The following is a 57,671-nucleotide window of genomic DNA, read 5'->3' as shown; positions in this document are numbered from 1 at the left end:
AAGGCGCTGCCGACTATGCATTAGCACAGCCTGCACCAGCCGATTCTCGAGAGCTTCGTTCAGCAGGGCGATATGGATTAAGCAAGTATAGCTCCAGCCAGAGCCGTTCATTAGCCAGGGTAGAGACGTCTGAGCTTATTCAATCCATCCAGGATCAGGTTCTTCCGCTGCACATCAATTACTTCCGCTCGGAGACCGGACTTACTTCCGCACTTCATAAGCTGAACAGTTATTGGCCAGCTGTTAATGAACAAGCACCCATTACTATTCATGAGCGAGTGAAGGCAAGAGAAGCGGCAGCGATGGCCGCAACGGCCAGATGGATGTATACGGCTGCTCTTCATCGCAAGGAATCGCGCGGAGCAGGCTTGCATGTGCTGGGGGAATATCCAGACGTTGATCCAAGTCAACATCACCGGCTCATTGTATCTGGTCTGGAGCAAATCGAGGTAAGACCAGATCGGACCTTCCTTCGTGATTCAAGCTCAGCATCCTTACTCAAGGCAACAGGACAGGAGGCTCAGATCGGATGATTGAACTTGTCAGCAGCGAGCGGTGTATAGGCTGTAATCTATGTGTGAAGGTCTGTCCGACGAATGTGTTCGACAAGACGGAGCACGAACCGGTTATAGCCCGGCAGGAAGACTGCCAGACCTGCTTCATCTGTGAAGCGTATTGCCCAGTCGATGCACTCTATGTGTCGCCCTATACCGATGAGAAGGTAGCCGTCCATGAGGAAGAGCTCGCAGACCAAGGTATTCTGGGAAGCTGGAGGGCTACGATAGGCTGGGGACCAGGCAGAACGAAGCTGGCTGCGCTTGACCAGACTCCCTTTATCGATCGAATATTGCCCCCTCGCCCTATCCGCGCAGCGGGTATCTCTGATGTAAGAACTCCTTCATCAGGCTGAATGAAGCGAATAATTGATGCATGGTGCCAACTAGTTAACTGGAGGCGCATGTCTCGCAAGATCTATTGAGATCTGGCGGGATGTGCGCCTCTTCTATTATCTATCCCAATTATTCCAGGAGGAATGAATGACATGAGTATCGAATCCACCCCCCGTCTCCATCTATCTATTGAAGAGGTATACAGCCCAGAGGTTCAGGCTGCAAGAACGCCAGATTATCCTGTTCACCCTCTTATTCTCAATCGTTGGTCGCCACGCTCTTATGAGAAGAACTCCTTATCGGATGAAGAGCTGTATACGGTTCTTGAGGCTGCAAGATGGGCGCCTTCATCAGGCAATCAACAGCCATGGCGCTTCTATATAGCTAGGACGGTGGAAGAACATGAGCAGTTCCGCAAGTTCATCAAGCCGCGCAATCGGTTATGGACAGATCAGGCGCCTGTGCTGCTGCTGATCGCTTCCGCTAAGGTGAAGGACAATGGTGATTCCATCGGCTCACATGCCTTCGATGCAGGCGCAGCTTGGGCGAGCCTGGCGCTGCAAGCAAGATTGCTGGGATTATCGACCAGAGCGGTCGGCGGCTTCGATTCTGAGCTCGCTAGAGAAGTGCTGCATACTCCTGATCATATTGCCCTCCATGCGGTTATTGCCTTAGGATTCCGCGGTGGGGTGGAGACCTTGAATGAACAGTTCCATGAAGCGGAGAAGCCTAATGGGCGGCGGCCGCTCGCAGAGAATATTCTATCCATTCCCGTCAATCCTGTCCGCTCAACCGACTAGGCGTACATTCATCATACCGATACAAATATAGAGAGGATGATAGAGATGGCAAGAACATTTGAAGTGACAGAACCGTGGTTGAAGCGCATTGTTGACCAAGTTCATGGATTATCCTATGGTGTTGTGCAGATCACGGTACATGACGGTCAGATTGTTCAGATTGATCGTACCGAACGAAGCCGATACGATACGCCTAAGAGCTCTATCCAAGGTAATAAACGTCGATGACCAAGTGGATTACGGAACAATTAACAGCAGATGTACTTGTTATTGGAGGCGGTCCCGCTGGTGCTTGGGCGGCATGGAGCGCAGCCTCTCACGGGGCGAGAACCGTCCTTGTTGACAAGGGCTACTTGGGCACCAGCGGAGCAACGGCCCCTGGCGGCACAGGCTTCCTCTATATAGAACCGGACGAAGAGAAGCGGCAGAAGGCGGTGTCTGACCGCTTGCGATCTGGTGGTTACTTATCTGAGTCTCCTTGGATCTATCGCCTGATGGAACAAGCCTACCTGAATATCCAATTGGTAGAGAAGTGGGGATACCGCTTCCCGCTGGATGAGAATGGGAACTTGTACAAAGCGCATATGCAAGGTCCGGAGTATATGGAGCTCATGCGAAGAGTCGTACGTAAGGCAGGCGTGACTATACTAGACCAACATCCTGCGCTTGAGCTGCTGGTTGACGAGCATGGGGTCGGAGGGGCAAGAGGCGTGAACCGCTTGAACGGCCAATCTTGGGAAGTACGTGCTCATTCCGTCATCATTGCTACCGGAGGCTGCGCCTTCTTGAGCAAGGGGCTTGGCTGCAATGTCCAGACGGGCGATGGCCAGTTAATGGCTGCCGAGCTGGGCGTAGAGATGTCCGGTATGGAGTTCAGCCGTCAATATGCCACGACAGCTGCCTTCGGGACGATAACAAGGAACCGGGTCCTCGGGTTCGCTTCATTCTATGATCAAGATGGGAATATTCTTCATGAAGGAGGCCCTCGCGAGGATCACTTCTTCGCCAAGCATCTGAATCGTGGACCTGTATATGCGCAGCTTACACAAGGCAATACGCCGGAGAAGCAGGCCATCATTCGCGCCTCGACTCCGCTGTGGTTCGTTCCATTCGACCGTGCCGGAATTGATCCCTTCACGCAGAAGTTCCCAATCAAGATGCGTTACGAAGGTACGATTCGTGGAACGGGAGGGATTCGAATCGTCGGCGACTATTGCTCCACGACGGTCCAAGGACTGTTCGCTGCTGGCGATGCTGCTTCGAGGGAGAAGACCGCTGGTGCGCGCTCAGGAGGTGGAGCCTATAATGCTTCTTGGGCGATTGCTTCAGGTACTTGGTCCGGCAAGGGAGCGGCCGACCATGCCTTGGCGCAGTCCATAGATGCGAAGCATCGCAATCTGCAGCCGGCAGGGCGCTACGGGCTTCAGCATACAGCCGCTTCGGCAGAGTTCACTCCTATCCGCGATGTCGTTCAGGCCGTTCAAGCGGAGATGTTCCCGCTGTCTATTAACTACTTCAGAAGTGAATCAATTATTGCAGCATCTCTGGAACGGTTACATAAGCAGTTCCCGATCGTCCAAGGAAGAGTAGGGGATACAGCTACGGAGAGGGTCCAAGCTAGAGAGGCGGCCGCCATGGTTGTGAATGCCAGATGGATGTACTCTGCAGCGCTGCTGCGTAAGGAGACCCGGGGGATCCATACCATGCTGGAATACCCGGAGCTTAATGAGTCGCTTAACCGCAGGCTGCTGCTGTCTGGTATCGATCAGATTGCGCATCATTGGGAATCTGTTCCTACAGAGCAATCCGTGATTACCCCTCCAGTCTATGTAAAGGAGCAGCAGACCGTATGATAGAACTTGTAAGCGAGGACCGCTGCATTCAATGCAACCTGTGCGTGAAGGTCTGTCCTACGAATGTATTCGATACAGATGCTACAGGACTCCCAGTAATAGCAAGACAAGAAGATTGCCAGACCTGTTATATGTGTGAAGCCTACTGCCCGGTAGACTCGCTATTCGTCGCTCACCATGCGGACGAGAAGGTCGAAGTGACAGAGCAGGATCTGATTGACCGTGAGCTGCTTGGCAGCTGGCGTGCGATTATTGGCTTCGGCAGTAATGGTAGAGTATCCATGGCAGCCAATGACACAACAGCTGTTCTACGGCAGGTGCGTGCTTCATCTGGCAATAATCGATAAGGGATTGACCTTCTATACGACCGTACCAACGGAGGAGATATGGATTTCACCTAGAGAGGTGAAGTTATATCTCCTTATTTTTCTAGATACAAATCATACTAAATTCATCCGAAAAGAGGAGTTAACGTGAAAAAAATCGTTGTCACCGTAATCCTTACAGCACTCTTCCTCGTAACAGCCTGTGCACAAGACAGCAGCAACACGAAAACGAATAATGGACAATCTGCTACTGCTGGAACAACCGAGCAAGCTAAGCAGCCTGCAGCAGACGAGCCCAAGGAGCAGATTGAACTTACCATCTTTAAATATGGCGGCGTGACGTTAACGCAAACCGAAGTGGATACATATTTTGCACCGGTGGAGAAGAAATTCCCGCATATTAAGATTAAACTCCTTGATATTCCGGAAGGAGATCCAATCGAGCCGCTGCTTACGGCAGGTACGATTCCAGATTTGATCTTCGGAGGCAATTACGGAGAACTGAAGGAGAAGGATCTGCTGGCTGATCTAGCACCTCTTAAGGAGAAATACGGCTATGACGAGAGCCGCTTGAAGCCTGAGGTTATTAGTGCCATTAACCAATCCTCAGAAGGGAATCAATTCCCGTTCTCCGTTAACTTACCCGTCCTCTACATGAACAAAGATATATTCGACCGCTTCAATGTGCCCTATATTAATGAACTGAAGACATGGGATGAGATTATTGATATCGCGAAGCAGCTGACGAGAAGCGAAGGAGGAGTTAACTATGTCGGGATCGATCTGTCGGCGACCAAGCTCGGAAGCGGATTGTCCCTTGATATTATTGATCCAGCGACCGGACAGGCGGCCGTGACGAACAAGGATTGGACGAAGGTGTATCAGACGCTGAAGAAGCTGTATGAGATTCCAGGGTTCGTGCAAGGTGATGATTACCGTCATGATGATAAGGATGATGTGTTCTATGTGGACCAGAATCTGGCCCTATATACCCATAATCTTGCACAGCTGATTGGTCCGCTTGAAGAGCTGAGAAGGCAAGGGGTAACGATTAATTGGGACTTCGCCCCGCATCCGAACTTCGAGGAAGCGCTTGGCTCGAGCCTAGAGATTAACGTTCATCGCTTCGGTATAACGAAGGGCGGCTCCCATCAAGAAGAGGCATACCAAGTGCTTAACTATCTGTTGTCCGATGAAGTGCAGCGGCTCGTAAGCCGCAATGGCCGTGTGTCCGTGCTGAATAATCCTGAACTTGAGAAGGAGTTTGGCGCAGATATCGAGGTGCTCAAGGGCAAGACGATCGAACATATTTTCAGAGCGAAGCCCCGTCTTCTAAATGCGGAAAATGTGTATGAACGGAAAATTACAAAATACTTGGGAGAAGCTTCAGAGGACATTGCAATCAGAGGAGCCGATGTGAATTCGGCATTGAGAACAGCAGAAGAGAAAATAAATAAAGATCTCCAAACCTTAAAAAATTCGAAATAAGGAAGGAAGAGCAGCCATGACCTTAATTAGGGAATCTATCTCTTACGGAAAAAATCTTCAATATAAAGCCTATACAGCCAGGCTGGAAGGGCTAAAAGGCGCTTCACCCGCTGTCATTGTGCTGCAGGAAATATGGGGAGTAGACGAGCACATTCAGAGTGTCGTTGACCGTCTGGCTGCCGCAGGCTATGTGGCCTTCGCTCCCGAGCTGTTCACAGAGGACGGCAGCTATCTTCCTGGCTTATCGCAGCAGCGTATTGCAGAGGCTAAGAGCTTCTTGAACACGCTGCCGCCATCAGAGTGGCGTAAGGAAGAAGTACGCAAGCCAGAGCTTGCGAAGCGACCGATCGAGGAAGCAGCAGCAATCGAAGATACGCTCTCGCGTATTTTTAATCTGTCTGACCTGCGTCCAACCTTCATAGCTAAGGTGATAGAAGCGGCTGAATTCCTCCGCAAGGTATACAGCCCTACGGCAGGTCAGGGTATTGCTTCCGTAGGATTCTGCTTGGGAGGTGCCCTCTCTGCCGAACTAGCTGCTGCGGATTCAGAGCTCCGAGGAGCGGTATTGTTCTACGGCGGATTGCCTGATGGAGATAAGGTGAAGGATATTGAGGCTCCTCTGCTGGGCTTCTACGGAGAGCTTGACGAGCGGATTACGAGCGCAGTTCCGGCATTTGCTGAAGAGGTCACTAGTCTGGGCAAGAGCTTTGAGTATCACGTTTATTCTGAGGCGCAGCATGCTTTTTTCAACGATACTAGACCTAGTTATCAAGCCGCGGCAGCGCGGGATGCGTTCGCCCGTACGTTAGGCTTCTTGAATCAAGTCCTCAATAACAAGTCAATATCCGATAAAAAAATCAAATATAAGTATTGAACACTTTAAAGACCTGTGATATATTGAACAAAGTTAAGCAAGTCACTTGGAATAATAGGATATGTAGCATTCAACCGTTCAAACGGAGATGCGCTTCTGATTGTTATCAATCGGGAGCGCATTTTATTTTAGTAAAGGGGGATTCATCTAATGGCTCGTATTGTTAATCGTATTACAGATCTTATAGGAGACACACCGCTAGTTCGCTTGAATCGCATTGTGCCAGAGGGCAGTGCCGAGATCTACCTGAAGCTGGAGTTCTTCAACCCGGGCAGCAGTGTTAAGGATCGAATTGCAATTAGTATTATTGAAGAAGCAGAGCGCGAAGGCAAGCTTAAGCCTGGGGCAACAATTATTGAAGCGACAAGCGGGAACACGGGAATAGGCATCGCGCTCGTAGCGGCTGCAAGAGGATATCGCGCTATTCTGGTTATGCCGGAGACGATGAGTGTGGAGCGCCGCAATCTGCTTAGAGCTTACGGAGCGGAGCTGGTGCTTACTCCCGGAACAGAGGGGATGAAGGGCGCCATACGGGTGGCAAAGGAGATTCTGGATAAGAATCCCGACTACTTCCCAGCGGAGCAGTTCGATAACCCTGCCAATGTGAAGATTCATCGGGAGACAACGGGCCCGGAGATTGTTGAAGCTATAGACTCTCTTGACGGGAAGCTTGACGGGTTCATCGCTGGAGTAGGAACAGGCGGGACGATTACAGGAGCTGGAGAGATCTTGCGCAAGCATTATCCAGCTATTCGTATCGCAGCTGTAGAGCCTGCTGCTTCGCCTGTTCTGTCTGGAGGCAGTCCAAGTCCACACAAGATTCAAGGCATTGGGGCGGGCTTCGTTCCTTCAATCCTGGACACGAATGTCTATGATGAAGTCATTCAAGTAACGAATGAACAGGCCTTCGAGATCTCTCGCAGGGTAGCCCGTGAGGAAGGTATATTAGGCGGAATCTCCTCTGGCGCAGCTATATACGCTGCCCTTCAATTAGCAGAAGAGTTAGGTTCAGGCAAGCGGGTTATAGCCGTTATTCCAAGCAATGGGGAACGTTATCTGTCCACCGTATTATACGCAGAGGAGCAGCAAGCCTAGCTCTTGTACATAAGTATGGAAGCAGGAAGATACTGGTCATCCAGAAGGATTTGAGATAGATGAATATATAATTAGATTGGGAGGAATTAGACTTATGGCCTATACCTTACAGATTGGGGAATCTGCTCCGGAATTCAATCTGCTTGCTACAGATGGCAAGCATTACAGTCTGAGTGACTTCGCAGATGCCCGTGCACTCGTTGTCTTCTTCACCTGCAACCATTGTCCATTCGTCAAAGGCTCGGATGAGGTTACTCGCGAGTCTGCTCTGAAGTACGGTCCGCAGGGCGTGGCGTTCGTTGCCATTAACTCCAACAGCGCAACTTCTTATCCGGAAGATTCCTATGAGAAAATGATCGAGAGAACCCACGAGCATAAGTTCCCGTGGACCTACCTGCATGATGCCGAGCAGGATGTTGCACTCGCTTATGGTGCGCTCCGGACTCCGCACTTCTATGTATTCGATGCCGATCGCAAGCTGATCTATACAGGCCGTGCAACTGACTCTCCGAAGGATGCGGAGAAGATTACGACACATGATCTGAATAATGCGCTTGAGGATTATCTTGCAGGTCGTGAAGTAGCCGTGCCGCTGACGAATCCGCTTGGCTGCAATGTGAAGTGGGAAGGCAAGGATAAGCGCTGGATGCCGGAAGAAGCATGTGATCTAGTATTGAACTAGATAACAAGAACGAAGAATGACAAGGGATGACCGCAGCTGAAGCGAAGGAGTCCTCGCCTCGACTGCGGGTCCCTCATTTCATGCTAATAATACCAAGTAATTCAATATGAATATAATGCTATAGGTGGATCGACCGTATAAACGGAGATGTGCTTCACTCGTCATTGCCCGAGAGTGAACGCGTCTTCTTTTTTTGTTCGTACACTTACATGCAGACACAGGATCAAAAAAAGAGGAGATTAACGAATGAAAAAAAGGTATAGTTCTCTACTCATCTTAACACTGCTGGCCTTAGTCTTGGCCGGATGCAGCGGGAGCAGCAATTCGAACAATAGCAACTCATCCAATATAGCAGCTAAAAATCAATCGACGTCCAGCCCTGACGTGAGCGACAAGCCGGTAACCTTAAAGGTGCTTCGCGCCGGGATAACCGTAACACAAACAGAATTCGAGAAAGTACTAGTGGAGCAAACGAAGAAGAAGTTCCCTAACGTCACGCTCGAGTGGGTAGATGCCCCAGAGGATGTAGAGCTGGAGTCGCTCATTACCTCGGGAACGGTGCCGGATATTATGTTCGTCTCTACATCATCCATAGCTACTACGCTTAAGGAACTCGATCTCGTCGAGAATCTACAGCCGTTCATTGATAAGCATAAGACAGATCTAACGAAGCTGAAGCCAGTGGTGCTCGATACCATTAAGAAGTACTCGCCGGACAACGCACTTGCTGCCATTCCGTTCTCCGTGAATGTCCCGGTGCTCTTCTACAACAAGGACATCTTCGATAAGTTCGGAGCAGCCTATCCTCCGAATGAGCAGCTGAGCTGGAATGAAGCGATTGAACTTGGCAAGGGAGTGACTCGCAGCGACGGAGGCATTGACTATATCGGTATCGATCTGTTCGGTGCGAGCAATATTGCTACGGGTCTCGACCTCTTAATCATTGATCCGAAGACAGGCAAGGCTGATGTCACAACACCGCAGTGGAACAAGGTATTCGAGCAGCTTAAGAAGAGCTACGAGGTACAAGGTTATATCGGTGCAGATGGACGCTATCAGTATGCGAACGACGATGATATCTTCTTCAATGAACAGAATCTGGCTATGGTTGCTTATAACATCGCACATTTGCTTGGTCCTCTGGAAGAGCTCCGCCAGCAAGGTGTCGAGCTGAACTGGGACATCGCCCCGTTCCCGAACTTTGAGGAGAATCTAGGCACGGGCAAGGCCGCTAATATACATTCCCTGATCGTAACTAAGGCAAGCAAGAACCAAGACATTGCCTATCAGGTTATCGCGAATGTGTTGTCTGACGATTCACAGCTCGCCCTAGCCAAGGTTGGTCGAGTTCCTACCGTTGAAGGTAAGGCATTCGAAGAAGCGTATGGCACAGATATTCCGGTGCTGCAAGGGAAGACCGTCGAGAATATTTTCAAGGCTGTGCCTCGTCAAGTCATTCGGCCGCATAAGTTCGAGAGCAAGGTGCGCAAGTATCTGGAGGAAGCTGAGAAGAGCATCGCTGTAGGCGGAGTGGATGTGAATACGGCGCTGCGCGTTGCCCAAGAAGGTATTGAGAAGGAACTCATCACCTTAAATAACACGAGCAAATAGAGAAGAGCAACGGGCGATGGAACAGCTGTGTAAGTGAAGCCGTTCCATCGCTATCCTACAGGGGGTGAGCCTGATGGCCAGCATCTCAATTCAGCATCTGTATAAGCGTTATGGCAAGGATAAGCAGATTGTGGTGAATGACTTCCACCTTGAGATTCAGGATCGGGAGTTCTTAGTGTTCGTAGGTCCGTCGGGCTGCGGGAAGTCCACCACCTTGCGCATGATAGCAGGGCTCGAGGATATTACGGAAGGTCATGTGTACATAGGGGATCAACTGGTGAATCAGCTGCCTCCCAAGGATCGAGATATTGCGATGGTATTCCAGAATTATGCCTTGTACCCCAATATGAGCGTGTATGAGAATATTGCATTCGGCTTGCGTCTTCGCAAGCAGCCGCGGCATGAGATTGACCTCGCGGTTCGCCGGGCGGCGAGAGTGCTCGAGATAGAGCCTTACTTGAACCGCAAGCCGAAGGAGCTCTCCGGGGGACAGCGGCAGCGGGTTGCACTCGGAAGAGCAATCGTCCGTAATCCCAGCGTCTTCCTGATGGATGAGCCGCTCTCGAATCTGGATGCGAAGCTGCGGGTCCAGATGCGTATGGAGCTGATCAAGCTGCACAAGACACTTGGCGCGACCTTCATCTATGTCACGCATGATCAGATTGAGGCCATGACAATGGCTGACCGGATTGTCGTGATGAAGGATGGCGTCATCCAGCAGATTGACACGCCGGAGATCGTCTATTCGAAGCCGAACAATACGTTCGTAGCCAGCTTCATCGGCTCACCAGCCATTAACTTCATTGACGGGAAGATCACGGAGGAAGCGGGTGATCGGCTGCACTTCACGACGAGACGCTTCTCGCTGCCTGTCACGAAGGAGATTGAACAATTGCTGAGGCGTCATCGCAAGATTAACCGAACCGTTACCCTTGGAGTGAGGCCAGAGCATGTGGGGCCTGAGGGACTATATTCGGATTATGTCTTCTCAGCGGTCTATAAGGTAAGTGAACTAATGGGCGCTGACCGATTCCTTCACCTCGACATCGGGCAGGATAAGCTGCTGGTCGCGAGGGTAGATGCGTATTACCGCTGCGAAGAGAATGAGCAGCTGCGTGTGGTGCTTGATATGAACAAAGCGCTGTTCTTCGATGCGGACAGCGGTGTGCGGTTGACTTAGAGCGGCAAGCAGGAAGGAGAAGGTGGTGATGCGGCGAATCGGCAAGTTCCGCTTAATCTATGGAGTTATTGTGCTCGTTCTACTCATAATCCCCTTGCTTGTCCTCGCCGCGGGATCCTCGAATGCGAATGGCAGTCGGCTGTCTGGCCCCTATAAGGCTGTTCTAGCACTTGAGGACTTCAAGCGCTGGGAGGATCAATCCATCGCAGAGGTAGAGCTCGAGCCTTATTATGCCGATGTGCTGCAGAACAGCTACACAGATGTTCCTGACGCCGAGCTCCGCGTTGCGGTTGACGCTTCCAAGCCCTCCGCACAATCGAGCAGACAGCTGCTGCGTGAGGGTCAATATGGGGGAAGATCTGGCGTGCTCGTGTGGGACTCCATGGATACCCAATGGGTAGAATACCAAGTTAAGGTTGACCAAGAAGGATTATATGAGCTCCATGCCACGTATCTGCCCCTTAAGGGAGAGGACAACACCCGTCCGGTTGTATGGGATGTGAAGGTCGATGGAGAGCGCCACTTCCGGGAGGCTTCATCGATTACGCTCTACCGGCAATGGCGAGATGAAGGGAACAAGAAGACGAATGAGGATGGCGACGAGATTCGGCCTGTAGCGAAGGATATCTCAGATTGGCAGACGCAGCCCTTCACGGATTCAGGTGCCAATTATGCTGAGCCGTTCAAGTGGCATCTCACGCGAGGTATTCATACCATTCGCCTGGAGGGGTATGAGCCGGTAGCTGTTGCTGAACTTGCCCTTGTGCCGCCTCAGAAGCTGGAGACCTACCGTCAAGCCCTATCTGCTTATCCTGCTTCGAACTCGCCTGAAGCAGGCAGCATTCTGCTTCAAGCAGAGCAGATGACGTCGAAGAATGACCCTTCCATCGTGATGATGTGGGATCGGGATTGGCGATCGGTGCCAAGAGCGAAGGGCCGCATCACCTACAATACAATGGGCGGGGTAAGATGGGATTGGCCGAATCAGGAGGCTGCGTGGGAATTCGAAGTGAAGGAGAGCGGTCTCTACAAGATTGGCCTCCGTGCCCTGCAGAACCGATTCTCCCAGAAGGCATCCTTCCGTACGATTCGCATAGACGGCGAGGTTCCATTCGAGGAGCTGCTCACGTATCGGATCCCCTACGCTTCCTCATGGCAGCGTATCGTTCTTGCTGATCCTACAGGGGAACCGTTCGAGATCTACTTGACCGAAGGGAAGCACACCTTATCGATCGGGCTCACTCATGCCGCAGTAAGCCCCATCGTCCGCGGCATTGAGAACCTCAGTGTACTGCTTCGAGATATTGACCAGGATCTCAGTGCCCTCACCAGCGGACAAGAGGATCGCAATCGTACTTGGAAGATTGACCGTGATCTGCCCGGTCTGCGTGCGCAGCTAGAGCAGGCGGCTCATAATCTGGAAGTGCTCGCGGATGCCATGATAGAGGTGAACGGGCGCAAGGATAGTGCAAGCGAAGGGTTCCGTTCATCAGCGGGAGATATTCGAGGATTGCTGGACATTCCAGACGACATTCCTTATCACATCGAGGAGATCTCTGCGATAACAGAGAAGATTAACAGCTTCGTCGTGAATATGCACAAGCAGCCGCTGCAGCTTGACGAGATCTATCTAACACCCGTTAAGGATGCATTCCCTGCTATGGTGGCCTCATGGACGGACAAGGGAGCTGGTCTATTCGCTAACTTCCTCTACTCCTTCCATACTCGCCAGAGCTTAAGCGAGATTGATGACAAGGAGCTTAATATCTGGGTGCTGCGCGGACGTGATTACGTCACACAGCTGCAGGAGCTGGCGGATGAGACGTTCACGCCTACGAGCGGGATTAAGGTTAAGGTGAATCTGCTGCCGAATCCGCAGCTGCTGGTCATGTCTAATGCAGCAGGACTTCAGCCTGATGTCGCGCTTGGGCTTAATCAGGATCTGCCTGTCGACTATGCCATTCGGGGCAGTGTCTACGACTTAAGTGAGTTCGACGACTTCAATCAGATCTACAAGCGGTTCTCCCCAGGTTCCTGGCAGGCTCTGTATTATGATAAGGGTTATTATGGACTGCCAGAGACGCAATCGTTCCAGGTGCTCTATTACCGCAAGGATATCATTAGAGAATTAGGGCTTAAGATTCCTCAGACCTGGCAGGACGTCTATGATCTGCTGCCCACGCTGCAGCAGAATGATATGAACTTCTATATGGATCCGCAAGAATATTTGCCGTTCATCTCTCAGAACGACGTTGAGTTCTATACCCCGAACGGCTTCGCTACTGGTCTAGATACACCTGAAGGGTTCCAGGCGTTCAAGCAGTGGACGGATCTATACAATATGTATGCAATGGAGAAGCAGGTTCCGAGCTTCTACCAGCACTTCCGCAGCGGTACAATGCCTATCGGCATATCAGATTACAATATGTACGTTCAGCTCGCTGCAGCTGCGCCTGAGCTGAATGGCCGGTGGGGAATATCATTAATTCCCGGAGTGAAGCAGGAGGACGGCACGATCAGCCGATGGGCTGGAGGCCAGCAGACAACCGGGGTTATTTTCAAGGAATCTCAGAAGAAGACGGAGGCTTGGAAGTTCCTGAAGTGGTGGATGTCAACAGATACCCAGGTGCGCTACGGCTCAGATCTGGAGGCTATTAACGGTGTATCCTTCCGCTGGAACACCGCGAATGTCGAAGCCTTCGTCCGCCTGCCTTGGAAGAGGGAGGATGCCAACGTCATTCTGAAGCAATGGGCATGGTACAAGGAGAAGGAGAACCCGCCAGGAGGTTACTTCATGGGACGGGAGCTGACGAATGCATGGGTACGCTCCGTCATTGACGGCATGAACTATCGAGCCTCGCTGGAAGCTTCCATCCTGGATATTAACCGGGAGCTTCGCCGTAAGCAGCAGGAATTCGGATTCCTTGATGAAGAGGGCAATCCGATTAAGTCTCTAGAATATCCAATTGTGAAGCAGCCATGGGATGGGGTGAACCAATATGTCAAGTAAGCTGGGAGCAGGCAGCGTAGCTGTCACGGGCAAGACCAAGCTGGGCAAGCAAGAGGCTGAAGCACAGTCGCCGCAGGCACTTGCTAACAGTCAGCTCCGCCATCGCGTACGGGGGAGATTAGCGCTGCTCCTGGGGGAGATGTGGCGGTATCGGATGAGCTATCTATTCATCACCCCGTTCATGCTCTGCTTCATTACGTTCATTGTTATTCCTGTCATCGCGGCAGTGGCGCTTAGCTTCACCTACTTCAACGCCATTGAGAAGCCGAGATTCATTGGCTGGCAGAACTTCCAATACTTAATCTCGCAGGACCTGCTGTTCCTGAAGTACGCACTGCCCAACACCTTCAAGTTCGCGATCATCGTTGGTCCAGGAGGCTATATGGCCGCTTTCCTGCTGGCCTGGCTCATCTCGCAGCTGCCAGAGCGATTGCGGAAGTGGTTCGCCCTTGCCATGTATACGCCGTCCTTGACGATCGGCATCGCCATGTCTATCGTATGGCTGCCTATGCTGACAGGTGATCGTATAGGCTACTTGAACAGCCTCTTGCTTCGGCTTGGCTGGATTCAGGTACCCCAGCTGTGGGTAACGGATCCCGACTATCTGATGAATGCCATGATTATCGTAACGTTATGGTCAAGTATGGGTGTCGGCTTCTTGGCGATGCTTGCAGGCATACTGAACGTGAATAAGGATTATTACGAAGCAGCCCGGATCGACGGGATGAAGAGCCGGCTCCAGGAGATCTGGTATATAACGATTCCTTCGATGAAGCCTCAGATGCTGTTCGGTGCGGTTATGGCCATTGTGACTACCTTTAAGACAGGTACGATCGGGGTGGAGCTGTCTGGTACGAATCCGACGCCTGCTTATTCCGGCCATCTCATTATTAACCATATTGATGATTTTGGCTTTATTCGATTCGAGATGGGTTATGCGGCTGCAATCTCCGTCTTCCTGGTGCTGCTCATGTACGTATCCAATAAGCTTAGCTGGGGCTTGTTCGGTTCGAAGGGAGAGGAATGATGATGCTTCATGCCATTAGACGCAGAACCTCCAGACTAAGCGCAATGGATGGTTTCCAGAAGCTGCTTACGTTATTGCTGATCGTGCTGTCCATCTTCATGCTATTGCCAATCGTCTATATTTTCAATCATGCCTTTAAGCCTTATCATGAGCTGTTCGTCTATCCGCCAACCTTCTTCGTTCAACAGCCGTCCTTGCAAAATATGAACGAGCTGCTGTCCGTCACGGCCCGTTCCACCGTACCGATGATCAGGTACTTGTTCAACAGCGTATTGGTCTCGACTCTCGCCGTTGTTCTGGTGACAGGAGTGAGTGCGCTATGCGCCTATCCGCTATCCAAGCACCGCTTCCCAGGCGCTCAGCTCGTATTCGCAGCTATCCTGCTGACGCTTATGTTCGCGCCTGAAGTGGTACAGATTCCGCGGTATCTCGTGGTGAGCGGAATAGGCATTATGAATAGTTATCTGGCCCACTTACTGCCGTTAATGGCCATGCCAATCGGAGTCTTCCTGCTGAAGCAATTCGTGGATCAGATTCCAGATACGCTGCTGGAAGCGGCTCGAATCGACGGAGCGAATGAGTTCGTTATCTTCCTGCGAATCGTCGTGCCCGTCTGTATGCCGGCCATTGCGACTGTAGCCATCCTAGCGTTCCAGAATGCTTGGGGCAATGTTGAAACGTCTGCCTTATTCATGCTGGACGATGAGATGAAGACATTCTCATTATTCCTGTCCACCCTAACGAATAATCTGGCCAATAACGTAGCCATGCAAGGAGCGGCAGCTGTTGCCTCCCTCATCATGTTCGTGCCTAATCTGATTGTGTTCGTCCTTCTGCAGAGCAAGGTTATTGCAACGATGGCACATTCAGGGATCAAATAGAGAGCGGAGGGAGCCTGCATGCATAGACGGCATCTGCTGCGATTAGCATCGCTGGTCTTGTTGACCAGCATTGCAGCGGCCTTGGCTTACCCTCATGTAGCATGGGGGGATGTGCCCTATCAGACGTATTACCGTGACAACTATGATCAGCAATATCAGATACAGACCGCTTACAAGCCCGCAGCGGCGCTAGGACGCGAGCTATTCCTGGAGGACCCGAAGAAGCCCGGCGTGCTCAAGCATTCACCGCTCAACCAGCCGCAGGACTTGTTCATCGACAACAATAATCATATCTACATCGCGGATACGGGGAACAATCGAATCGTGCAGCTGGATGAACAGGGAAGTCTCATTCGACTGCTCACATTAGAAGATAATCCGCTCAATCGGCCGCAAGGCATCTATGTTCATGATAACGGAGATATCTATATCGCAGATACCGGTAATCATCGCATCCTGAGGCTGAATCAGGCTGGCGAGCTTATTAAGGAGATCGTTCGGCCGCAATCGAAGCTGATTCCATCTTCCTTCAAGTTCGACCCAGTGAAGGTGGTCGTTGATAAGCGGGGATTCCTCTACATCGCGACACTGGGCGGCTACCAAGGGCTGCTGCAGCTTGATCCGCAAGGGGCGTTCCAAGGCTTCTTCGGCGCGAACAAGACGAGTGCGTCATTCATTGACAGTGTGAAGCGTCTGCTCTATTCCAGAGAGATGTATGAGCGAGAGATTAGTAAGCTTCCTGGCTCCATTACCAGTGTCGACAAGAGCAAGGAAGGATTCATCTATACGGTGACGAAGGAAGTCAACAAGGGGCAATTGAAGAAGCTGAATATTGCCGGTCTGGATCAGCTTACTGGCAAGGGCGAATTCGCGGATTCGATGTCGGACGGGCGGTTCGGTGAATCGATTCGAGAGCGCAGATCCGCTTCTGCAGGCTCGGCACAGCTGAACGACCTGACCGTGGATAGGGATAGCAATATGACGGTCATTGATTCCCGCTTGAATGTGGTTAGTCAATATGACGGCAATGGGAATCTGCTGTTCTACTGGGGTGGTGCGGCTGGGGATACGACCACGAAGCTGGGTCTAGTGAGAATCCCGTCGGCCATTGCAAGTGATTCGGCTAATCAACTGTATATTCTGGACAGCGAGAACAACGTCGTTCAGAAGTATGTCTTGTCCGAGTTCGGTAAGCTCGTTCACCAGGCTAACGGACTGACGCAGGACGGCAGGTATGAAGAGAGTGAGCCTTATTGGAAGGAAGTCTATCGGCAGAATGCCTATTATGTTCCAGCGGTGCTGGGTCTGGCGAAGGCAGCCTACCAGAAAGGCGAGTACAAGAAAGCCCAGAAGCTGTTCCGTGATGCAGGATGGGCCCAAGGCTACTCCGATTCCTATTGGCAGAATCGGCTGCTCTGGTTCCAGAACAAATTCGGCTTGTTCATGAACGTTATGATCCTCTTGTTCGTGTTAGCCTTCCTCATTCGATTCATCTTAAGAAGGCTTAACGTGCAGATCATCCAGAAGCGCAAGGCTAGTCCCAGTCATACTCCAACCAAGCTGCGAGGACAGTTAGGGCATGCGCTCTATATCGTCAAGCATCCGCTTGATGGATTCTATGGCATTCGGCATGAAGGCAGAGGAGGCCTGCTCAGCGCAACGATTCTGCTGCTGCTTGCTCTTGCCGCTTACGGATTCATCCGATCCCGAACCAGCTTCATCTTCAACCCGTCAGTTATCGTGGATGTGGGCATTCTTAACGCACTCCTTCAATTCGGCATCTTCTGGATCGGCTTCGTTACGGCTAATTACTTGACCAGCTCGCTAAGCCAAGGAGAAGGCAGGTTCCGTGATGTATATACCGCGAGCGCCTATGCCATGACTCCGTTCATCTGGGTTGGAGTACCGCTGACCATCCTGTCCGGTGTGATGACGCTTAACGAACAGTCTATCTATTATTTCCTGCATTACGGATTGTATGGATGGGCGGCCTTACTCTTATTCTGGCAGGTGCAGGGCGTTCAGAACTTCAGTGTTGGAGAAGCGGTTAAGAATCTGTTACTAACGATCCTTACGATGTTCGTCATCGCGATCCTCCTATTTATTGTATTCAGCTTGACCAATGAGCTAGTCCGATTCATCTATTCAATCTATCAAGAGGTGGCTATTCGATGAAGCGACGCTTAGTGGTAATATGGGGAACGGCAAGCTTCATAGGATTGCTGCTTATTGGGTTGTATGGGCTTATCCAGCGGGATCAGCCTGCTGAGAGCTCTAATCTGAACAACGGACTGAAGACGAAGGCAGTCAGCGCAGCCAAGCCAGTCAATCGAGTCAAGCCGGTTAAGCAAGGCTTACCGGATGAGCAGCGCTTCGAGCTGACAGCGGAATCTGATCGATATACGCTGCGGACTGATCCAGCAACCGGACATTTCAAGGTTGAGAGCAAGTCGAGCGGCAGAGTGTGGCGCTCTTATCCCGATCCAGCCTATTGGGAGGAGGAGACGGCGAGCGGCGTATGGCGCAGTAATTTTCTATCCCCGGTCATTGTGGAATACATTGATGCTTCCAGCTCCAAGTCTCAGACGAAGCTGACGAATTGGGTAGAGGAGAATGGGGTGCTGGACGATTACAAGCAGCTGGAGAACGGCTTCCAGGTCGTCTATCGCCTGCCGGTATCCAGCTTCACCATCCCGCTTGAAGTTCGCCTCGTTAACGACTACGTCGAGGTGAAGGTGATAGACAGCCGCATTCAAGAAGGGCCTCTAAGCCTGCTTAATCTGAAGGCATTCCCGCAATTCGGCGCGCAGCCATCCAAGAACAACAAGGGGTTCCTGCTCCTGCCTGATGGCTCTGGCTCTCTTGTTCGATTCGATGAGAATCGCAGCAATGACAAGTCGATCTACCGGGAACCGGTCTACGGCGCCGACTTATCCTTCTATCATGAGATCACGAACCGCAATGAGATGAAGATGCCGATCTTCGGATTGAAGTCCGGGGAGCAAGCCTTCCTTGGGGTTATGACCGAAGGGGAGGAATATGCGAAGTTATTCGCTGCTCCTGCAGGCTCTCTAGGCTTGTCCAACTGGGTAAGTCCAGAATGGCAATACCGGATTAAGTTTTTTCAGAACACGGATCGCAGGGGGAGAGAGGGCTTCTACACGTTCAGCAAGGAACGCTTCGAAGCGCCTTCACGCCAAGTGAGGTATTATCTGCTTGAAGGGGAGGAACAGGATACCAGCTATGCAGCGATGGCCTCGCGTTATCGTCAATATCTAATTGAAGAACGAGGACTAGCTCGGTTGGCTCCGCAGAACGATAGTATCCCATTCTATGCCGATATTATTGGAGCCGATCTGCAGCAGGGCATCTTGTGGGACGATTATATCGCAGGCACGACGACCAAGGAAGCCGAGCAGATGGTCTCCGAGCTGCAAGAGGCTGGCATTACGAATATTACGGCCATCTATCACGGCTGGCAGAGAGACGGCTACAGCTCCTATGGCGGGTTATTCCCGGTAGATAGGCGTCTTGGCGGCAATAAGGGAATGAAGTCTCTCGCTGACAAGATGCAGGATTGGCAAGGTCAGCTATGGCTGTCAGCCAACTATTCACTCAACAATACAAGGCGCGGCGGCTTCTGGAATCTGAACGATGGATTGCGCAATCTTGCAGGTACGCTTCAGGAGGTTCAGCTTCCGAACCAGTCGGAAGGAATTCCGGTCGTTAGTCCGCTCTATTCCTTCCGTGAAGCGGAGAAGGATATAGACGAGTATAAGAAGCTAGGAGTAGATGGTGTCCTATTCACAGGCGGCATCGGAAGCTCTCTCCATACGGACTTCAACTCACGCAACAAGGCGAATCGCGTTGAGGTTAGGAGCGGACAGCAGCAGGTGCTCAAGAGCGTGAAGGATACGATTGGCTTCGCCGCAGTAGACGATGGCAGCTTCTATTCCCTTACGGAAGCCGGTCATATCCATCGCATGTCGGATGACTATTCGTATGATATCTTCATGGATGAAGCCGTACCGTTCGCACAGATCGCCCTGCATGGACTGACTACCTACACGTCAGAGTGGGGCAACTTGAGAGACGAGTATGTGACCGAGTACCTTCGCAGTGCAGAATTCGGAGCTTATCCGGCTTATGTCTTCACCGCAGCTCCTTCCGATTATTTCAAAAAAGCCTATTCTGTCGGGTTCTATAGTATGAATTATAAAGACTGGATAGACTCAGCAGCCGCACAGTATGAGAAGCTTAATGCTGCTCTTAGCGGTGTGCAGGACCAGTATATAACGAATCATCGGGAGCTTGCGCCAGGTGTGAAGCAGACGATCTATGAGAACGGACAGTCCATTATCGTGAATTATAACGAAAAGCCTTATCAGGCAGATGACTTTGAAGTGCCGGCGCAGGACTTTATCGTGAAGAGAGGGGGCCTTAAATGAGCTTGGAACAGATTAAGGCAGAGCGATCAGCCGCTCAGAAGCTATCCCCCCATCTAGCATGGCGCAGGAACGGAGATCTAGTTCGCAAGCTGGAGGGCTCCTTGTTCATTGCCCCTTGGGCAATTGGCTTCCTCATCTTCGTGGCATTCCCATTGGTCTATTCCTTGTATATGAGTCTTCATCAAGTAAGAATTACTGTATCGGGTGTGGACACGACTTGGATCGGGGCTCAGTACTACAGGGAGATCTTATTCGCTGACGGCGGGCTGCTGTATGATGACCTATTCCCGTTCTTGCGTGAAGCGCTCTTCATGATCCCGATTATTATCGTCTTCTCGTTATTCATCGCCATCCTGCTCAACTTGAAGTTCGCTGGCCGAATGGTGTTCCGTGTTATCTTCTTCCTGCCCGTTATCTTCGCTTCCGGACAGATCATCGGTGAGTTCATCGCTCAAGGGGAAGGCTCTCTCAGCAGCATCTCCTCTCTGCGAATGGATTACGTGCTGGCTCGCTACTTGCCTGCATCGTGGGCTGGAGCGATCGGGAACGTCATAGGGTCATTCGTGCTTGTGCTGTGGTACTCTGGCGTTCAGATTCTCATCTTCCTGGCTGGACGGCAGACCATCTCGAGAAGTGTCTACGAAGCTGCACGTATGGACGGGGCTGATCCATGGAGCACCTTCTGGAAGATTACCCTTCCAGGGATGGTTCCCTTCATATTCCTGAACATTATGTATACGATTGTTGATCTATTCACTTATCCTTCTAATCCAATCATAAGCAAGGTCACGACGGAGAACTATGGACTGTCAAGTGCCCTTGCATGGATCTACTTCATTATCGTTCTTCTCTTCATCGCCGCGGCGCTGGCGGTCTACGCGAGAGTGAACCGATCCTTGTCGCCGCAGCGTCATTAGAGCAAGAAGCATTAGCACAGAGAGGAGCTGGATGGTGTATGGGGAAGCGGGCTTGGTTCAAATACAAGCTGATTGGCTTGGAAGCAGATAAGGGTCTGCTCTTCCGGGTTCTCATGTACCTGCTGTTGGTCGATGTTGCGTTCATCTACCTTAAGCCGGTTATATATATGGTGACAACAATGATTAAGGGAGCTCCTGATCTGTTAGATCCAGCGGTCATCTGGGTGCCTACGCGTTTCTATGGAGGACATCTGGCTGAAGCGGTTAAGATGCTGGACTACGTGAAGAGCTTCGGAGTCAGTCTTACGATCTCCACCTTATCGGCTGTTTTTCAAGTCCTATCGTGCGCAATCGCAGGGTATGCTTTTGCAAGGCTGGACTTCCCATTCAAGAGGCTCTGGTTCACCGCGCTGCTCTTCACCTTCATTATGCCAGCGCAGGTGACCATCCTGCCCTCCATTGTCTTATTCAAGGAGCTTGGCTGGATCAATACGTTCTGGCCCATGCTGGTGCCTGCCCTGTTCGGCCATGGGCTGAAGGGGGCTCTGTTCGTGCTCATCTTCAGACAGTTCTTCTCCACGCTGCCCAAGGAGATGGAGGAGGCCGCGCGGATGGATGGAGCCGGCGTGTTCCGCATATTCGCGAGAGTCATGCTTCCCATCTCGCAATCTGCGATCGTTGTTGTGTTCCTCTTCTCCTTCGTATGGGCTTGGAATGATGCTTACTTTCCATCAATGTATATGTTCGGAGCGTCTGATGTACCCTTATCGGTAGGATTATCTAAGCTGAATGCGCAGCTCGCTGTCGAAGCGCAGGAAGGTGGCCTGCGAGCCTTCCTTGAGCCGATTAAGATGGGCGCATCGTTCCTAATTATCTTGCCTCTGCTTGTGCTCTATGCCTTCACCCAGCGGTGGTTCGTTGAAGGGGTAGAGCGTACCGGATTAGTAGAATAACCTACAGACAGGAAGTGATGAAGGAGTGGATTCACAGCGAATACTGCGTGACTTCTTCCGCAAGACATGGATATTCTACGCATTATCCATCATGCTCCATTTGGTTGCTAATATTATTCAGGTGAACTTCCCGCGCGTGCTCGGCAGCTTCACGGATGAACTCAAGAACGGTATATTGTCGACAGGAGGTGTAATTCGCTATAGCTGGACACTGCTCGCGATAGGGGTTGGCTTCGCCATTATCGGGGGTATCGCTCAATATCTGGTTATGTATACGGGTCGATACTTCGAATTCATGAACAGGCGAAGACTCTATATCCACTTTACAAGTCTTAATGAGAGGTTCTATTCCAAGAACGGAGTCGGCAAGCTGCTGAGCTACTTCATGAATGATGTGACGGCTGTAAGAGAATCCATCTCCATGGGAGTCAATCAGACCGCGGGAGCATCCATTCTGCTGATCTCTACGGTAGTCATGCTGCTGCTATCCGATGTGCCGGCTTATCTAGTTGTAGCTAGTATTGTGCCGCTATTGCTCATTCCAGTCATTGTTGTTGTGTTCGGTCCCCTGATACGTAGACGTTCCATGCTTGTGCAGGAGGCACTTGGCTCCATGACAGAATCGGCAGAGGAGCAATTCGGAGGAATCCGCGTAACGAAGAAGTTCGCCGTTGAGGATACCATGCGAAGCCGATTCGGGGTTACGGTCGAGCGCATCCGCGACCGACAGCTGAATCTCGTACGTATATCTTCCTTGTTCCAGGCTCTTATCCCGTTCCTCGGGGCGACCTCGCTCATTATTGCAATCTCCTTCGGCGGATACCTGACCATTATTGAGCGTATCTCACTAGGCAGCTTCGTTGCACTCACGCTGTACATTCGAATGCTGATGAATCCGCTGCAGCAGATTGGCAACGTCATTAATGTGATCCAGCGGGCGCGAGCCTCGCTCGACCGACTGAATGAGCTGCTTAGCAAGGATCCCGACATTAAGGAGGCTGCGCATGCGAGAGCGGTTGACTTCCAGAAGTCTGGAATTACCATTCGGAATCTGACCTTCTCCTATGAGGAAGGACCGGCTGAAGAGAATCGGCCGGTGCTTCGCGGTGTCAATCTATCTATTCCGCAAGGGACGACGCTCGGAATCGTAGGCAGGACGGGGAGCGGGAAGACCACACTCATGAAGCTGCTGCTGCGTACGTATGATCCGCCAGCTGGGACCATCTATTACGGGGATGCAGATGTCCGGGAGCTTACGCTTGAGAACCTAAGAGGCGGAATTGCTTATGTCCCTCAGGATGGCTTCTTGTTCTCCTCGACAATTCGGGAGAATATTGCGTTCTATAAGCGTGACTCGGAACTGAATGAGATTGAGCTAGCCGCGAAGCAAGCTCGGGTCTATGACAACATCATAGCGTTCCCTGATCGATTCGAGACACGCCTCGGAGAGCGGGGGGTTACGTTATCGGGAGGACAGCGTCAACGTACGAGTCTTGCGCGAGGCATGATTAAGGATGCACCTGTACTTATCCTCGATGACAGTGTCAGCGCAGTTGATGCCGTCACCGAGACCGACATCATGGAGACGATTCGAGATATAAGACAGGGCAAGACGACAATCATTATCGCTCACCGAATTAGTGCGCTGAAGCATTCGAATGAGATTATCGTGCTGGATGAAGGCAAGATTGTCCAGCGTGGAACCCATGAGTCGCTGCTTGCCGAGGATGGATTGTATCGGACTCTGCACGACATACAGGAAGAGGGGACTAGGCAGCATGGCACAGGCAATTAACAATTGGCAGATGGACCAGAAGGCGGATTTGAATGAGCCTAAGGCGAAGCCTAAGTATATCTCAACCTTTCGGGCCTTATCCGGCTATATCAGAGAGCATCGACTGACCTTCATCGGGTTCATCGCCTGCACACTGGTGGCGATCTCAGCGGAGCTTCTGCAGCCTTACCTGGTGAAGATCGCCATCGATGACAACTTGATGACAGGCAAGAATGATTACCGCAGCCTGCTGCTCATCTGCGGTGTCTATCTCTGTCTATCGCTGCTGAGCTTCGTCTTCTCCTACCTTCAGAACAATCTGCTGCAAAAAGCGGGGCAAAGCATCGTAGCCAGCATTCGCAAGCGGTTGTTCGAGCATATTACGAAGCTGTCGATGTCTTACTTCGACCGCGTACCAAGCGGCAGCTTGATTACTCACGTATCCAGCGATACGGAAGCCATCAACCAGTTCTTCAATCAGGTGGTGCTCAGCATCTTCCGCGATGGACTAACGCTCCTCTTCATCCTGGTCCTGATGTTCCAGCTGGACGTCCAGCTCACCTTGTACAGTCTCATTCTGCTGCCGATTATAGCTGGCATTGCGATTGCCTTCCGTTCCTATATGCGAGCAACTTATCAGATGGCACGCACAAGGCTGTCTCGTCTAGTCGCATTCGTCGCTGAGAATCTAGCAGGAATGAACCTGATCCAGGTATTCCATCAGCAAGAGGTACAGAAGGAGCAGTTCCGTGAGAAAAATGATTCCTACTTCCAAGCCAATATTCGAGAGATTCGAACGAATGTCTTGTTCAATCGCTCCTTCGAGGTTCTAAACAATATCGCTATCGCCTTCATCACATGGCTGGGCGGGATGGCGGTGCTGGACAAATCACTAGAGTTCGGCGTGTTATATGCCTTCATTACCTATATCCGCTTATTCTTCCAGCCGATCAACACCATTACTCAGCAATGGAACACGCTGCAGTCTGCCACGGTAGCCATTAATCGAATCTGGAACATCTTCGCGATTCAACCGGATATTCAGGATCACGCCGCGGCTAAGAAGCTGAATAAGGATGAGATTGAAGGCCGGCTGGACTTCAACAACATTACCTTCGGATACCCGGAAGGAACAACCGTTATTAAGGAGCTGGATCTGCATGTTCGACCGGGCGAGATGATCGGCATCGTTGGCACTACGGGAGCTGGCAAGAGCTCTCTGATCAGCTTGCTGTGCCGCTTCTATGATGTGACGGACGGCAGCATTCTAATAGACGGCCACGATATTCGTGAATTGGCGCAGCATGATCTGCATCGTGTTATCGGGCTTGTTCAGCAGGAGCCTTATCTGTACTCCGGTACGGTACTCGATAATGTTCGATTGTTCGATGAGAGGATATCAAGAGAAGATGTGATAAGAGCCTGTGAGTTCATTGGTGCTGATGCCATTATTCTGCGAATGAAGGACGGCTACGACACCAAGCTCTCAGAGAGGGGAAGCGGGTTATCAGCCGGAGAACGGCAGCTTATCTCCTTCGCTCGAATACTTGTGTTCGCTCCGAAAATCTTAATCCTGGACGAAGCGACAGCTAATCTGGATTCCCATACCGAACAGCTCGTACAGGAAGCTCTCGAGCGTGTATCTGTTGGACGGACGACTCTTGTCATTGCCCATCGTCTATCCACGATTATGGGAGCAGACCGCATCCTAGTCATGCGTTCAGGAAGAATCGTAGAACAAGGCACCCATGAGAAGCTGCTTAAGCTCGGCGGCTACTATGAAGAGCTGTATAAGCATTCTCAAGGGCAATATCAGGCCATTGAAGCGCGGTAGCGCGGTGAAGGAACCGCCAGGCTAATGAGCCCCAATTCCCCATTTCAGGAGCAAGCGCTATAATGGGAATGGAGGGGAGAGATGGTTATGAAGAGTAAGCTCGGGCTTGGAGGTCATTCCTTCTATTCGTCCCTTGGGAATGAACCTGTTCCAAGCGAGCAGGAGCAGCTGAGCATTGTTCAGGCTTGCTTGAATTCAGGTATGGAGTGGTTCGACACGACCTATGCACCGGAGAGGATCGCGCTTGGCCGCTGTCTGCAGAAGCTTGGCCGCCGGGAGGAAGCTCGCGTGGCAGTATGGAACTTCTTCACGGATTCAACTGGCCAGAGTGAGACGCCTGCGTACGTCAGGCTGGAGGAGCATCACCTAGCGGTTATGCTGGAAGAGCTGAAGACGGACTATGTCGATCTGCTTGTTGTGCATGCACATGGCGATCGAGAAGGGCTTAAGAGAGAGCTTGCTCTAGCCGAGACATGGCTCAACCGTGGTAAGATTAGGGGGATTGGCATTGGGATGTGCCGTGAGGAGCATCTGAACGACTTGCCAACCGACTCCCCAGTGACAGCTGTATTTACGCCATGTAATTACTTTCATCAAGATGCTCTTCCGCTATTCGCAGAGGCTAAGCGTAGAGGCATTCATACCTTCGCCCTATCCCCATTCCAGCGGGGGTGGAAGCTGGAGCAGAGCGGTTATGATCCAGAGGCTGCAGCCGAACTGCTCCTTCGATGGATAACCGGCCAACCACAAGTGGATCAAGTCATCGTGTCGATGCGTCGATCAGAGTGGATTGGTACCAATCGACGAGCAGAGGAGAGAGGGGAACTCACCTCTGAACATCTAGCTGTGATGCAAGGATGGGAATAATGGAGGAAGCACGTCATTCTCACATAGGAGTTCCAGTGATGGATCAGGATTAGACAGACGAACGTGCAGTTCGTCTGTCTTTTTTTGATCGTCATGTGATGAATGATTCACACTTATCTGAGAGAAGGATGGGAGGGAGGAGAGTTCACTTGTTCTTGTTGACATGAGGTTGAAGTGCTTCTATGATATGGGTGTACTCTGTTGTTGTATACAACATCCAACATTATCATGACAGGAGCCAATCCAGTGGAATTTCAGAAGCTCGACAATTCGAATCTATGGGATCGTACCTATAACTTGCTGAAGGAGAGTATTATTACTCGCAGATTCTCCCCCACACAGAAGATCTCGCTTCCAGAGCTGGCCAGCCAGCTTGGAGTGAGCCGAACGCCAATCAGAGATGCGCTGAACCGATTAGAGATGGAGGGGTTAGTGCGCACAGTACCGAAGGTCGGTACGTTCGTAACGCCGCTGGATGAAGCTAGTGCTCTGGATATCATGGGGACAAGAGAGATGCTCGAATGCTGGTCCGTCTACGGATTCCTGCAATTATCAAGTACAGACAGGATGGAGGCAATCGATTCGCTGAAGCAGCTGTTGAAGCAGTCGGCTGAGGCTCTGGATACTGACCTCCTCCCTGATTACTTGAGTCATAACTACAACTTCCGATTCCACCTCAGCCTAGTAGAGCTGGGGGGCAATCGCCGGAATGTGGAGATCTACTCGCAGCTCATGAATTATCGACACATTCTGTATCAGACATTAAGCGTCGACTTCGAGATGATTCGAGCCGCTCAGCAGGAACATGAAGCGATAGTAGAAGCATTGGCGGGCGGGCTACAGTCCGATATCACGGAGCAGATTCAAGAGCACTTGCGGCATTCTAAGCAGCTGCTTCTACTAAGAATTCGGGACAGTGGGGGGATTATCTAGCCTATGGTGAAGCTTGCTATATTAGCTGATGATCTAACAGGTGCTAACGATACAGGAGCATGCTTCGCAGGTTACGGCTTCCGCACTGAGCTGCTGTTATCGCTGCAAATGTGCGATGCCATATATGAGAACCAGGATAATGTGCCTCAGGTCATTAGCCTGGATGTACGTTCACGAGGACTCGCTCAGAGCGCGGCATACAGCAGTACCCTGCATGCCGTGCAGGCAGTGAAGGCGTACTCGCCTGAGCGGCTGTACAAGAAGATGGACTCTGCCATCCGAGGACACTTCCCGCAGGAGTGCGATGCCGTGCTTGAGGAGAGCGGACTGCAGCTTGGATTCGTAGCTCCCGCTTATCCTGCAATGAATCGAACAACTGTCGGAGGTGTCCATTACATAGGAGATGTTCCCGTTCATGAGACGGAGCTGTCGCAGGATCCATTGACACCGGTTACAGATAGTCGTATACAGATTGTTCTGGAGAGAGGGTCGCGGTTCCCAGTCGGCTATATCCCCTTAGAGCTGCTGAAGGAAGGCAGTGAAGAAGCTCTGCAGCGTGAAGTGATTGCTCAGGTTGAGCAGGGCTGCAGGCTCATCGCGGTAGATGCAGTGACGGATGAACATCTGGATAGGCTGCTTGCTCTCGCCGATGAGCTGCCGCTCACTTCCTTCTTCGCCGGATCAGCCGGATTGGCTGAAGCAATGGCTAGGAGGATGGCCTGGGACTTACCTGAGCATTCCGCTGACCAGCCCATACTGCATGGCGAACCGATGCTTGTTGCCGCAGGCAGTCAGACTAAGTTAACGAGGGAACAACTGCTTCATGCCATGGAGCATACAGGTCATGAGCTTGTTCCCGTCACGCTGGATATGCTGTTCGAAGCACATCGTCTAGCTGCTGAGCAGTGCGTGAAGGTGCAGCGTTCTGCTGGAGAGCGGCTTGCCTCAGGTCAAGACGTTATCCTCCAGCTCATGCCGGATGAAGGAGGAGCTGGTGTGGCAGAGCTAACGCTTCGTTACGACTGCCGAACAAGCGAAGACTTCCATCAACAGGTGACAGAGCGATTCGGGAAGTTCGTTGGCAGCGTTTACCTGCAATCAGGTATGCAAGGTTCCATCTATGTAATCGGGGGAGAGACAGCTAGAGGAGTATGCGAGGCACTCGGCCTGCGGCAGTTGAGAATTGTGCGAGCCATTAGCCATGGTGCCATTGTTAGCGAAGGCTGTCTATCAAGCTCAGGAGGAACCTCTATAACGCTAATCACGAAGTCCGGGAGCTTCGGCAAGGCAAGTGCAGTGACGGATATTGTGCAGTATCCGAGAGCCAGAGTGAGAGGGAGCGGGGACCAATGAACGTGAAGCGCAAGCCTGTAATCGGAATTACGATGGGGGATCCATCCGGGGTAGGACCAGAGATTATATGGAAGGCATTGGCATCTCCTGAAGTGCATGAACAATTAACGGCCGTCGTCATAGGAGATGGCGCAGCTATGCAGCGGGCTAGGAAGGTCATTACACAAGCTCCTGAGTTACTGAATATTGCGCCATCGCGGCTGGGCGAAGGGATTAGCAGCACGGCAGCAGCTGTACCTATCGTTGACTTGGGTGTATTCGCGGAGATGGACCATGTGCCGCCCTATGGCATTCGATCCGCTGAAGCAGGTGACGCGGCATACCGGTGTATTGAGGAAGCCGTACGCTTAGGCATGGAAGGACGAATTGACGCTATCTGCACGGCGCCGATTAATAAGGAATCTCTGAATCTGGCCGGGCACCATTATCCTGGACATACCGAGCTGCTCGCATACTTGATGGGTGCGGGAGAGGTGGCCATGATGCTGACAGCACCAGGTCTGCGGGTCATTCATGTGACGACGCATTGCGGCTTGCTGGAAGCGATTCGTCGGATTACGCCCGAGCGCGTCTACGAGGTCATTCAACTAGGCCACCAGGTACTAAGGAGGAGCGGGATTACCTTCCCTAGAATTGCAGTATGCGGCATTAATCCTCATGCGGGTGAGGGAGGGATGTTCGGGGAAGGTGAGGAAGCTGCGCAGATAGAGCCTGCCATACACCGAGCTCTGGCTGAAGGCATAGATGTGCAAGGTCCGCTACCGGCAGATACCTTATTCTATCGAGCGAGGAGGGGGGACTATGATCTGGTCGTAGCGATGTATCATGATCAGGGACATGGTCCCGTGAAGGTGCTCGGTCTCGAATCAGGGGTCAATATCTCAGTAGGCTTGCCCATCCTGCGGACTAGCGTGGATCACGGGACGGCATTCGATATAGCAGGGCAGGGAGTGGCTGATGAGCGAAGCTTAATCGAAGCTCTGCTGCAGGCTGCAGCACTCACACCGCAATCAGGTCTGGAGGGAGTGAAGCCATGAGCAGGATGAACAGCAAGAGCAGTAAGAACAGCAAGAGCAGCATGAACAATTGGTCTGGCAGCAGGGAGTGGAAGTCGATCCTTCAACCATCAACCTTCCAGACAGCTGGTCGGGTGGTATATGGGTCCGGTACCTTCAATCAGCTTGGAGAGCTTGCCGCTTCACTCGACTGGCGGAATGTTGCCATCGTCACCTCGCCAAGCTTGATTCGGCTGCAGTGGATTGACAAGGCAATCGCTCTCCTCGGAGAGCATCAAGTGAAGGCGGTAATCATTCAATCAGATATTACGGAAGAGCCATCCATCGAGCAGCTGGAGAGGATGGCGGAGGCATTAAGAGAGCAGCCTCTAGACGGTATTATTGGCATAGGAGGAGGCAGTGTGCTCGATGCAGCGAAGCTCCTGTCGGTCAGATATTCTGCTTCGAGCAAGCGGGTACGTGACATGCTTGGCATCGGCAACATAGACAGCCCCGGCTTGCCCACTATTCTTATTCCTACAACTTCAGGCACAGGCTCAGAGGTTACACCGAATGCCATCGTGACGTTACCGGAAGAGCAGTTGAAGATTGGGGTGGTGAGCCCCTGCTTGTATCCGGCTGTCGCGCTGCTCGACCCGATGTTAACCCTAACTCTGCCGCCAGCCATGACCGCATCGACCGGGATGGATGCCTTCACGCATGCAATCGAGTCCTACATCTCGAACAAGTCCAACCCGATCAGCGATACGTTCGCACTGGAAGCTATCCGACTCATCGCTGATCATATCGTAACTGCCTATCAGGATGGCAGTCATGAACAAGCTAGAGCGGCTATGATGCTTGGCTCTATGTATGGAGGAATGGCGCTCTCATGCTCGGGTACGGCCGCCGTTCATGCCTTGGCTTATCCGCTGGGAGGGACCTTCCATATTCCTCATGGCGTAGCCAATGCGATGCTGCTGCCTCATGTCTTGCGCTACAATGCCGACACCATTACGAGCCGGTTGACCCATGTCTCAATGGCGATGGGGCTGTCATCGGCATCAGGCGGGGAATGGACGGCTGACGATGCTGCAGCCGCAGTTATTGAACGTATAGAAGAGTGGACGGAGCTTCTAGGCATCCCGCAGAACTTAGCAGCGTTCGGTGTACAGCAAGCGGATCTTCTCCAGCTGGCTGAAGCCGCATCCCGTGTGACCAGGTTGATGAACAACAATCCTAAGCCTATACCGGTTGCTGACATTGAACGCTTGTATGCGAAGCTATTGTCCTAACTTTCATCTATTAGAGGAGATGAACAATTGAGTAATCAACCCGTGTCCATCACAATGAAGCCTAGAACGAAGTGGCTCATGATTGGCGACTCCATTACGGACTGCGGACGCGTCCGTCCTATCGGTGAGGGGAAGGGAGACCCTCTAGGCAGCGGCTATGTCGGAATGATCCATGCATGGCTGCATGCCAGCAGACCTGATTGTGCCATTAGAATGGTGAACATGGGCGTAAGCGGAGATACCGTCAGAGAGCTTAAGGCCAGATGGAAGACGGATGTCATTGACCTGCAGCCTGATGGCCTATCTATTATGATTGGAATTAATGACGTATGCCGGCACTTCAATCGGCCCTTCATGGATGAACTGCATGTCGGGCTATTAGAATATGAACAGACGCTTGAGGAATTGCTGACTGCTGCTAGATTGAATACGAAGGTGCAGGACATAATCGTTCTATCGCCCTTCTTCGTGGAGTCCAACTCTGCAGATGAGATTCGCCAGCTGACTGATCGATATGGCGAAGCCTCCCGCAGAGCAGCCGACCGTAATTGCGCACAGTTCATCGATATTCAAGCTGAATTCGACAGATTGCTGCAAGCGCTACCCTCCATGCACCTTGCTCCCGACCGTATTCATCCGAATCAGATTGGACATATGGCAATAGCACGTGCATTCCTTCGAGGAGCAGGTTCATTGTAGATTAGGCTAACTAACATAGGAGTTAATGCGTTAAGTATGTAAGATTGTACAGCGGAGAGGAGGACATAGGTTTGATCAGAAGAATTGAATTGAGCAACGGTATTTAATCTAGTAACGTTCCCATGTCATCATCTTCAATAAGATTGTAAGGAGGGAGGGATCCATATGCTTGCAATTTTCATATGGCTAATCACTACAGTTATTGGATGTATCATTCTATACGGTATTATTCAGGCTGCCATTAATCATTCTGTCATTCATTCTTCATCCGTTGAGATTAGTACATCCAATAGCAAGCTTCAGAGGCAGCAGGAGATGCTAGTTCGTGAAGTAGAGCAATTGAAGGACTTGCACATCGAACAGAACAGGCTGTTAAGGGAATTAGTCCAATTACACCAGCAAAAAGACCTAAGCTAAAGATGCTTAGGTCTCTTCAAGCGGCTCCCGTCCATTAGAATGGTTAAGCTGATTAAGGTAACGAAGACCGTCGCTCCCATATCCGAGAGGATGGCGATCCATAGAGTCAGCCATCCTGGTATCGTGAGCAATAGTGCAATGACCTTGAGTCCGAGGGAGACTCCGATATTGAAGCGAATGATCCGATTGACGAGCCTTGCGGTTGAGATGGCCTCAGGCAGCTTCCCGAGGTGGTCCTGCATGAGTACAATGTCTGCGGTCTCCATCGCACTGTCCGTGCCCTTGCCCATCGCTATGCCGAGCTCGGCTGCAGCGAGTGCCGGAGTATCATTCATTCCATCGCCAATCATTGCGACGCGTCCCCGCTTCGACAGCTGTTGAATGACCGCTACCTTATCCTCAGGCAGCAGACCGCTGTAATGCCGGGTTACTCCTACGGCGGCAGCGACTCTCTCCGCCGTCTTGGCATGATCACCGGTAACCATGACAGTCTCCTTGATTCCTAGTCGATGCAGAGCCGCAATCACATCCCGGCTCTCCTCCCTAATCTCGTCAGCGATGCCGAACATGCCAAGAATATGAATGTCGTCCGCCACCAGCACAATCGTCAGTCCCTGCTCCTTGTACGCGTCGATCTTAGCTTGCTGCTCCTGCGGAATACTTAGGTGCTGCAAGCTATGCTCATTGCCAAGCCAGTACGGCTTCCCCTCAACGATGCCATGCATCCCGCTTCCAGCCACTGATCGTATATCCACTGCCTTAGGATAACTGGCGCCAAGTTGATTCACATGCTTCACAATCGCTCCGGCGAGTGGATGAGAGGATGTTGACTCTAGCGCTCCAGCAACCTTCAGGAATCTCTCGTCGTCCCACACCTCGGTTCGAACCACATGCGGCTCGCCCTTGGTCAGCGTCCCGGTCTTGTCGAACGCCAAGATATCAATAGCTCCCAATTGCTCCAGGAATACGCCGCCCTTCACGAGAATCCCGTTCCTGGCACTTCGCGTAATGCCGGATACGATCGCGATAGGAGAGGACAGGATAAGCGCACATGGACATCCAACGATAAGCACCGACAAGCCCTGATACACCCAGGTCATCCACTCCTGCCCAAGCAGCAGGGGAGGTATCAGCGTGACCAGCGCGGCCACAATCATAATGATCGGAGTATACACCTTCGCAAAAGAATGAATAAACAGCTCCGTCCTCGTCTTCGTCTCCTGCGCCTCCTCAACCAGATGCAAGATTCGAGCTAACGAGGAATCCTTATATGCCTTCGTAATGTGTACGAGCAGCACGCCTTCATTATTCAAGCTCCCACCAAGCACAGTCTCACCGGCAGCCTTCTCTGCTGGAAGGGACTCTCCGGTAATAGCGGCCTCATTAACCGAGCTTCTGCCCTCTACGACGTACCCGTCTGAAGGAATCTGCTCGCCCGGCTTGACCTTGACCAAGTCTCCTGAGGATAGGGAAGCGATTGGAACAACTTCTTCACGACCATTAATCACTCTAAGCGCTTCTCTGGGAGCAACCTTGAGCAGCGATTCCATCGACCGACGCGCTCTCTCCATGCCATAGCCTTCGAGCAGCTCATTCACTCCGAACAACAGGGCAACGAGGGTCGCTTCCTTCCATTCGCCTATGGCAACTGCGCCGATGAGCGCGATCGTCATCAGCGTATCCATGTTGAAGCTGAGCTTAACGAGGTTGCGAAGTCCGCGGATGAATGTCGTATAGCCGCTAATGGCCGTCGCTGACAAGTAGAGCAGGATGGTAGCGGGCTCGCTTAACGTCCCTTCCCCGATGAGTGCAGCTGCATAGAGCACAACCGATAGGAGGAGCAGCTGAATCGTCCGCCGATTGCCAGCATGCTGATGTCCGTGCTCATGCTCGTGCCCATGTGCGTGGGAATGTTCGTGCGGATGACCATGTTCATGTCCATGAGAATGTCCATGTCCGTCCGTCTTAGCCTCAGGTGCAGGAGGGATGAGGGACGCTCCGTCCGAATGCAGAATCTGCTCTACCTTGGCCAGATTGACGCGAGGGTCCAGGGTCAGCTTCGCAGATGCGTAGCTGAGCTTCGTATCCTGCCCGTATTCGAGACGCTTAAGCTGATCCTCTATCTTCAGCGCACAATGGCCGCAGCTAAGACCTTGAATCCGATACTCCTTCATGGCTCATCTTCCTTCCGAGACATATATGAATACTTGCTCATATGTTATGCTACACTCGTTACATCTGTCAATCCTTCTGCTATACTTATGTCACGAAAAAATAAGGAGTGAAACGGCTATGAATAAAGCCGCGGAGGAACAGTGCGAAGATAGCTGTCATGGCACCGAAATGCCTGTGCATGAGCTTCATCAGGTTCGGCTTGATGACCAGCGCGCTGCCGATCTTGCAGACATGTTCAAGGCGATCAGCGATCCTACCCGAGTAAGAATTGTATATGCCTTGCTTCACCAAGAATTATGTGTTCATGATATATGCGAAGTGCTCGGTATGGCACAATCGGCCATCTCTCATCAGCTCAGATACTTGCGCAATGTTCGAGTGGTGAAGCGACGCAAGGAAGGGAAGACCGTCTACTATTCCCTGGACGATGAGCATGTTAAGGTCGTATTCCTGCAGACCTTGAAGCATCTGGAGCATGCTTGACCGATGAAGTAGACACAGAAGGAGGAAGAGTTCACCTTGACGCTTCAGCAATTGAAATACATCATAGAGGTCGCCAGCCGCGGTTCCATTAACGAAGCGGCGAAGCGGCTGTTCATCTCTCAGCCCACTCTGTCCAGCGCCATTAAGGATCTGGAGGAGGAGCTACAGATTACTCTATTCGACCGGTCCAACAAGGGTATCTCCCTCTCTAAGGATGGAGTCGAATTTCTTAGCTACGCAAGGCAAGTCGTGGAGCAAGCCGAGCTGCTCGAGAGCAGGTACTTGAACGCTAAGCCTTCGCCGCAGCATTTCTCCGTATCCACCCAGCACTATGCATTCGCGGTGAATGCATTCGTCAGTCTCGTTCAGCAATACGGGCAGGATGAGTATGAGCTGAGTCTGAGAGAGACGAAGACGTATGAGATTATTAACGATGTGAAGTCGATGTGCAGCGAGATCGGCATTATCTATGTGAATGAGTTCAACGGCAAGGTCATTCACAACCTTCTGAAGACGGCTAACTTAACGTTTAATCGGTTGTTCACGGCTAGGCCGCATATTTTCATCTCGATGAATAATCCCCTGGCTCAGCAATCAGTCGTGACCATTGATCAACTGCAGCATTATCCTTACCTCAGCTTCGACCAAGGGGAGTACAATTCATTCCACTTCTCCGAAGAGATTCTGAGCACTCTGACTCATCGCAAGAGCATTCGGGTCACTGACCGAGCGACATTATTCAATCTTCTCATCGGACTGAACGGCTATACCATATCTACAGGCATTCTCAGTTCAGACTTGAACGGCAACGAGATTATTCCTGTTCCACTGGATTGTGAGGAGTTGATTCATGTCGGGTGGATCTCACACAAGAGCATACCGTTATCGAAGCTTGGGGCTGCCTATATTGAAGCTCTGAAGGAAGCTATAGCTTAGGCTGCAACTTGCTATAGCTATTGGCTATAACCAGGTATAGTAACATTCAGTTACGCTATACCTCCCTATCCGTGATATCTTACTCGTAACAACTGATAGAGGAGTGTTGCGTGATGGGGAAGAGCAGTACACTGGGGTATCCGCGAATTGGGGAGCATCGGGAGTGGAAAAAAACGCTGGAAGCGTTCTGGTCCGGTAAGCTGGAGGAATCAGACCTGCATCAACAGCTGAAGGATATACGCCTGAGTCACCTGCGCAAGCAGCAGGAGAAGGGAATTGACCTCATCGCTGTAGGCGACTTCAGTTATTATGATCATATCCTGGATACAGCCGCCATGTTCGGGATCATTCCGAAGCGGTTCGGGTATGGGAGAGGACCTGTCCCCTTGTCCGTCTACTACGCCGCAGCGCGCGGGACGAGTGAAGCGGCTGCTAGCGAGATGACGAAGTGGTTCAACACGAATTATCATTATATCGTTCCTGAATGGGACGGGGCTGAGCCTCAGCTGACGGAGAACAAGCCTCTGCAAGCGTATCGCGAGGCGAAGCAGGAGCTCGGGATCGACGGCAAGCCAGTCCTTGTCGGACCGTTAACCTTCCTGAAGCTGTCCAAGGGGTATGCGGAAGGAGAGACGGATGGCTGGCTTGCGAGATTGCTGCCGCTATACATACAAGTGCTGCAAGAGCTGCAGCAGGAGGGTGTGCAATGGGTTCAGATGGATGAGCCGATTCTCGTTACGAAGCTAAGCGCGGCGGACTTAGAGCGCCTAAGATTCGTCTATACATCCATTGCTGCTTCCGTGCCCGACCTCCGGATTATGCTTCAGACCTACTTCGAATCGGTCGAGCATTACCCTGATGTGATCCAGCTTCCTGTGCAAGGCATTGGGCTCGACTTCGTGCATGGCTGCACCGGCAACCTGCGCTCCTTGGAAGAATTCGGATTCCCAGCAGACAAGGTGCTTGGCGCAGGACTAATTGATGGCCGCGGCATATGGAGAGCATCGCTGCGGGACAAGCTTAGTCTGGTAGAGCAGTTAACAGAGCAGGTATCTCCTGACCGTCTGTTCCTACAGACCTCATGCAGCCTGCTTCATGTTCCGGTTACAGTCGCAGGTGAGACGAAGCTTGGGACGGAGCTTCGCGGCGCACTGGCCTTCGCTGATGAGAAGCTGAGCGAGCTCGTTCTGCTCGCCACGGCAGGCCATGCTGAGGAGGGGACAGTTGCAGAGGAGCTGGAGGTGTGCGAGCGCGCATTGGATGCTCTGAATCGATCTGACGATCGCAATCGCATCAGCGTTCAGCAAGCTGCAGCTAAGCTAGCTGTGACGGAGCCTGCGAGGAGCATACCTCATGCCGAGAGACAGCTCCTCCAGCAAGACAAGTGGCAGCTGCCGCTGCTGCCAACTACGACGATCGGCAGCTTCCCGCAATCTGCGGAGGTGCGCAAGGCCCGCCAGCTGTGGAGGAAGGGCGAGTGGAGCGAGGAGCAATATACCTCCTATATCGAGGAGCAGATTGATCTATGGATTAAGCTGCAAGAGGAGATTGGACTGGATGTACTCGTACATGGCGAGTTCGAGCGAACCGATATGGTCGAGTTCTTCGGGGAGAAGCTGGCCGGATTCGCATTCACGCAAGGCGGCTGGGTGCAGTCATACGGCTCCCGCTGTGTGAAGCCGCCCATCATCTTCGGGGATGTGGCCTTCGAGGAAGCGATGACCGTGAAGGAGACCGTCTATGCCCAGTCCAGGACGAAGCGGCCGGTGAAGGGTATGCTCACAGGTCCGATTACAATTATGAACTGGTCATTCGTACGTGTGGATATCTCGCGGGAACAGATTGCCTATCAGCTGGCGTATGCGCTGAGACAAGAGGTCGAGGCACTGGAGCGGGCAGGTATCGGAATTATCCAAGTCGATGAGCCAGCGGTCCGTGAGGGGCTGCCGCTTAAGGAGAATGAGCAAGCGGAGTACCTGCAATGGGCCGTTAAGGCATTCCGTATGACGACTTGCACCGTTCAGAGTACGACGCAAGTTCACACTCATATGTGTTATTGCGAGTTCCACGACATGATTCATTCCATTGAAGCAATGGACGCGGACGTCATCTCCATCGAGACTTCTCGCAGTCATGGTGATCTGATCCAGAGCTTCGAGGAGAACACGTATAAGCTTGGAATCGGCCTTGGCGTCTATGATATTCATAGCCCTCGAGTACCGCGCGTCGAGGAGATGAGCAGCATGATTGGACGAGCGCTTCGCGTACTCGATCCGAAGCTGTTCTGGATTAATCCTGATTGCGGATTGAAGACGCGAGGGCGGGAGGAGACGATAGCTTCACTCCGTCACATGGTGGAGGCTGCACGGCTGGCACGCGTCACTTATGAATGTTCGGTATGAGTGAAACATTCTGTATCTCTGCTGCGTTAGATGGTTGAAGAGGACCAACTATTCGGAGGAGGGATTACCATTCGAGCACGGTGTATCATGCTGTTATGCGCAGTCTTGCTGTTCACAGGCATTCCGTCAGTATGGGTATCAGCTGCAGACCTAACGACAGAGCAGAAGTACAGCTTCCTCGTGCAGAGAGGCATATTCACAGGCTATGCAGATGGTTCATCACGACTGCATGAGAGTATGACAAGAGAGCAGTTCGCCGCGGTACTGTTCCGATTATTCAAGCTTCAGGAATGGCGAGGAAGCGCTTCCTTCAACGATGTGAAGGCGGCTCGCTGGTCCTATGGCGAGATTGGCGCTATAGCTCGAGCAGATCTCATGGAGGGAGTAGGTAACGGCCGATTCTCCCCAACTGCCGAAGTAAGCGTCGAGCAGCTTGCCGTCGTACTCGTCAGAGCATACAAGGCTTCCGGCTCGACTAGCTCGCAAGTCTACGGCAAGGTCTCCAGCTGGGCGAAGAAGGATGTCGGCATTGCCCTTGGCAAGGGATGGATTCCCGAGCAGATGGACTATAAGGTGGACGCCCTGCGCTCTCTGCTCGTCGTTGCTGCTTATGAAGTCTACAGGGACATGAATCCTGACTATGAACCACTTGATATTGTCTCTGTGAAGGCGATCTCCAGCACAGCCATTCAGATCGACCTCCGTAAGGCGGTCCAATCTGTATCCATGGATCAATTCAAGCTGCAGGATGCTGGTGCGAAGAGTGTTCGGCTGCTATCGGCTAAGCTGAGCAATCAGAACAAGACAATTACGATAACAACCGACAAGCAGACCTCGAATGCCGTGTACTTCTTATCTATTAATGGGAATGTCACATGGACCTACGTCTCCTACTCCAAGGATGAGAGCAAGCCTGTCATCTCGTCCTACCGCATTCTTGCCGATGCTCGAGTTGAGCTCGTATTCAGTGAAGCGATTCTTCAGAATACCGCAGAGAATAGAGCGAACTATCGCTTCGATCGCAATCTTGGCGTCAAGAGTGCAACCTTATCCTCTGATAAGAAGACGGTCTGGATCGTAACGGATAAGCAGACGTCCGGTCAGGTGTACACGTTAACTGTCCGCAACATTCAGGACCTGGCAGGCAATACGATGGATGCTCGCAGCAATCTATACTTCGGCGCTGTCGTTGACAAGACAGCACCTGCCGTCACTGGCATGACGGTGACAGCGAACAAGGTTGTCCTTGTATTCAGTGAGAAGCTCGACTTCGGCTCTGCTGAATGGGAAGGCCATTACGTCATCGATGGAGGGATTGGCAATCCTTCCAGAGCGATCTACAACGACAATGACAAGACAGTTACGCTAACAATCGGGAACCTTGCTGGGGGAAGGTTATACACATTAACGATTAATGGGGTTAAGGATGCAGCGGGCAATTCTATTGCTGCGAACACTAGCCGTTCCCTTACCGGGTCGGGCACCAACACATCCACTCCTTACCAGCTCCAAGGCATCGGCGTTGTGAATCAGAACACGGTAGATGTCGTCTTCAGCCGCGTCCTGACAGACATGGATATCTCGCGAATACGATTGAACCTGATATCCGACAACCAAGCATCAGTGAACACATCTGGAATAGGTCAATACGTATCCGCGAAGCCAGGTGACGACAAGGCGGTACGCATACAGCTGCGAAGCTCCAGTGAAGGGAACCCTGTCTTCTTCCGCGAAGGGCATGTGTACTTGGCCAGCATTACAGGCCTTCCTGGGCTGAACACAGCGAATCAAGCCAATGAGAAGCGGTTCGCCGGTCTGAACGAGCCGAATAGGCAGCCTTATGTGACGAAGGCCTCAGCTGATAACCGCACATCCGTGACTGTTCAGTTCAGCGAGCCCGTCAAGAATGTGCACTCCGCGGCATTCAAGCTGACTGATTCAGATGGGAATGCCGTATCCATCGCATCGGATCAGCTAGGTGATCGCAGCAAGGTCGTAACACAGGTGACCCTTAACCTTAATGCGCCGCTCACAGGCAGCAAGTCCTATAGACTCTCCTTCAATCGAGGCATTACGGATGCAGCAGGCTGGAACGAGTGGACCATAACGGAGGGGAATGAACCATACCGTGTCTCCTTCCAAGGGACAGACCAGTTGAATGCGGCACCTAAGTTGAAGTCCGTGTCTGCCATAGACCGCTATACGTTCATGGTCTCATTCACTGAACCAGTCAGAGGTGCAGATCAAGAAGTGTACTCCCTCAACAACGAGACCGATCGAACAGGTGTCCGACTGACGAAGGGCTCCTATGCGAATTATGAACGATCCGATGATCGAATGTCCGTCATCATTCGCTTGCAGGCTGACACTTCAGGTCCGCTTCGTTCCGGCAAGACCTACAAGCTGACCTATGGAGGCGATGGAGCCCAGATTACGGATGATCAAGGAGCAAGGCTCCAGACGGACGGAGGGGCTGGTGAACTCCGCTTCCAAGGGACAGATGCAGACAATGAGAGACCTCGCATCCTGACAGCGGAGGCGTGGTCATCGCTCCTCATCTTAACCTTAAGTGAGCCTGTTCAAGGAATGAGCGGTCAGACGAATCTCTTCACCCTCACGGCTGGAGGATCTGCACTCAGTGCGACATCAGCCTCTTACCGAGGCAAGACGATCCTCCTTCATCTCAATAGCAAGCCTGCCGGCACAGTGCTTGCTGTGAAGTTCTCCTCCCAGGGAGAGCTCGATATCCGGGACAAGAACGGACAGAGACCGCTTGTGCAGACGATACAGACGGCGGTTAGATAAGTGCACCGGGACATGAGAGACCTTCCATTAGAGGATAATGGGAGGTCTCTTTTTGGCTCATGCACAATGACTTGCCATACCTGAAGTTGGAGATACTAATGTCTGAGAAGAGCATGAAGATTGAGAGGGACGTGAGGGACGTGAGTGAGGTGAGAGAAGTGGAAGCGATCTATCCTGCACTGCTTAAGCAAGCTTATGCCACTCCGAGCCTTCGGCAGAACATATTGAATACAAGTATGGTCTCCATCTATTGTGATTATTCAGGCCACCTGGCTCATGATGAATGCGGTGTCGCTTGCACCCTCACCTGTGATGGTTCGGTCTATGTGCAAGGGAGGAGAGAAGGGTACCCGTATCCTGGGGATTCTGTGTACGGTGAATTGTTAGCTGTCATATTCAGCCTAGAGAATCTTCTGATTACGTTAGAGACTCATCGTCCGAAGTTCGCGATCATCTATACCGATTACAGCCGCATTGCCAAGTTCCTTCAACAAGTACACCTCTCTAAGCACCATTACGAGCTCATACGAGAGCGCATTCTAGCCATCCTAGCTGAGGTGAAGGTGAAGTACCCTGACGTGGCTGTGCACATGAAGTACATAGGAAGCAATAGAAGCAGCAATAGAAGGAACCATGCTCTTCATCACATGGCCCACTTAACTGCCAGGAAGCTTATTGGTCTATATCAAAAAGAAATGCCTTAGCAAGGGTGCCAAGGCATCGCAGGGTAGACACGTCCGAAAAAGCTCTTGATCAGGAACGAGACCTGTATGCTCTGCTCCTCTAATACGAAATGCCCCCCGCATAACCAGTAAATCTCTACACCATTCAGCTGTCTTGCTAGATCTATCGCTCCTTGAATTGTGAAAATAAAATCATTCTTGCCCCATGTTAGGAGCATTGGGGGTTGATACAGCCTTAAGTATTGCTGCCAGTTCGGATACTGATCTACATTGTTACGGTAATCATAACCTAATGCTAATTGAATGCTGCTGTTGCCCGGTCGATCTAAAAATAGTTGATCTAACGTATATCCGTCCGGACTAATACTAGTAGGGTTGCATGCACCATAGAGATACTGCTTCCTGGTGAATTCAGGGGTGACCAGTTCAGCGAATGCAGTCTCTGTCGCTCGATTGCGGTCAGCCCACAGAGCCTTGAAGAGGTCGAATGGCTGTCCGAGACCAGCCTCGCTTGCCACGGCATTCTGAATGACAAATCCTAGAATACGAGTTGGATTGCGAACCGCTATTCGGAAGCCGATTGGACCTCCATAATCGTGAACATACAGGATGAATCTCGACACCCCAAGTCCGTTGATAAGCTTCTCAATCATGAGAGAGAGATTGTCGAAGGTATACTCATAGTCAGTAACCAGCGGCATACTGCTATATCCGTATCCTGGATAATCGGGTGCAATGACATAATACCGATCGCATAATCGTGGGATTAAGTCTCTGAACATGTGAGAGGAGCTGGGGAAGCCATGAAGAAGGATAATTGCCGGATTGCTAGGGCATCCTGCTTCCCGATAAAAGATACTTAAGCCATCCACGTTCATTTTATTATAGGTGACGGTCATGAAGGTCATCTCCCTTACTGCAGGCGCATGGCAAACACATTATAGGTATGCGTTCTGGCAACGAGATAGAACAATGGTTGTAAGAGAGTAGAGAATACCTATGATAATAGGGCAAGCTGAAGCAGAACAAGGTCGTATACAAGCGTGGTAATTACCAGCTGGCCTTCATCTTCAATCATCCAACAGACCTTGATCATAATAACTTAAGCAAGGCTGCTGTTAAGTAATCGTTTAATCGTCCCAAAAAAGCGTATGGCCCATAGAAGGGTCATACGCTTTTTTTTACGGACGAAACGATCTAGCCCAAACTGATCCCAATCGAAGCGTTGTCCTCCGGTGTGCCCAGCCAATATCCATACTCAATCGCTACCTTGACGAAGTGATTCAGAGCTTCTGGAGATGGCAAGCCCGGCTGAAGCTTGCTGACAGGCGTACCTATCTCAAGGAAGAAATCTCCCATTCTTGGAGTCGATACGACTAACAATGTGACGGTCTCGTTCGTGGCATTCCGCCAAGCGTGCTTAACATTCTCAGGAACATCAAGTGTCTCTCCCGCAGGTACCTTCACCCATCGATCTCCGTGATAAGCTTCAAGTTCTCCGCTCAGTACAACAAAAGTCTCTCTGTCATCATGACTGTGAACAGGAACGACGACACCCGCAGGAACTTCAGCCTTCATAACACTATATTCCTTGTTATCCTCCGAATCGGTCAAGAGCAATACACGCGGTCCCATTACATCTAAATATTCAGACATTATTATCTCCTCCAGTATAAGTGTAGCTTGTCCTATCTCCTCGCACTTCTATCTTACAATGGAGCATCATTGGCATCTGTAATGAAACTAACAGATCGGCTGCTAAATAAAATAAACGGAACAGTACATTCTAGAACCATAAATCAACGTAATATGGAGCGGGATGAGCTGACCTTGAGAGACACTAACATAAGATGCTTGAACGATATTCGTCTATTCGAACGACTGTCCGCAGATGAACTCGGGAGTCTTGAACAATTAGCAAGCCTGACACATTCCTTGACCTTGCCAAGCAGCTCCACTATTCAATCGCCAGAACAGAACAGGCAAGAGTTGCATTTCATCAAGCAAGGGAAGGTCCGATTATATAAAATCAATTCTGGTGGCAATCCCTACACTATCGGATTCCTAGGACCCGGAGACGTATTCGGGGACTTGTACTCCATACAGACAAGAGATGTGTACATGGAGACGATGGAGGAGACCATGATCTGTTCGGTACCCAAGGAATCATTCGAGAACTTCCTGTCTACCCAGCCTAAGTTAGCGATAAAATTCCTCAAGCTGTTGAGCAGCAAGATTCAAGAAAGAGATGAATTATTAGAACAGCTCATCCTGAACAGCTTAAGAGAGCAAGTGCTTCATCTGTTGCTAACCTTGTCCAAGCCACTTGGAGAGGAAGATGCGAACGGCACGCATGTACATATCCCCATCTCTCATCAAGAGTTGTCTAACATGATTGGTGCAGCACGTGAATGTGTCACACTGACCTTGAGAGAACTAGCCAGAGACGGAATACTTACCACAGGCCGCAAATCAATTGCCATTCAATTAGACAAGGCACTCGCGAGCTTGTCAGCATCCACAGAAAATGAATAGAAGCGGAAGGATTGGAAATTGAAGAACACACGAATGCTGTTATCCAACTTGTCCTTATTCAACTCACTATCACCAAAGGTATTGCAGGAGCTTGACCAACTAACCGGTGAATCAGACTTCAGCCCCTACTCTGCAGGAACGGTTATCCAAGCCCCAGGGAATGAGAGTGCCAAGCTTTCTTTTGTTATAGAAGGGAAGATCCGTGTCTACAAGACGAATGCTGCCGGTAAGCAATATACCGTAGGTATACTTAGCGGGGGAAGTATGTTCGGTGAGAGTATATCCTTCGCACTAGGTACTCATGGAACGTACTTAGAAGTAATCGAGGACGCAATTACTTGCTCTGTGCAGACTCAAGCCTTCGAAGACTTATTACTTAGGTATCCAGAATTATCGGTAACCATTCTGAACGAGCTTAGCAGCCGACTGAAGGAGCGGGATGAACTGCTTGAGCAGATTATACGGAAGGATCTTAGGGGGAAAATCGTGTTCTTACTCTCTAAGTTGTCCAGGAAGTTCGGTGCTGAGGCAGATGGATATCAGAGGATTAATCTTCCCTTAACGCATCAAGAGCTCGCTAATATGATTGGTGCCACAAGAGAAGCCGTATCTCTCATTCTGAGGGAGCTTGCCAGTGAGGGACTTGTTGTGACGGGGCGCAAGTCCATCCTGGTTCATATAGAGAAGTTAAGTCAAGACCGAATGTGACAGGTTGTCATATTCGGTCTTGACTTATGACACGGTGTCATATATCATAAGGACATCGATGAAATGACACTGTGTCACATTAAGAAAATAGGAGGAATGAGCTCTATGCCCAAGCCAACCTTTTACAATCTGTCCGAAGACAAGCGTGCCGTATTGCTTAGAGCCGCGAAGAAGGAATTCTCTGCTTCCTCACTTCAAGAAGCATCCATTGCGAATATTGTGAAGACTGCCGGCATTCCGAGGGGCAGCTTTTACCAATACTTTGAAGGCAAGGAAGATGTGTATTTCTACTTGCTCGAAGTGAATCTCCAGGAGAACGAGGATCTGTTCCGCAAGGCAATTGAGCAGAATGAGGGCGACTTGTTCGAGACGTTCATTACGATGTTCCACACGAACTTAATGAACTTCGAGAGCTTGGAGAATCGGGACTTCTTCCGCAATATGATGCTGAACATGAATCATAAGGTGGAGAAGGCGTTCGCCAGCAGTATGCGGGAGCAGAGGCAGCAAGAGCTCATGCAATTAGCTAGCAAGATCAACATTGGCAGGCTGAGCTTACAGCATCCGCAGGAGCTGTTCCATCTTCTTAATATTATCCATGCTGTGACGTTCCATAATCTCACGCAGCACTTCGTCAATGAGTGGTCCGTAGATGAGGCGCTTAGCAACTACAAGCAAGAGCTGAACTTGATTAAGAGAGGCGTCTATAACAATGAGGGGGAGACATCCATATGACATTCTTACAAGTACAAGGTGTTCGCAAGGCATATACAATTGATAAGCAAGAGAAGGTTCAGATTCTTCACGGGATTGACCTGAGCTTCCGAAGAGGAGAGTTCGTCTCGATTCTAGGGGAATCTGGCTGCGGCAAGTCGACGCTCATGAATATTATCGGGGGAATGGATTCCAGCTACGAAGGCAAGGTTATACTCGAGAACCGGAACTTGAGCGAGATGAAGGAGCAGGAGATCGATCAATATCGGAAGAGCAGGGTCGGTTTTATTTTTCAGAGCTTCAACTTAATCCCTCATCTAAGCATCCTTGAGAATGTCATGATTGCCATGGAGCTGTCTGATCAAGGAATGGAGCAGCGCACAGAGAGAGCGAAGCAGCTCCTCACCGAGGTTGGTCTGAAGGATCATCTGACGAAGCGTCCGAATCAACTGTCTGGCGGTCAGAAGCAGCGTGTATCGATAGCCCGAGCTCTGGCCAACGACCCAGACATTATTCTTGCCGATGAGCCGACAGGTGCACTTGATCGAGAGACGAGCGAGCAAGTGCTTGCCCTGCTAGGGAACATCGCGAAGAGGGGCAAGCTAGTCATTACCGTGACCCATTCCCAGAAGGTCGCCGATTACGGCAGCCGCATCATCAGAGTGGAAGATGGACGTATCGTGGAAGACGTGGAGCTAAGAGAGGTCAGCGGGAAGGGGGAAGAGAAGCGGTCCGATCAGAAGGTGGGCAGCCTTAGCTTCCTATCCTCATTCAAGCTAGCGATGAAGAACATGAAGCTGAACATGAAGCGCAATACGCTTGTCGCCGTAGGCGGTTCGATCGGCATTATGAGTGTCATCCTCATGCTGTCCCTTGGTAACGGGGTAACCAAGTATATTAATGACGAGATTAATGCGAACCTGAATCCTCTGATGGTCGAAGTGACGAAGCCTTCCGAGAGCGGCAACAGCCCAAGCATCGCACCAAGCTCCATGCTGGAGGAGAAAGCATCGTTCACAGCTGCAGAGCTGGAGCAGGTTAAGGGAGTGGAGCATGTCAGCTCCGTAGAGCTGGCGGCTTCGTTCACGATGAAGAGCAGCGCATCCTATGGACAGAATCGCACAGACATTATGCAGCTCATGACTGTATCAGATTCGGTACGAGCGGACAATCTAGAGGCAGGCGAGCTGCCGAAGGAGAATGAAGCTCTCCTGACGCAGGATGCAGCCGAAGCCTTGGCGAAGGATGAACCGTACACTTCCTTAATCGGGAAGAAGATTGCTGTCTACAACAACGAAGTGAACGAAGATAACAAGCCCGTTATCGTAGAGATGCAGCTAACCGTGTCCGGTATCTACAAGACCGAAGGCTTGGCTCCACAAGCGACTACCGCTTATGTACCTTATGACACGTTGGAAGCAAGCTATCAGGCACAGGGACTTACTCTGAATCCAACGCAGATTAATGCGTTCACGGATGATGAAGATCATGTCGCTCAGATTAAGAGCGAATTAGAAGAAGCAGGCTTCTCCGGCTCTCAGCAAGCCGCTATGCTGGAGCAAGTGAACACGTATCTGAGTATGGCAACAGGTGCTCTTGCAGGTATATCTGGCATCTCGCTTCTCGTATCTGGCATTATGATTCTTATTGTCTTATATATCAGTGTAGTTGAGCGTACGAAGGAGATTGGCATATTACGAGCAATTGGTGCCCGGAAGAAGGATATTAAGCGAATCTTCTTCTCGGAATCTGCGTTAATCGGATTGTTCAGCGGCCTAATTGCGACCGTTGGTGCAGTTGTAATCAGCTTCGCTGCGAACGGAGTCATGAATCAAGCGTTCGGAGTAGGACTTATCGGCTTATCCGCTGGCAATATCCTGTTCGGTATTGTCGTGAGCCTGGTCGTCAGTATCCTTGCAGGTCTGATGCCTTCATCCAAGGCAGCTAAGCTGGATCCTATGGAGTCGCTTCGTTACGAATAATAGGTTAATTTTTGCCCCTGCCTCCATGCAGCAAGTGCTGCATGGAGGCTTTTATTATAGGATCTAGGCTAGTACAATGATAATGGATGAACAAGCAGCCAAGCAGTAAAAATCAGGAGGATCACTATCCATGCAACCAGTTCCATCATTTATCCAGATTAATACGATTGCCAAGTACGACCGCCATCAAGCCATTGATGATGCGAAGCGAATTATACAAGACAGCGGCGGCTGGGTGAATGATTATAAGATGTTATCCAATAAGTCGATATGCTTGCAATTCGAGATGTCACAGACAGACGCTGTCAAGCTATATCCAGATCTTAAGCAGACCTCGCTCATTCTATATGAGAACACGGAGGAGACACTCCAGCAGCTGACAGAGCTGGCCCGCCAGTCTCTGCTCCGCTCGGACAAGGATCTGCGAGGAACCTTTCAGATTACATTCGTCCATGATGAGCCGGATCTCATTCTGGATGTCCCTGCGTTTGATCTATAAGGGATCTATCATTGGATAAGGTCATTGACGACTAACTTTGGACAATAATGGTATAATGCAACGTAGAGTTCATCATATCGCAATGAAGGAAGGAGCTAATTATGAACGAGTCCAGTCAAGAGTATATCGTCATAGCTGGTGCGAGAGAGAATAATCTTAAGAATGTATCGCTGCGAGTACCTAAGCGGAAGATTACGATTTTCACCGGGGTGTCCGGATCCGGCAAGTCATCGATTGTGTTCGATACGATTGCTGCAGAATCGATGCGACTGCTGAACGAGAACTTCAGCATGTTCGTGCGCAACTTCCTCCCACGTGTACCTCAGCCAGATACAGATGGCATTGAGAATCTCAGCATGGCTGTCATTGTCGATCAGAAGCGGCTGGGAGGGGGCTCCCATTCCACGATGGGTACGATTACCGACATCTCTCCCATTCTTCGACTTCTCTTCTCAAGGGCAGGTCAGCCCTATGTGGGGCCAGCAAGCATGTTCTCCTTCAACGATGTACAAGGAATGTGTCCGGAGTGTAACGGAATTGGACGCAGATTGGGCCTCGACCTAGACAAGGCGATCGACATGACCAAGTCATTGAATGAAGGGGCCATCCTGCTGCCAGGTTATACGGTGAACAGCTGGGAATGGAATATGACCGTTCAGGCAGGAGCCTTCGATACGGATAAGAAGCTGAGCGATTATTCCGAGGAAGAGCTTGATCAGCTGCTCTATGCCAAGGCCAGGAAGGTCGAGATGGATTTTGCCGGGAAGGCTATGAATATTACCGTGGAAGGCATCCTCGAGAAGTTCACCAACAAGTACATTAAGCAGGATGTGAAGACGAAGTCCGAGCGTACCCAGCAGGCCGTTGCCCCATATATTACGGAAGGTCCATGCTCCAGCTGCCGCGGTGCGAGACTCAGTCAAGCGGCTCTCAGCTGCAGAATCAATGGGTATAACATTGCTGAGCTGTCTGCGATGGAGGTTGGTCAGCTCGTTCGTGTCATTCAGGAGATGGATGACGCCGTTGCTGCGCCGATAGTCAGATCATTAACGGAGCGTCTGCAGCATCTGGTCGACATTGGGCTGGATTACTTGACGCTTAACCGTGAGACCGACACCTTGTCAGGCGGGGAGTCGCAGCGTGTCAAGATGGTCAAGCACTTAAGCGGCAGCCTGGTGGATGTCACATACATATTCGATGAGCCGAGCGTAGGTTTGCACCCCCGTGATGTGCATCGGTTGAATGAACTGCTGCAGAAGCTGCGTGACAAGGGCAATACCGTCATTGTCGTGGAGCATGATCCCGATGTTATTAAGGTGGCGGACCACATCGTCGACGTTGGCCCTCATGCGGGCAGCCGCGGCGGTACGATTGTGTACGAGGGGACCTACCCAGGCCTGCTGGAGTCCGGAACTCTAACCGGCAACTATATGAAGCGTCCGCTCCAGCTGAAGCGTGATTGCAGGCAGTCCTCGGGCAAGCTGTCCATCGTAGGAGCTAATCTTCACAACTTGCGGGATGTGAGTGTAGACATTCCAACGGGAGTGTTGACGGTAGTGACAGGAGTCGCCGGTTCGGGCAAAAGCACCCTAATCAATGACATATTCCTCAGCAAGCATTCGGATGCCATCGTCATTGACCAATCAGCGGTAGGGGTGTCCACACGCTCGAATCCAGCCACCTATACGGGCATTATGGATGATGTACGCAAGGCGTTCGCCTCTGCGAACAAGGTGAGCCCTAGCCTATTCAGCTTCAATTCGAAGGGGGCTTGCGAGAATTGTCAAGGGCTGGGAGTCTTGTATACGGACCTGGCCTTCCTCGATAGCGTGAAGCTGCCTTGCGAGGTATGCGGAGGCAGACGGTTCAAGGAAGAAGTGCTTGCGTACCAGTTGAATGGCAAATCCATAGCTGATGTGTTGGAGATGACGGTGGAGCAGGCTCTGGAATTTTTCACGATCAAGGAGGTCGTTCGCAAGCTTCAGGCTATGCATGATGTAGGGCTGAGCTATATTACACTTGGACAGCCGCTCAGCACGCTCTCCGGCGGGGAGTGTCAGCGCATCAAGCTGGCAAGCGAGCTGCACAAGAAGGGCAGCATCTATGTGATGGACGAGCCAACGACCGGCCTGCATATGTCCGACATTGGTCATCTGCTGGACATTATGAATCGGCTTGTGGATGCCGGTAACACGGTTATCGTCATCGAGCATAACCTTGAAGTCATCTCCCAGGCAGATTGGATTATCGATATGGGGCCGGATGGCGGGAGCAGGGGCGGCCAGGTCGTGTTCGAAGGCATACCTGAGCAGATCATCCATGCCGATCAATCGATTACTGGCAAGTACTTAATATGAGGAGAGGGGTAGTTAGATGACAGCAGGCATTAAGAATGCGAAGATCGACCCATTTTTTGCCAAGGCTAAGAAGTGGAAGGATGAATTCCAGCTGCTGCGAGAGATCGTGCTTGATTGCGACCTCACGGAAGACTTCAAGTGGATGCATCCATGCTACACCTATGAGGATAAGAATGTCGTTCTCATACACGGATTCAAGGATTACTGTGCGCTCTTGTTCCACAAGGGGGCGTTACTTAAGGATCCGCATGGTATACTCGTCCAACAGACAGAGAATGTACAAGCTGCACGGCAGATTCGGTTCACAAGTGCAGAGCAGATCGATGAAATGCAGCTCATGTTGAAGGATTATATCGATGAGGCCATCGAAGTGGAGAAGTCCGGATTGCAAGTGAGCTTCAAGAAGGAGACAGAGTATGCGATTCCTGAGGAATTGCACAATAAGTTCATCGAGATTCCTGACTTGAAGACCGCATTCGAAGCGTTGACGCCGGGGCGGCAGAAGGGGTATCTGCTTCACTTCTCCGGGGCTAAGCAAGCGAAGACGAGAGAGTCACGAATTGAGAAGTACTTGCCGCATATCTTGAATGGCAAGGGATTAGATGACTAATTCTAAATAGAAAAACCCGCCAGCTTGGCGGGTTTATTTTATGAATGAGTGAAGGTTGTCTATAGCAAGAGATGATGATATAATCGATCTACGCATCAGTGTCTAAATTAATGCATAGTAAATTCATCTTATATTATTAAGATACCATGCAGGAAAGCATCTGTCAAATGTTTTTTTTACATGATATTGGTTAGGGGGAGATACAGGAATGCGTTCACTTGTAATCGGGCTTGATGATATAACCAGGTCTCAGCTCATGCTAGTCGGTGGAAAGGCAATTAATCTAGCTGAGTTAATAAAGATTCAAGGGATACATGTACCAGAAGGCTTCTGTGTGACAACGGCCGGCTATCGGCAAGCGGTGGAAAGAAACCAAGCTTATCATGCTCTACTGGACCGGCTGTCTAAGCTGACAATCGATAATCGAGATCAAATTCGTGATATTAGCAGGGATATTCGGCAGCTCATAAGGGAAGCTGAGATTCCAACCGACGTTGTAGATTCTGTAACTCACTATCACTCGCAGCTAGGAGTAGAGCATGCGTATGCCGTGCGTTCCAGTGCGACTGCCGAGGACCTGCCTCACGCTTCGTTCGCCGGTCAGCAAGACACCTATCTGAATATCATTGGACTGGATGCCATTCTGCAGCATATCAGCGAATGCTGGGCTTCCTTATTCACAGATCGCGCGGTCATCTATCGGATGCAGAATGGATATGACCATAGACAAGTCTACCTGTCCGTCATCATTCAGAGGATGGTGTTCTCGGAGGCTGCGGGCGTGATGTTCACTGCCGATCCAATAACTTCTAACCGTAAGCTGCTCGCTATTGATGCCAGCTATGGACTTGGAGAAGCTCTGGTGTCCGGCTTGGTATCTGCAGACAGCTATAAGGTTCAGGAGGGAAGTCTGGCTGATAAGCGGATAGCTGTCAAGAAGCTCGCTGTCTATGGCCGAAGAGAAGGAGGGACTGAGACCAAGTCAATTGAAGCTGATCAGCAGCAGGCTCAGACGCTCACAGACGAGCAGATTCTGCACCTGGCACGCCTTGGAAGACAGATTGAGGCTTATTACGGGAGCCCGCAAGATATCGAATGGTGTCTGGCTGATGATACGTTCTATATGGTGCAGAGCCGTCCCATTACGACGCTATATCCGATCCCGGAAGTGAGTGATCACCACAATCACGTCTATCTATCTGTAGGCCATCAACAGATGATGACAGATCCCATTACTCCTCTGGGACTGTCTCTATACTTGTCCATTACTCCGGCGCCTATGCGTCAGGCCGGTGGGAGGTTATTCGTTGATGTTGCCCCAAGGCTGACTACATCTGCAGGCCGAGAAGCTCTATTAATTACCGTCGGATCTGATCCGCTTACCCAAGACGCACTCCAGACCCTAATAGAGCGAGATTATATACCACTGTTACCAGTTGATCAACCAGCACCGCTTCCGAACAGAAGTCAATCTGTTAGGCACTCTGCATTCGAGAACGATCCGACAATCGTTACTGATATGATTAAGCGTAATCAAGCTTCAATAGAAGAGCTGAAGCACAACATCCAATCGAAGTCGGGATCGGATTTGCTTGATTACATTAGGGAAGATATCCAGCAATTGAAGAAGTTCTTATTCGACCCGCAGAGCTCGTCTGTCTATATGACAGCTATGGATGCTTCGTCATGGATTAATGAGAAGATGTATGAGTGGTTAGGTGAGAAAAACGCCGCAGATACGCTATCTCAATCGGTACCTGGCAATATTACTTCAGAAATGGGCCTAGCCCTAATGGACGTCGCGGATGTGATCCGGCCTTATCCAGAAGTCATTGCCTACTTGCAGCATACAACAGATGATAACTTCCTGGATGAACTGGTCAAGTATGAAGGTGGCAGGCTAGCTCAAGACGCTATTCAAGATTATCTCAGTAAATACGGCATGCGTTGTCCCGGAGAGATTGATATTGCGAACACTCGTTGGAGTGAGAACCCCCTTACACTTGTGCCTATCCTTGTTGGTCATATTAAGAACTTGAAGCCTAATGCCGGCAAGCAAAGGTTCGAGCAAGGACGCCGGGAGGCATGGGAAAAGGAACAAGATCTATTGGAGCGATTAAAGCTACTGCCGGATGGTGAGCAAAAAGCCAAAGAGACAAAACGAATGATCGACCTCGTCCGGAACTTCATCGGCTATCGGGAATACCCCAAGTATGGATGGGTTAGCCGCTACTATGTCTACAAGCAGACCTTGCTCAGAGAATCCGAGAAGCTTGTTCAGGCAGGGATTATTCATGCGGTTGAGGATATCTATTATATCACGTTAGAGGAGCTGCATGCTGTCGTAAGCCGTCATGAATTAGATAGCCAGATCATCAGCCGAAGAGTGGAGGATTACAAGTTCTATAGGAAGCTGACTCCGCCGCGTGTAATGACGTCAGATGGTGAGGTTGTTACAGGACAGTATAATCGTGCGAATCTCCCTGACGGAGCGATTGCGGGCTTGCCTGTCTCTTCCGGGGTAATAGAAGGCAGGGCACGAGTCATTCTAAGCTTGGAGGATGCGGATATTATGGATGGAGATATACTGGTTACTCCCTTCACGGATCCTGGCTGGACACCCTTGTTCGTCTCTATTAAGGGACTAGTCACCGAGGTTGGCGGATTAATGACCCATGGAGCGGTAATTGCTCGAGAATATGGCTTACCCGCCGTTGTAGGAGTAGAGAACGCCACCCATCTCATTCAAGATGGGCAGCGTATCCGGTTGAATGGAACAGAAGGGTATATTGAGATTCTGTAGGAGCGCCCGTGGCTGGGGTGCCTGCTACCAGCTACTTCGCTTCACTCTTCGAGCGAAGTGAGGCGAGGGCATCTGACCGTTCGCTCACCAGCTGCACAGCAGCGCCCATCTGACCGAATGATTCGGTCACTTCGCGCATGCCCTCTGTCATGACAGACAGCTCACGCATGTTCGCCGCATGAGTCTCGCGTAGTGAAGCAACGGCAGAGGCGGAAGCCAGACCGTCTTCAGCGAGCCGGAAAACCGTGTCATTCATCTCCTGCAGCATTCGACTCATCTCATACTGCATTTCGACGAGCTTGCCATAGTCCGCCGCGCTGGACTGGATGGATTGCACGGTACTCTGAATTCTCTCATCCGAGGCCCGCAATGAGGTAATCACGTTCTCCTTCGTGACGGCGACCTCAGTGAGCAGCTCCTGAATGTGCCCAGACGATTGATGCGTCTGCTCGGCAAGCTTGCGCACTTCGCCAGCTACGACAGCGAAGCCTCGGCCCTGTTCGCCCGCGCGTGCAGCTTCGATGGACGCATTCAGCGCCAATAGATTCGTCTGCCCAGCAATTCCTTGAATGCCGCTAAGAATCTCCTGAATCTGCTCAATCTTAGCCGCGAGTTCATTAACTGCTTCTCCAGATTGATTGGATGCTTGCTGCAATTCACTCATCTGCTCAATCACGGTCAGGAGCTCTTCCTTGTTCCGATCGGCCATCCGTACAACTTGGAGCGTATAATGGCCAGCGCTCTTCGTCTTGTCTGACGCATCGCCCATCCCATCCACGATTGCTCCGATATCCTGCTCTACTCCTTGAATCGAGGAGAGGAAGAGCTGTGACTCCTCGGAGATGGCTCCTGCCGAGCCATGAATAGTTGACACGGTATGGTCAGCGGATTGGATGCTCCGGTTCAGATCCCTCACATTGCCATTCAATTGATCAGAAGCGGATTGAATTGTATCCAGCACGCTGCCCATCTGATCCGTCAGCTGCTGACTCTGCTGGAGCATAAGACTTGACCTGCGGGTACTATTAATGAAGATGAAGCCGATGAACAGGAACTGCGCTCCATAGTAGAGAGCCGTTAACACGGAACGGTTCATTGATGTCTCAATGCGCATCGGAGCCGCAAAGTAGTAGTGCGTGAATTGCGATATAACCAGCAGAGGCAGTGTGAAGTAGAAGGTACGGCGAATGAGTCTATAATCCGCGTATAGACTGGCAAGTCCGATAGGGAACAGCCAGATGAACGGTACATTCACCCAAGAATCGGTATGAAGCAGAAAGGCGAATACCATCAAGCTGGCAACCGACAATGGCTTGAACCGTTCCTTATTGGAACCGAACCGATAGTACAGTGCTGGAATTAGGAATAACAGAAAGAGCAGCTGATAGGAAATTCCCATGAAATTAAGCTCAGGAAGTCCGAATACTGCGATCTGAAATACACTATTGCACATCATGACGATTGATGCGACGACAAACATTTTGTACAGGGTGCGGCTTACCGCTTCCCCATTTTCGCGCAAGAATGCTCCGTTACTCATGTTGTAACCTCACTTTGTTGAATGATTGTAATACTTTGTTCCTAGGTTATATCGGCAGGCTCTAATAATCTATGTAGTTATTGTCGAATAAAGGGAGGTACACAATCTTACATCACCGGAGGAACAACATGACATTATCAATACCCTCAATGATTCAACGCCTTCTACGCCGCAAAAAAAACCGACTACTGTTGGTGCTTCTAGCTGTGCTGATCTTGGTAGAACTTGCCGCTCCGACCGCTCTATTACAATTGTCCAGACCGGATAAGGCAGGACAAGGCGACCCCGTGCTGGATGCTTATCCAACCGATTACAATAGCTCCAGAGCAAGATTCCTAACCTATCAAGAGTCGTTGATGCAGCGTTGGAAGAAGGTCACCCTGACATCCGAAGCGGTAGGCGGCGAGCCTGGACTATATACGGATAGCCTTCATGCCGAGCCGAACGGTGCCAAGAAGAATCTGCTGCTTATTACTACTGGGGTACACGGAGTGGAAGGGTTCGTCGGTTCGGCTATGCTGGACCTGCTGGTCAAGCAGCATGCCAGTGAGCTCAATCCTGAGACTACCGGAATTCTGCTCGTGCACAGCGTGAACCCTTGGGGAATGAAGCACAAGCGCCGCTATAACGAGAACAATGTGGATCTCAATCGGAACTTCATTCCAGATTGGAAGAGCTTCAATCTCGATGTTAATCTGGACTACCCGAAGGTGCAATCGTTCCTGGAGAGCAGCAGGCCGCTTGGTTATGCGACTCATCATGAACTTGGATTCTACTCGGCATTCGCAACTAAGGCAATCTCTCCCGGGATTGGAGTGATTGCGGATGCTCTACTGACAGGGCAGTATCGGAGCCCACAGGGTGTCTACTATGGCGGGACTCAGGACGAGCCAGCAACCGCGTATATGAAGGGAATGTTCCGCGACGTGCTGGAGAGCGATTATGAGAGCATCACCCATATCGACGTGCATACGGGCTACGGTCCGCGGTATCAGATGAGTATCTTCACCACGATGAGTGAGACGATGAAGGAGCAGGAGGCAGTGGAAGCGTTCCGATATCCACTCGTATTCACACCGGATTCGGAGGAGTTCTACGCAGCCAGCGGCGATATCAGCGAATATTTCTACCATCTTAAGAAGACGGAATATCCGGGCAAGCAGCTGTACTCCACCTGCTTCGAGTTCGGGACGCTGGGGGACGGTACAGTGGCATCGATTCAGTCTCTTCGCAACACAATTGATGAGAACCGGCTGAATTGGAACGGGGCATCGAATGAGACGACGGAGCAGATCGTGCGCAACCGGTATGCGGAGATGTTCTATCCATCCGAGACGAAGTGGCGGAGGAAGGCCGCTGCGGACTTCGGAGTGGCGCTGCGCGGAGTGCTTGCTTTTCGGGGAGTGTTATAATTAGAGAGCAGCAGCCTACTATTACCGGTTGCTATTTTTATGAATTCACGCATAACTTGGGATATACATTTCTACAGAATAAGAACCTCCGTGATGCCAGGGAGGTTCTTTCGAGTGTCATAGCAAATTATTATTCTTAGCAGCATGCTTCTGTTCATCCACGATAATGCCGTACTAGGTATCCTTATAGATACCACTAGGAAGCCCAAACCAGATCTTTCTATATTTCACAACCGCGGCTAATTCGCCCTCGAACGCTTGCTGTAAGCCATTCATGTACGAGGTTACGATAGGATTATCTTCGTTCAATGTCCCTGTAACTTCATAGCCGGTTAAGTCCTTGTACATCTGCCTATACATACGATTATGACCCCGTTCATCGTCTCTTATCGAGGCGATGATAGCAGCTTGCTGTGCATTCGGTGCCATCTTAATCAACTGATCATAAAACAGTTCGTCATTCCGTCATCCTATTCACTACATTTCAAATGGTGAGAATAAATAAATAGCCAATGAACAAAATATGCCTATACTGACTGTTGTGCTGGAGGAACACTAATGACAGAGCATATCGTAATTTTATTTCGAAGTATTGCTGCTTTTCTGATTCTATTGGTTATTACAAGGCTAATTGGCAAACAGACTTTGTCAAATATGAATATTCATGAATTCGTTACTGCTATCATTTTAGGTGCTATATCCGCGAACTTAGCATTTAATGAGAAAATAAACATCTCTCATTTGCTCATTTCCTTATCCGTGTTTACGGTCACTTCATGGATCATTCAAATTGTATCCTTAAAGAGCCGCAAGAGCGAAAGGTTG

The 57,671-nt window shown here is 50.9% G+C and carries 47 protein-coding genes and 1 pseudogene (1 of these 48 running past the window's edge); 43 read left to right on the top strand and 5 right to left on the bottom strand.

Annotation, left to right across the window (positions count from 1 at the left end):
* The 28 genes from ACFO9Q_RS19800 to ACFO9Q_RS19665 all read left to right on the top strand — a co-directional run.
* Window positions 1–533 carry the 3' portion of an FAD-dependent oxidoreductase gene (locus ACFO9Q_RS19800; RefSeq protein ID WP_379185304.1) on the top strand. It extends 1,114 nt beyond the left edge of the window, so 533 of the gene's 1,647 nt are visible here — the last part of the coding sequence; its start codon lies beyond the left edge, outside the window; it ends in the stop codon at window positions 531–533.
* Entirely contained in the window at window positions 530–910 is a 381-nt protein-coding gene (locus ACFO9Q_RS19795; RefSeq protein WP_379185303.1) for a 4Fe-4S binding protein, read from the top strand. The genes ACFO9Q_RS19800 and ACFO9Q_RS19795 overlap by 4 nt, the downstream gene beginning before the upstream one ends.
* Before the next feature lie 132 nt (window positions 911–1,042).
* On the top strand, window positions 1,043–1,690 hold the full coding sequence (locus ACFO9Q_RS19790) for a nitroreductase family protein (protein WP_379185302.1): 648 nt from the start codon (window positions 1,043–1,045) through the stop codon (window positions 1,688–1,690).
* A 45-nt stretch (window positions 1,691–1,735) separates the two neighbouring features.
* The gene (locus ACFO9Q_RS19785; protein WP_379185301.1) at window positions 1,736–1,918 is read left to right on the top strand and encodes a YezD family protein; all 183 of its coding nucleotides are present in this window, start codon (window positions 1,736–1,738) and stop codon (window positions 1,916–1,918) included.
* A complete protein-coding gene (locus tag ACFO9Q_RS19780) occupies window positions 1,915–3,543 on the top strand; it encodes an FAD-dependent oxidoreductase (protein WP_379185300.1) in 1,629 nt (542 codons plus the stop codon). Before ACFO9Q_RS19785 ends, ACFO9Q_RS19780 begins: the two co-directional genes overlap by 4 nt.
* Window positions 3,540–3,890, top strand: coding sequence for a 4Fe-4S binding protein (locus tag ACFO9Q_RS19775; RefSeq protein ID WP_379185299.1), 351 nt, complete (start codon window positions 3,540–3,542; stop codon window positions 3,888–3,890). The genes ACFO9Q_RS19780 and ACFO9Q_RS19775 overlap by 4 nt, the downstream gene beginning before the upstream one ends.
* Window positions 3,891–4,016: 126 nt before the next feature.
* Complete coding sequence (locus tag ACFO9Q_RS19770) at window positions 4,017–5,357, top strand: ABC transporter substrate-binding protein (protein ID WP_379185298.1); 1,341 nt, start codon at window positions 4,017–4,019, stop codon at window positions 5,355–5,357.
* A gap of 16 nt (window positions 5,358–5,373) precedes the next feature.
* On the top strand, window positions 5,374–6,231 hold the full coding sequence (locus ACFO9Q_RS19765) for a dienelactone hydrolase family protein (RefSeq protein ID WP_379185297.1): 858 nt from the start codon (window positions 5,374–5,376) through the stop codon (window positions 6,229–6,231).
* Window positions 6,232–6,381: 150 nt separating this feature from the next.
* Window positions 6,382–7,326, top strand: coding sequence for a cysteine synthase A (cysK, locus tag ACFO9Q_RS19760; RefSeq protein ID WP_379185296.1), 945 nt, complete (start codon window positions 6,382–6,384; stop codon window positions 7,324–7,326).
* A 94-nt stretch (window positions 7,327–7,420) separates the two neighbouring features.
* The gene (locus ACFO9Q_RS19755) at window positions 7,421–8,008 is read left to right on the top strand and encodes a thioredoxin family protein (protein ID WP_379185295.1); all 588 of its coding nucleotides are present in this window, start codon (window positions 7,421–7,423) and stop codon (window positions 8,006–8,008) included.
* Between the two features lie 246 nt (window positions 8,009–8,254).
* Entirely contained in the window at window positions 8,255–9,619 is a 1,365-nt protein-coding gene (locus ACFO9Q_RS19750; RefSeq protein ID WP_379185294.1) for an ABC transporter substrate-binding protein, read from the top strand.
* A gap of 73 nt (window positions 9,620–9,692) precedes the next feature.
* On the top strand, window positions 9,693–10,799 hold the full coding sequence (locus ACFO9Q_RS19745; protein WP_379185293.1) for an ABC transporter ATP-binding protein: 1,107 nt from the start codon (window positions 9,693–9,695) through the stop codon (window positions 10,797–10,799).
* A gap of 28 nt (window positions 10,800–10,827) precedes the next feature.
* Window positions 10,828–13,809 carry an extracellular solute-binding protein gene (locus ACFO9Q_RS19740; protein WP_379185292.1) on the top strand — a complete coding sequence of 994 codons (2,982 nt, stop codon included), beginning with the start codon at window positions 10,828–10,830 and terminating at the stop codon, window positions 13,807–13,809.
* Complete coding sequence (locus tag ACFO9Q_RS19735; RefSeq protein WP_379185291.1) at window positions 13,799–14,836, top strand: carbohydrate ABC transporter permease; 1,038 nt, start codon at window positions 13,799–13,801, stop codon at window positions 14,834–14,836. Before ACFO9Q_RS19740 ends, ACFO9Q_RS19735 begins: the two co-directional genes overlap by 11 nt.
* Entirely contained in the window at window positions 14,833–15,717 is an 885-nt protein-coding gene (locus ACFO9Q_RS19730; RefSeq protein ID WP_379185290.1) for a carbohydrate ABC transporter permease, read from the top strand. Before ACFO9Q_RS19735 ends, ACFO9Q_RS19730 begins: the two co-directional genes overlap by 4 nt.
* An 18-nt stretch (window positions 15,718–15,735) precedes the next feature.
* The gene (locus ACFO9Q_RS19725; RefSeq protein ID WP_379185289.1) at window positions 15,736–17,892 is read left to right on the top strand and encodes a YIP1 family protein; all 2,157 of its coding nucleotides are present in this window, start codon (window positions 15,736–15,738) and stop codon (window positions 17,890–17,892) included.
* A complete protein-coding gene (locus ACFO9Q_RS19720; protein WP_379185288.1) occupies window positions 17,889–20,165 on the top strand; it encodes a DUF5696 domain-containing protein in 2,277 nt (758 codons plus the stop codon). Before ACFO9Q_RS19725 ends, ACFO9Q_RS19720 begins: the two co-directional genes overlap by 4 nt.
* Entirely contained in the window at window positions 20,162–21,082 is a 921-nt protein-coding gene (locus tag ACFO9Q_RS19715; protein ID WP_379185287.1) for a carbohydrate ABC transporter permease, read from the top strand. Before ACFO9Q_RS19720 ends, ACFO9Q_RS19715 begins: the two co-directional genes overlap by 4 nt.
* Window positions 21,083–21,120: 38 nt before the next feature.
* On the top strand, window positions 21,121–22,035 hold the full coding sequence (locus ACFO9Q_RS19710) for a carbohydrate ABC transporter permease (RefSeq protein ID WP_379185286.1): 915 nt from the start codon (window positions 21,121–21,123) through the stop codon (window positions 22,033–22,035).
* A 25-nt stretch (window positions 22,036–22,060) separates the two neighbouring features.
* Window positions 22,061–23,830 carry an ABC transporter ATP-binding protein gene (locus tag ACFO9Q_RS19705; protein ID WP_379185285.1) on the top strand — a complete coding sequence of 590 codons (1,770 nt, stop codon included), beginning with the start codon at window positions 22,061–22,063 and terminating at the stop codon, window positions 23,828–23,830.
* Window positions 23,814–25,643 (top strand): ABC transporter ATP-binding protein, encoded by a 1,830-nt coding sequence (locus ACFO9Q_RS19700; protein ID WP_379185284.1) that lies wholly within the window; start codon window positions 23,814–23,816, stop codon window positions 25,641–25,643. The genes ACFO9Q_RS19705 and ACFO9Q_RS19700 overlap by 17 nt, the downstream gene beginning before the upstream one ends.
* Window positions 25,644–25,730: 87 nt before the next feature.
* Complete coding sequence (locus ACFO9Q_RS19695; RefSeq protein ID WP_379185283.1) at window positions 25,731–26,510, top strand: aldo/keto reductase; 780 nt, start codon at window positions 25,731–25,733, stop codon at window positions 26,508–26,510.
* A gap of 246 nt (window positions 26,511–26,756) precedes the next feature.
* Entirely contained in the window at window positions 26,757–27,443 is a 687-nt protein-coding gene (locus tag ACFO9Q_RS19690) for a GntR family transcriptional regulator (RefSeq protein ID WP_379185282.1), read from the top strand.
* A 3-nt stretch (window positions 27,444–27,446) separates the two neighbouring features.
* Entirely contained in the window at window positions 27,447–28,796 is a 1,350-nt protein-coding gene (locus ACFO9Q_RS19685) for a four-carbon acid sugar kinase family protein (protein WP_379185281.1), read from the top strand.
* A complete protein-coding gene (pdxA, locus tag ACFO9Q_RS19680) occupies window positions 28,793–29,833 on the top strand; it encodes a 4-hydroxythreonine-4-phosphate dehydrogenase PdxA (RefSeq protein WP_379185280.1) in 1,041 nt (346 codons plus the stop codon). The genes ACFO9Q_RS19685 and pdxA overlap by 4 nt, the downstream gene beginning before the upstream one ends.
* A 41-nt stretch (window positions 29,834–29,874) precedes the next feature.
* Window positions 29,875–31,086: an iron-containing alcohol dehydrogenase gene (locus tag ACFO9Q_RS19675; protein WP_379185314.1), complete on the top strand. Its 1,212-nt coding sequence runs from the start codon at window positions 29,875–29,877 to the stop codon at window positions 31,084–31,086.
* Window positions 31,087–31,113: 27 nt separating this feature from the next.
* The gene (locus tag ACFO9Q_RS19670; protein WP_379185279.1) at window positions 31,114–31,785 is read left to right on the top strand and encodes an SGNH/GDSL hydrolase family protein; all 672 of its coding nucleotides are present in this window, start codon (window positions 31,114–31,116) and stop codon (window positions 31,783–31,785) included.
* A 165-nt stretch (window positions 31,786–31,950) separates the two neighbouring features.
* Window positions 31,951–32,202 carry a hypothetical protein gene (locus ACFO9Q_RS19665; protein WP_379185278.1) on the top strand — a complete coding sequence of 84 codons (252 nt, stop codon included), beginning with the start codon at window positions 31,951–31,953 and terminating at the stop codon, window positions 32,200–32,202.
* Here ACFO9Q_RS19665 and ACFO9Q_RS19660 read toward each other — a convergent pair.
* The gene (locus ACFO9Q_RS19660) at window positions 32,199–34,376 is read right to left on the bottom strand and encodes a heavy metal translocating P-type ATPase (RefSeq protein WP_379185277.1); all 2,178 of its coding nucleotides are present in this window, start codon (window positions 34,374–34,376) and stop codon (window positions 32,199–32,201) included. The genes ACFO9Q_RS19665 and ACFO9Q_RS19660 overlap by 4 nt on opposite strands.
* A 118-nt stretch (window positions 34,377–34,494) precedes the next feature.
* On the opposite strand from ACFO9Q_RS19660, the gene ACFO9Q_RS19655 reads away from it, so the two are divergent.
* The 5 genes from ACFO9Q_RS19655 to ACFO9Q_RS19635 all read left to right on the top strand — a co-directional run bounded on the left by ACFO9Q_RS19655 (window position 34,495) and on the right by ACFO9Q_RS19635 (window position 41,707).
* Window positions 34,495–34,860, top strand: a complete 366-nt coding sequence (locus ACFO9Q_RS19655; RefSeq protein ID WP_379185276.1) for an ArsR/SmtB family transcription factor — start codon at window positions 34,495–34,497, stop codon at window positions 34,858–34,860.
* Between the two features lie 36 nt (window positions 34,861–34,896).
* Entirely contained in the window at window positions 34,897–35,796 is a 900-nt protein-coding gene (locus tag ACFO9Q_RS19650; protein WP_379185275.1) for a LysR family transcriptional regulator, read from the top strand.
* Window positions 35,797–35,909: 113 nt separating this feature from the next.
* Window positions 35,910–38,198 carry a 5-methyltetrahydropteroyltriglutamate--homocysteine S-methyltransferase gene (gene metE, locus ACFO9Q_RS19645; protein ID WP_379185274.1) on the top strand — a complete coding sequence of 763 codons (2,289 nt, stop codon included), beginning with the start codon at window positions 35,910–35,912 and terminating at the stop codon, window positions 38,196–38,198.
* 87 nt (window positions 38,199–38,285) lie between these two features.
* A complete protein-coding gene (locus ACFO9Q_RS19640) occupies window positions 38,286–41,003 on the top strand; it encodes an Ig-like domain-containing protein (protein ID WP_379185273.1) in 2,718 nt (905 codons plus the stop codon).
* A 98-nt stretch (window positions 41,004–41,101) separates the two neighbouring features.
* Complete coding sequence (locus ACFO9Q_RS19635; RefSeq protein WP_379185272.1) at window positions 41,102–41,707, top strand: hypothetical protein; 606 nt, start codon at window positions 41,102–41,104, stop codon at window positions 41,705–41,707.
* On the opposite strand, the gene ACFO9Q_RS19630 is transcribed toward ACFO9Q_RS19635, so the two are convergent.
* Both ACFO9Q_RS19630 and ACFO9Q_RS19625 read right to left on the bottom strand, forming a co-directional pair.
* On the bottom strand, window positions 41,704–42,585 hold the full coding sequence (locus ACFO9Q_RS19630; RefSeq protein WP_379185271.1) for an alpha/beta fold hydrolase: 882 nt from the start codon (window positions 42,583–42,585) through the stop codon (window positions 41,704–41,706). The two genes, ACFO9Q_RS19635 and ACFO9Q_RS19630, sit on opposite strands and share 4 nt — an antisense overlap.
* A gap of 298 nt (window positions 42,586–42,883) precedes the next feature.
* Window positions 42,884–43,342 (bottom strand): cupin domain-containing protein, encoded by a 459-nt coding sequence (locus ACFO9Q_RS19625; protein ID WP_379185270.1) that lies wholly within the window; start codon window positions 43,340–43,342, stop codon window positions 42,884–42,886.
* A gap of 174 nt (window positions 43,343–43,516) precedes the next feature.
* Between ACFO9Q_RS19625 and ACFO9Q_RS19620 the strand changes: the two genes are divergently transcribed.
* The 8 genes from ACFO9Q_RS19620 to ppsA all read left to right on the top strand — a co-directional run bounded on the left by ACFO9Q_RS19620 (window position 43,517) and on the right by ppsA (window position 53,894).
* A complete protein-coding gene (locus ACFO9Q_RS19620) occupies window positions 43,517–44,221 on the top strand; it encodes a Crp/Fnr family transcriptional regulator (RefSeq protein ID WP_379185269.1) in 705 nt (234 codons plus the stop codon).
* Between the two features lie 18 nt (window positions 44,222–44,239).
* Window positions 44,240–44,929, top strand: a complete 690-nt coding sequence (locus ACFO9Q_RS19615; RefSeq protein ID WP_379185268.1) for a Crp/Fnr family transcriptional regulator — start codon at window positions 44,240–44,242, stop codon at window positions 44,927–44,929.
* A 105-nt stretch (window positions 44,930–45,034) separates the two neighbouring features.
* On the top strand, window positions 45,035–45,664 hold the full coding sequence (locus ACFO9Q_RS19610) for a TetR family transcriptional regulator (protein ID WP_379185267.1): 630 nt from the start codon (window positions 45,035–45,037) through the stop codon (window positions 45,662–45,664).
* Window positions 45,661–47,625: an ATP-binding cassette domain-containing protein gene (locus ACFO9Q_RS19605; protein ID WP_379185266.1), complete on the top strand. Its 1,965-nt coding sequence runs from the start codon at window positions 45,661–45,663 to the stop codon at window positions 47,623–47,625. The genes ACFO9Q_RS19610 and ACFO9Q_RS19605 overlap by 4 nt, the downstream gene beginning before the upstream one ends.
* Before the next feature lie 130 nt (window positions 47,626–47,755).
* Window positions 47,756–48,124: a hypothetical protein gene (locus ACFO9Q_RS19600; protein ID WP_379185265.1), complete on the top strand. Its 369-nt coding sequence runs from the start codon at window positions 47,756–47,758 to the stop codon at window positions 48,122–48,124.
* A gap of 101 nt (window positions 48,125–48,225) precedes the next feature.
* Window positions 48,226–50,481 carry an ATP-binding cassette domain-containing protein gene (locus ACFO9Q_RS19595; protein ID WP_379185264.1) on the top strand — a complete coding sequence of 752 codons (2,256 nt, stop codon included), beginning with the start codon at window positions 48,226–48,228 and terminating at the stop codon, window positions 50,479–50,481.
* Window positions 50,482–50,497: 16 nt separating this feature from the next.
* On the top strand, window positions 50,498–51,091 hold the full coding sequence (locus tag ACFO9Q_RS19590; protein WP_379185263.1) for a YdeI/OmpD-associated family protein: 594 nt from the start codon (window positions 50,498–50,500) through the stop codon (window positions 51,089–51,091).
* A gap of 208 nt (window positions 51,092–51,299) precedes the next feature.
* Complete coding sequence (gene ppsA, locus ACFO9Q_RS19585) at window positions 51,300–53,894, top strand: phosphoenolpyruvate synthase (RefSeq protein ID WP_379185262.1); 2,595 nt, start codon at window positions 51,300–51,302, stop codon at window positions 53,892–53,894.
* A gap of 31 nt (window positions 53,895–53,925) precedes the next feature.
* Here the strand turns inward: ppsA and ACFO9Q_RS19580 are convergent, their stop codons facing one another.
* On the bottom strand, window positions 53,926–55,434 hold the full coding sequence (locus ACFO9Q_RS19580; RefSeq protein WP_379185261.1) for a methyl-accepting chemotaxis protein: 1,509 nt from the start codon (window positions 55,432–55,434) through the stop codon (window positions 53,926–53,928).
* 128 nt (window positions 55,435–55,562) lie between these two features.
* On the opposite strand from ACFO9Q_RS19580, the gene ACFO9Q_RS19575 reads away from it, so the two are divergent.
* The gene (locus ACFO9Q_RS19575; protein WP_379185260.1) at window positions 55,563–56,846 is read left to right on the top strand and encodes a M14 family metallopeptidase; all 1,284 of its coding nucleotides are present in this window, start codon (window positions 55,563–55,565) and stop codon (window positions 56,844–56,846) included.
* A 174-nt stretch (window positions 56,847–57,020) separates the two neighbouring features.
* Here ACFO9Q_RS19575 and ACFO9Q_RS19570 read toward each other — a convergent pair whose 3' ends face one another.
* The gene (locus ACFO9Q_RS19570; protein ID WP_379185259.1) at window positions 57,021–57,275 is read right to left on the bottom strand and encodes a ferritin-like domain-containing protein; all 255 of its coding nucleotides are present in this window, start codon (window positions 57,273–57,275) and stop codon (window positions 57,021–57,023) included.
* A gap of 129 nt (window positions 57,276–57,404) precedes the next feature.
* Between ACFO9Q_RS19570 and ACFO9Q_RS19565 the strand changes: the two are divergent.
* A pseudogene (locus tag ACFO9Q_RS19565) lies at window positions 57,405–57,671 on the top strand (hypothetical protein); the annotation flags it as partial.

The organism is Paenibacillus sp. GCM10023252 (assembly GCF_042653305.1).
Classification (GTDB): Bacteria; Bacillota; Bacilli; order Paenibacillales; family Paenibacillaceae; genus Pristimantibacillus.
The sequence above is the reverse complement of the archived record's forward strand: the minus strand, read 5'-3'. Positions and strand labels throughout refer to the sequence as shown.

Bases quoted from the DNA above. Each gene is read 5' to 3' on its own strand.
- ACFO9Q_RS19715 (WP_379185287.1), top strand. From the start codon at position 20,162: ATGAGCTTGGAACAGATTAAGGCAGAGCGATCAGCCGCTCAGAAGCTA.
- ACFO9Q_RS19700 (WP_379185284.1), top strand. From the start codon at position 23,814: ATGGCACAGGCAATTAACAATTGGCAGATGGACCAGAAGGCGGATTTG.
- ACFO9Q_RS19795 (WP_379185303.1), top strand. From the start codon at position 530: ATGATTGAACTTGTCAGCAGCGAGCGGTGTATAGGCTGTAATCTATGT.
- ACFO9Q_RS19580 (WP_379185261.1), bottom strand. From the start codon at position 55,434: ATGAGTAACGGAGCATTCTTGCGCGAAAATGGGGAAGCGGTAAGCCGC.
- ACFO9Q_RS19590 (WP_379185263.1), top strand. From the start codon at position 50,498: ATGACAGCAGGCATTAAGAATGCGAAGATCGACCCATTTTTTGCCAAG.
- ACFO9Q_RS19665 (WP_379185278.1), top strand. From the start codon at position 31,951: ATGCTTGCAATTTTCATATGGCTAATCACTACAGTTATTGGATGTATC.
- ACFO9Q_RS19640 (WP_379185273.1), top strand. From the start codon at position 38,286: ATGCTGTTATGCGCAGTCTTGCTGTTCACAGGCATTCCGTCAGTATGG.
- ACFO9Q_RS19685 (WP_379185281.1), top strand. From the start codon at position 27,447: ATGGTGAAGCTTGCTATATTAGCTGATGATCTAACAGGTGCTAACGAT.
- metE (WP_379185274.1), top strand. From the start codon at position 35,910: ATGGGGAAGAGCAGTACACTGGGGTATCCGCGAATTGGGGAGCATCGG.
- ACFO9Q_RS19750 (WP_379185294.1), top strand. From the start codon at position 8,255: ATGAAAAAAAGGTATAGTTCTCTACTCATCTTAACACTGCTGGCCTTA.
- ACFO9Q_RS19695 (WP_379185283.1), top strand. From the start codon at position 25,731: ATGAAGAGTAAGCTCGGGCTTGGAGGTCATTCCTTCTATTCGTCCCTT.
- ACFO9Q_RS19575 (WP_379185260.1), top strand. From the start codon at position 55,563: ATGACATTATCAATACCCTCAATGATTCAACGCCTTCTACGCCGCAAA.
- ACFO9Q_RS19785 (WP_379185301.1), top strand. From the start codon at position 1,736: ATGGCAAGAACATTTGAAGTGACAGAACCGTGGTTGAAGCGCATTGTT.
- ACFO9Q_RS19595 (WP_379185264.1), top strand. From the start codon at position 48,226: ATGAACGAGTCCAGTCAAGAGTATATCGTCATAGCTGGTGCGAGAGAG.
- ACFO9Q_RS19675 (WP_379185314.1), top strand. From the start codon at position 29,875: ATGAACAATTGGTCTGGCAGCAGGGAGTGGAAGTCGATCCTTCAACCA.
- ACFO9Q_RS19610 (WP_379185267.1), top strand. From the start codon at position 45,035: ATGCCCAAGCCAACCTTTTACAATCTGTCCGAAGACAAGCGTGCCGTA.
- ACFO9Q_RS19725 (WP_379185289.1), top strand. From the start codon at position 15,736: ATGCATAGACGGCATCTGCTGCGATTAGCATCGCTGGTCTTGTTGACC.
- ACFO9Q_RS19730 (WP_379185290.1), top strand. From the start codon at position 14,833: ATGATGATGCTTCATGCCATTAGACGCAGAACCTCCAGACTAAGCGCA.
- ACFO9Q_RS19765 (WP_379185297.1), top strand. From the start codon at position 5,374: ATGACCTTAATTAGGGAATCTATCTCTTACGGAAAAAATCTTCAATAT.
- ACFO9Q_RS19630 (WP_379185271.1), bottom strand. From the start codon at position 42,585: ATGACCGTCACCTATAATAAAATGAACGTGGATGGCTTAAGTATCTTT.
- ppsA (WP_379185262.1), top strand. From the start codon at position 51,300: ATGCGTTCACTTGTAATCGGGCTTGATGATATAACCAGGTCTCAGCTC.
- ACFO9Q_RS19735 (WP_379185291.1), top strand. From the start codon at position 13,799: ATGTCAAGTAAGCTGGGAGCAGGCAGCGTAGCTGTCACGGGCAAGACC.
- ACFO9Q_RS19775 (WP_379185299.1), top strand. From the start codon at position 3,540: ATGATAGAACTTGTAAGCGAGGACCGCTGCATTCAATGCAACCTGTGC.
- ACFO9Q_RS19745 (WP_379185293.1), top strand. From the start codon at position 9,693: ATGGCCAGCATCTCAATTCAGCATCTGTATAAGCGTTATGGCAAGGAT.
- ACFO9Q_RS19660 (WP_379185277.1), bottom strand. From the start codon at position 34,376: ATGAAGGAGTATCGGATTCAAGGTCTTAGCTGCGGCCATTGTGCGCTG.
- ACFO9Q_RS19600 (WP_379185265.1), top strand. From the start codon at position 47,756: ATGCAACCAGTTCCATCATTTATCCAGATTAATACGATTGCCAAGTAC.
- ACFO9Q_RS19720 (WP_379185288.1), top strand. From the start codon at position 17,889: ATGAAGCGACGCTTAGTGGTAATATGGGGAACGGCAAGCTTCATAGGA.
- ACFO9Q_RS19655 (WP_379185276.1), top strand. From the start codon at position 34,495: ATGAATAAAGCCGCGGAGGAACAGTGCGAAGATAGCTGTCATGGCACC.
- ACFO9Q_RS19755 (WP_379185295.1), top strand. From the start codon at position 7,421: ATGGCCTATACCTTACAGATTGGGGAATCTGCTCCGGAATTCAATCTG.
- ACFO9Q_RS19635 (WP_379185272.1), top strand. From the start codon at position 41,102: ATGTCTGAGAAGAGCATGAAGATTGAGAGGGACGTGAGGGACGTGAGT.
- ACFO9Q_RS19780 (WP_379185300.1), top strand. From the start codon at position 1,915: ATGACCAAGTGGATTACGGAACAATTAACAGCAGATGTACTTGTTATT.
- ACFO9Q_RS19570 (WP_379185259.1), bottom strand. From the start codon at position 57,275: ATGGCACCGAATGCACAGCAAGCTGCTATCATCGCCTCGATAAGAGAC.
- cysK (WP_379185296.1), top strand. From the start codon at position 6,382: ATGGCTCGTATTGTTAATCGTATTACAGATCTTATAGGAGACACACCG.
- ACFO9Q_RS19710 (WP_379185286.1), top strand. From the start codon at position 21,121: ATGGGGAAGCGGGCTTGGTTCAAATACAAGCTGATTGGCTTGGAAGCA.
- ACFO9Q_RS19740 (WP_379185292.1), top strand. From the start codon at position 10,828: ATGCGGCGAATCGGCAAGTTCCGCTTAATCTATGGAGTTATTGTGCTC.
- ACFO9Q_RS19605 (WP_379185266.1), top strand. From the start codon at position 45,661: ATGACATTCTTACAAGTACAAGGTGTTCGCAAGGCATATACAATTGAT.
- pdxA (WP_379185280.1), top strand. From the start codon at position 28,793: ATGAACGTGAAGCGCAAGCCTGTAATCGGAATTACGATGGGGGATCCA.
- ACFO9Q_RS19625 (WP_379185270.1), bottom strand. From the start codon at position 43,342: ATGTCTGAATATTTAGATGTAATGGGACCGCGTGTATTGCTCTTGACC.
- ACFO9Q_RS19790 (WP_379185302.1), top strand. From the start codon at position 1,043: ATGAGTATCGAATCCACCCCCCGTCTCCATCTATCTATTGAAGAGGTA.